Genomic DNA, 57,671 nt, shown 5'->3' on the forward strand with positions numbered 1-57,671 from the left:
ATTATGAGGGGATTCGCAAGAATTAGGCGTTATGTTTGAGGTATAAAAATGTACGTACGATTTGTCGTTGATCAGTTCGATGAGGATTCAAATCAGAGAACAGGCATATTTCAGGCAATCAGTTGTATGAAGAAACAAGAAGTATTCTACGACTATGAACTTGAACATATCGCCGAGGTGATGGGGTGGTTCGATGAAAACCTTGAATCTCCTTTAGACTACTTAAACAAACAGAAGTCTAAGAAATCTGATGTGTATATCAGTTGGTTTCTTGAGTCTTCCTCTGAACACATATCTAAAGTACGTGAGTTTGTTTTCTTAGTTGAAAGTAAGGGGGTCGCAGTTGATCAACTAAGAACAGAAACCCCTGGTAAAATAGTTTACGCCGATAAGTATCAGGTGTTTGCTAAGCCATTCAGGCGCTTCTAAGCAAACATAACAATAAATTTAGATTGATTCACAACGCTTGGCGCTCTCACTTCAAGTAAGTTTAGTGTTTATGACACAATGTTTTAGGTAAGGTAGTAGCGTTGTTCACACCTTAACTTGGCGTCATATGTACGGAGTGTTTTATGAATATATGGATATTTAGCTCGGGGTTATTAGCCCTGTTTACTACGTTAGTACATGTATTTGCCGGTCAAATAGACCCGGTTAGACCTTTTCTTAAATCGAAGCTCGATGATATACCGAAAGCGACACTTCTAGCTTGTTGGCATCTTGTCTCGGTCACTTTGTTTGTTAGCTCATTAATGCTTTTATACGTCGGTTGGTATGGTATTGATTCACTTTATTTCCTAATCCAGTTGCTAGGTTTTTTGTATATTCTGTATGCATCGGTGTTTGTGGCTGTTGGGCTGTATTTTTTTGGAGCGAAGGTTTTTGTAAAGCTTCCTCAATGGATATTGCTCTTTCCAATCGGCTTGCTAGCAAACTATGGCGTAATGTATGTGTAACAAACACTATGGCGCCAATAACTAAACTTTAGCGCTGTTTCTATCCTATATAGTCCGGTCTATCATCAACCATCCCAGAACGCTAAATACTAAGTCACCACAATCTGTAGAGGAAAGTGCATTGAAGTTAACGAATAAACTCGTACGTTACCCGCACATTGATGTTGATCGTGCGTTTGAAAAAGAAGCTGCGTTATTGCAGCAGATACAGGCGGGTGAGATAGGACAAGCCTTAATGTTGTGGCAAGCAAAAACGCCAACACTCGTTTTGCCCGCAGGTAAAAAGTGGCCAGTGACGGTAGAGTCTAGAAAACAACTCGCGGCACAAGGCTGGCAACTCACCTCACGTAAAACAGGTGGAGCTCCCGTTCCTCAACTGCCGGGGATCATTAACCTGTCGCACATCTACCATTGGCCTCGTGATGAAGCTTACAATATCCAAAAAGCGTATCGACATCTGTGCAATGTATTAACCCTGTTTTTCAAAGAATTGGGCATCGATGTGGATGTACACGCCACCCCCGGCTCTTATTGTGATGGTGACTACAACCTCAATATCGATAAACAAAAAATAGTGGGCACTGCGCAACGTGTTTTGCTTAAACAAGGGGGCGGCCAAATCGTACTTTCGCAAGCCTGTATCTTGTTGGATGTCAACCTAGAAAATATCGTTGCGCCCGTGAATTTTTATAATCAAATTTGCGATAACCCAACCGTGGTCGATTCGCAGGTTCATACTCTGTTGTCCGCACATCTGACAACCCTTCCCAATGTAGACTCACTCTTTCAGCGGTTAAGCCAAGCTTTCATCAAGTATGCGTAATGTCTTCCTTTCGCTAACGCACAGCTCGCTTTTGGTTTAGGAAGGCCAACTTCTCGCTTATCCTTTCTCTCGATAGATCGCAGGCTTGATATCCAACAGTGGTGTGTTGTTCAAGCAGTCTAAGCCTCTCACGGTTACGGTGCCATTATCGACGTTTTCAATCGGTAGCACGGCGGCACCGATAGGGTTTGGTCTGTGCGGTGAACGCAGTGCAAAGGTGCCTTTAGTCGGCGTCTCTTCATTCCAGCTTTGTATCAGTTCGTCTCGTTTTGCGTCTTCTAACCAATACAAGATCAGGATGTGGTCTCCTGTCTTTAAACCAAGCAAACCTTGTTGGTAAACGTCATCTAAGATAATTTCACAGATCGGGCCGTTGTCCGGTTGGATGTTATTCGGACACTCCGAAACCGAGTGATAAGGCGTGGTAATTCGGCCAATAAATTTCAGTTCTGCAGACATATTCAGCTCCTATTTAGTTCTTTATTTATCTCTTTATTACTCGATTTATTTGTCATCGTTTTTCATGGTCACTAAGGTGTAGATGAAGATCGTAATCAAGATCACCACACCGCCGACAATACTGGTTGTTGGCGGGATCTCGGTGAAGAAGATAAACCCCCAAACTGGCGCTAACACGGTTTCTAACATCAGAGTCATTGATACTTCTGGCGCGGTAATGTGGCGCGTTGCGACCATAGATAACACTCGGCCAACAGGTGCCGTAAACAAGCCCATCATGCCCATGATTAACCACGTTTCAACGCTGTAGCTTGATGGCGTTGCGAAGAAAAACATCACAACCGCTAGCAATAAGCCACCTAGGCCAACGCTCGCCAATCGGCTGACGTCTTGATATTTGCGTAGCAAGGTAAACATCATAGATAAACAGATCACTGCGAATACCGCTAAAGCATCACCCATCCAGTTCCCTGAAGAAAATGAACCTGAAACGACTATCGTAATACCAATCATCACCGCGACAATGGCAATCAAAGTTGAACGGCTGGTGGCTTCTTTCAAGATCAACCAGCTGAAAATAGCGGCAACCGCAGGGGCTGCACTGAGGATCACAAAGGTATTAGCGATTGAAGTCATTTTGATGCTGAACACCAAACCCGATGCGCTGCCGAGCATAAGAATACCCGCTGCCAACAATGGCCAACCGCTTTGTACGACTGCTTTTCGGATTCCACGTTTGTCGTTGAATTTAAGCAAAATCGGCATCGAAATTGCGCTGAATAAGCCGAACAAGAAGGCCGTATCAAATCCGCTGACACCCGCATAACGAATAAAGATTGGGTCAATACTCATTAATACGGCACCTGCGATCGCAAGGGTAAAGCCGAGGGTTCGAGTGTTTCTTACTTCAGTTTTAGGGAGGTTCATTGTTGTCATTTCTCTATCCAATTATCTGTTACCAATAAATCATACCGATGAGTATGATTTTAAAAATTGGTTGAGTCAACACAAATCATACTTTAAAGTATGATCTCTGTTTTGGGGTGGATGAAGTAATGAGCAAGATTGAGCAGAACAAAGAGAAGAAACGACTCGCGATTTTAAAAGCGGCGAAGGAGATATTCCTCGCGGAAGGCTATGTGCAAACCAGCATGGACCGAGTCGCTAGTGAAGCGAAAATGACCAAGCAAACGCTTTATCGTTACTTCTCTTCTAAAGATGTGTTGTTTGAAGCGACGTTAAGACAAATGGGTAGCCAGACAGACGATAAGTTGGTGGTGCATTTGCAGCACACCGATACTCGACAAGCGCTATTGGGCTTCGCAAAAGACTTCGTTTTGTTTCACCTTTCGAGCGAACATATTGCGACCTTTAAGCTGTTGATAGCAGAAGGCAGTAAGTCTCCAGAATTAGTTAGCCGTTTTATGGACGTCGGCTCGGATGATACCGATCGAGTGCTTGCTCAGTTTTTCAATGAGCGATTCGATATTGAAGAACCACAAACCAAAATTAAGCTTTGGCTTGGTATGGTGATGAGTGTCAGAGAGGGTGTGTTGATGGGAATGCCTGCACCCACCGAACAAGAGATTGCAGCTTACGTTGAAGCGAGTACTGACTTGTTGTTAGCGGCTTTGGCTTAGGTAGGGCTGTAAACCTGAAAAATAAGATATACGTTAGGCGCTGCTGGACTTTGATTATTCCATAATATGGAGTTGCAACGCCTGTCGTTTGGTCTGTTTACGTTTACTGGTTACGAGTTAAATCGAGCGCTTACCAAGCAAAAGTCTTGATAACATTCTGTTTGGTGATCGGGTTATGCGCGATGTCTTGATTGATCTTATCAAGAAACGGCTTGCGAGCTTGAGGCAACATGCCACGCATTGGTGAGATGTTATTGCCGTGGTCGCCCCAGTAGTAGCAATCGAAATCTTCTAGGTTTTCGAGTAAGTATTTTTCTTCTTCCAGAATCTGCAATGGCGTTGGTAAAACAAACTCGCCACGGTTTACTTCTTTTTCCAACACCGACCCCGGTTGAACCGCTAAAGCCATAGGTGCAATTGCATCTGGCTGCATGATGTTCAGCAAGCTGGTGGTATTTATCGCATGCTCGACAGAACGTTCTTTGCCGCCAAGGCCAAAGATGAAAGAAGCCAGTACCTTGATGTCTGCTTCACGGGCTAGGTTCATACCTTCAATTGCATGCTCACGCGTCATGCGCTTTTGAATGCGTTCAAGCACAATTGGGTCACCGGACTCCAAACCTGAATAGGCCATGCTTAAACCTGCCGACTTAATCTCTTTTAATTCAGACAAGCTCTTGCGACGGAAGTCGTTGAAGCCTGAATACAAAGAGATATTCTTGATTTCAGGGAAGGTGATCTTGATGTAATCCAGAATCGAAATCAGCATTTCGGTTCTAATCGCCATCACATTACCATCGACCAAAAAGATAGATTCAACATGCGGATAAATCTTTCTCGCCGCGTCAATATCTTCAAAGATGTCTTTGATATCTCTTACTTTGAAACGCTTATCATCAAACATCGTGCAGAAGGTACATTGGTTATTACTGCACCCCAATGTTGTCTGGATGAGTACGCTCTCTGCTTCCATCCAAGGACGATAAACTTTACCTTCAAAACGCATAAATGCTCCTCGGCCGTAGCCTGTGTTGTTTCGACGAGGGCAAGTTTAGCAATTTGCATATTGGGTGATAATTGGGCAAAGCGGGGAATCAGTATTAAAGAAATTTTAATAATCGAAAGAGCGCGCAGTTCTTTGTCTAGATGGATAGAACTGCGGCTTGGATTGTGTGTGTGGGGGAGTGTTAGTGGTCGTTTTTTACTAATGAATGATCAGTGCGCAACGCACAGCTTTTCTTCGAGCAATTGATCAAGCACGGTCACCAGCTTGTGGTTCTTGGTGTTGTCTAATGCGTCGGCGTGCGGGTCTTTGAACAACCCAGAATCATTATCAAAATATTGACCAGAAGCGTTGGCAAACTCATCACTGAGCGCAGCACGACAAAGAATATCGGCACCAATCGCAAGGTCGTTACCATCAACGCCATAAGCATCTTTCACCAGTTTACTACCAAGGAAAGAGGCTGGGTTTACAGGGATAATTGCGGTGCCTTTGTCTAAAAGAGTATTGGCTAATTCGATGGACCACATCGTGAGTGCGAGCTTACTTTGCGCGTAAACCGGACCATCCAGTTCCCCCGCATTCGGGCTGATTAATGCCTCTAAATCGACGGATGCTTGGGCTGCTGAAGATAGGTTGACGATACGACCTGTCGCATCAAAAAGAGGAAGCAGCTTTTGTGTCAGTAGATACGGCGCAATGGTGTTTACGACAAAACGCACATCAAGATTGTCTGGAGTGGTGATGTCCTACACCTTATACACACCTGCGTTGTTAATGAGTATATCGAGACGTTTGTGATCGCTTTTGATTTGGGTTGCGAGCGCCTCAACTTCGGAGAGCGTCGATAGGTCTGCGATGTAGCTTTCGATGATTGCATTCTTAGACAGGCGAGACAGAGCGGTCACGACTTTATTGACCCTAGCTGGGTTGCGGCCATGAATCAGAACATGGTGCCCTTGCTGCGTTAGTGCTTTTGCGGTCTCTAAACCAATGCCATCCGTGGCCCCTGTGATCAGAATTATTTTTTGCATGTTCCGTCCTTCAAAAAATAGTTTGAACAACGTTATAACAAAGATTAATGACACATAGTTGCATTTGGCTCACAAGCTGAAGACTCAAGTGTGAGTCTATGGGGCAAATAATGACCATTTTAACACTTGGTGGGTAACCGTTGGCGTTTAACCATTAAGTAAGACTATGGGTCAGTTTGTGGCTGACCCAAATTAAGAGAAGTGAACGAACTATTTGATGTCTTGAACGTTCATAACCAGAGTTTCCCAGTTACGTTGGTTTTCCATATCGTGCTCTAGGCCTTGCTCATCGGCAATTTGGAAGCGCTTAACCGCAGGTGTTTTGCTGGTGGCTTGATACAACCAGTAGGCCTCTGCTTTGAGTGCTTCGTCGATCGGTTTATCGATAGACTCGTACACCGCTTGCTTACATGCATTGATCGATTCGGCAGGGAATTGAGCGATTCGTTTGGCAAGAGTATCGACGTATTCACCAATTTCATCCGGCTCTAGTGCCTTGTTGATGGTGCCGTATGCTTCGGCTTCGTCAGCATCAAAGTCTCGTGCACTTAGGACGATTTCAAGTGCGCGACCTAAGCCGACTTGGCGTGCCATACGTGATGCGCCGCCACCACAAGGAAGGATGCCCATACCCACTTCCATTTGCATGAATTTGTATTTACCGCGAGCCGCGAATCGCATGTCACACGCCAGTGCAAATTCGTGGCCTCCACCTCGAGCGAACCCTTCAAGCTTGGCAATGGTGGCTTGTGGTAGTTTGCTGATTCTTTCTAGCACCACTTGCAGGTCGAGTAACTTCGCTTCTTCACGAGAAACGGCTTCTGTCGACATGTCTTTTAATAGATTGGTGTCGTAGTGGCAGACCCAAACTTCAGGGTTTGCTGACTGAAATACCACGACCTTGATGTCACGATCGCGCTCTAGTCTCATTGCCAAACCATTGAGGTCGGCAAGCATCTCTTGCCCTTGAACATTCACAGTACCGAAGTCAAAAGTAACGGTAAGAATCCCATTCTCGGCTTGAGCTTTAAACGTTGTATAACCTTGATATGACATTTCCATATTCCTTCTGAGAGATTTCATTTCAGCCTATTCAGTGTGAATGCGACCTAAATTCAGGCTAACGAGGAATGTTCGAACCAACAATTAACCATTAAACGAAACACTATTAACGAATTATTAAGAGTGTTGATGAGTTTAGTAATTTCATTTTATTCAATATCTTAGCTTCGTGTTCTAGCGTTGAAGGTATCTTGCTAATTCGATTGTCAACGAAATCTAAAAACTCATTCCTTGTTTGGCGCTCTTATCCTTTTCATTTAGCTTCGTATACTGCTCAACTAGGTAATTAGCCCCAAAGTACAGACAAGAGTAAACCGACCGATGCAGATGAGATCCGCGACTTTGAAAACCATTATTGAGAAAACACTGCCACTGACGCTGGGTGTGTTTGCGATCATGATGGTGCAATTGGTCGATTCGATCTTTATCGGTCAGCTAGGGGTGAATGAGTTGGCGGTTCACGGTATCACCTTGCCATTCCAAGCGGCGTTTACCGGTGTTCAAGTGGGCATCGGTGTCGCGGCAACGTCCATTATTTCTCAAGCGGTAGGGGCAAAAGAACAACGAAAATCCACCTCAATTGCCTCACTATCTGTCGGGTTCGGTGTCTTGGTGATTGCTTTGATCTGCATAGGCCTGATTGTTTTTAGCGATTCTGTTTTTGCGTCGTTTGTGAATGATGTCTCTGACGCTCAATACCAATCCATGCTGTTGATTTTTAATGTGTACTGGCCGTTGTGGCTATTCAGTGCATTGATGGTGGCGGTGCTTTATCTGGCCACCTGCGTTTATCGAGCCAATGGCGATACCAAAACAACCGGCAGCATGTTCTTGGCTGCCAGCGTGATTAACCTGATTCTCGACCCTATTCTGATCTTTGGATTGGACATGGGTATTGCAGGGGCGGCGATCGCATCGAGCATTGGCTACGCTTTCGGCGCAATCTACATGCTAATCAAGTCTCGTGGCAAAGGTTGGTTTGGCTTCAATGGCGCGTGCCGTAAGCAAATCAAAGGCTACAGTTTTGAGTTATTCAAGACGGTAATGCCAACCACCGCGAATCAGATATTACCTGCGGTCAGCGCGTTCTTCTCAATGTTATTGATTGCGAGAATCGGAACCGATGAGATGGCTTTTTGGAGCTTACTCGCCCGTGTTGAAAGTTTTATGTTGGTGTTTTCTCTTGCTCTGACCATGTCTATCCCGCCTATGATTGGTCGTTACCTAGGGGCGCAGCAGCGATGCAAAATCCCTGAGCTATTGAATACAACAGCGAAGTTCTTATTGGTTTTTCACACCGTGATGGCAGCATTGCTGGCGCTGTTTAGTGGCTGGATTATTCCTGTTATCTCGGAAGAACAAAGCATACGCAGCTGGTTTGAAGTGACCTTGTTATTTATACCGTTCAGCTATGGGCCGCTTGGGCTTTGCATGTTGGTTGCTTCGGTCTTTAATGCCTTGGGTGTGCTTCGCAAAGCTTTGAATGTCTCTTTCTTACGCTTGTTTGTTTTCTACATTCCCGCTTTATGGCTAGGCTCTATAACCGGAGACATGATCAACGCGGTTATTGCTGCGACCGTCGCCAATGTTTTAGCCGGCGCTTTTGCATGGTTTAAGCTTAATACCTATATTAAAACTCACATTATTCCCCGTGCCGCTGCGGCCAATAAGCAGCGTGTACTCAGCGCAGGCTAGCCATTATTGATGAACATTGAACATCTAAAATTGTTTGTGCGACTCGCGTCTACGCACAATATAAGTCAAGCAGGACAAGAGCTTGGGTTGTCACCTCCGGTAGCCAGTATTCATATCGGAAAGCTCGAAGAGAGCCTAGGTGCTCGTCTTGTGCATCGCACCACGAGAAAGGTCTCCCTGACTGAAGAAGGCATGGCATTTCTTCCTCATGCCAAGCAAATCCTTTTGAGTGTCGAAGCGGGTGTGGCCTCTGTCGGAACCGGTAATGAATTACCAAAAGGGGTGTTGCGAATATCTGCACCTTCTTCGTTTGGTCGAATGCATGTTATGCCAGCGCTAAAAGGCTTTTTGGCTAAATATCCAGATCTGTCGGTGGACATTTCACTCAGTGACTCAATCGTCGATCTGGTCGATGGTGGCTTTGATGTGGCGATTCGTAATGCGAAGCTACAGAACTCAAGCCTGATCGCTCGTAAGCTCTCTACTGATAAACGTATTTTGTGTGCATCGCCAGAATATCTGGCAGCTCATGGCTATCCGAAAACACCAGAAGACCTCAAGCAACATCAATGCATCAATCAAACCGGCTTAGAAGGTTGGACGTTCGATACGCCAGAAGGCGATGTCACCATCAAGAAAAAAGGTGCTATCCGTGTTGATCACGGTGAAGCGGTAAGGGATGTATGTGTCGATGGCTTGGGCATTGCTATGTGTGCGACTTGGATAGCATACAAGCAGCTCGCGGAAGGTTCGCTGGTTGAGGTGTTGCCGGATTACCCTTTAAAGGATGAGGCTGCGATTTGGGCTGTATACCCGAGTGCACAGCTGCTCGCGCCGAAGGTACGCGTATTTATCGACTACTTTGTGCAATATTATGGTTCACCTTCTTATTGGGATTGCGAAGTAAACGGGCAAACTCAGTAATCTATCAGCTTCAACAAATTATCAGTTTTATTAAGCTCTCAGCCTCAGTAAGAGAGCAAACGCAGTAGCGTTCAAGAAGCACTTATTGAGAACAAATAAGAAAGCCCCGACCAAAAGGTAGGGGCTTGTTTTATGTTCTTTATAGAACGTTTTTTCTAGCTCACTGCTGTTGTTTTATCTATTTAGCGTATCGGACGTTTAATGCGCGTGTACCGCTGAATCTTGGTATAGCTCGGCATCAACTTCTTCGCCTTTGTTTGGACGAGGAACAATCTCAAAAGAGGTGTCAGCTTCTGTCAGTGAAGACAGCAGTTTGTTAAGCGATGTTTTGTCACCTTTCACTCCTGCTTGTCCGTCTTCTAACAGTTTTCCTAGGCTTGTTTTCTTAAGTACGATATCAGACACGTCAGACTTATTGATGATCAGTGTTGTATCCGCATCTTGCAGATCTGATACTTGGATATTGTTCAGGTTACCGTTAGACATCTCAACGTAGTAGAACTCTTTCACATCAGGCAGCTGAATATTCAACGTAAATGGTGTTTCTTGTGCTTTTAGCGAATCCACTTTAACTGCCAAGTAATCCAACAAGTTCTCAATGGTCATGTTAGCCAATACATCCGGAGATGCAGTTTTTGGTGCGCCCGGTTGTGTGCCAATACGAAGCTCTTGAGCGCCCGTTAGGTAGATGTTTCTCCAACCTGCACCTTCTGATTGATAACCCAATTGCTCGTAAGTATCTGCCAATAAGCCACGTGCAACTTTGTTCTCTGGCTCAGCTTGAATCACCTTATTCAGTGCTGTTGCAACGAAGCGGTATTCACCTTCTTGGAAGTCTTGTTGTGCTTTATCAATCACAGCATCGCTGCCGCCCATGTACTCAACAAACTTCACTGATTCTGGCTCGATTGGTAATGGGTTTAGGTTAGCCGGGTTCATGTCGAAGTAACCAAGATACATGTTGTACACAGCGCGAGCGTTGTGAGAGTAGGTACCGTGGTAACCATTTGTGTGCCAAGACTGTTGAATGCTGTCTGGCATTACCTTGTAAATCTCGTCACCGATGTCTTGTAGAACCACACCGTTATTGGCTAAACGAAGCGTTTGGTTATGAGTAAAACCGTAAGCGTCACGCTGCATTTTTAGGTAATCAGAAATCTCTTGTTCACCCCAGATTGGGGCTGAGTGAGACGCAAACAGTACTTCTGTTTCTTCGCCCCAAGTGACTAACATTTCGTTGATCTTCTTAGACCATTTCAAGCCGTCACGTACTTTAGCGCCACGCAGCGTGTACAGGTTGTGCATGCCTTGGTAGGTCAGTTCGCCAGTCCAAAGTGCTTTCATGCTGGGAATGTACGTCACCATTTCAGAGGCCGCTTCGGTACCTGAAGCATCCATGAATTGCATTTCTAGGCCGTCGATAACCAGAGTTTCAATCTCTTCGTTATGGTTCAGCTCGTAGTCCGGCAGGACGTAAGTAATACTACCGGTTGATAGACCTTTAGACAGTGCCGCATCCACAATACCGTGTTCGTGTCGGTTCAGGGTAGCGCCATATTGATATGCGGTACGACGAGACATTGCATTACCCGCCAATACGTTTTCGTCGACGATTTCTTTAGTGATGTTTTTCGAACCGTACACTTTTACATCTGGATACGCGTCTTTGATTGCTCTTGCGCCACCAAAGTGATCAGCGTGCGAGTGAGAGTAAATCATGGCAACGACTGGCAGTTCACCGCCGTCAGGCACATTGTTCTTGAAGAATTCGAGTGATTTGGCGGCTGATTCTTTGGTAAGAAGAACGTCGTAGGCGATCCAACCGTTGTCACTACGAATGAAAGAGATAGACGCCAAATCTGCACCTCGAACTTGGTAAACTTTACCCGGAACAACTTCATATAAACCTTCCGCCGCTTGGTTCAATACCGCTTGGCGCCACAGTGAAGGGTTTACTGAATCTGGTGCTTGGTCTGCATTCGTCACACTTGGATCGATGAAGTTAAAGCTATTACGAATGATGTCGCCCGTCTCTTGATCAAAGCTAGCAACAAGACCTTTATTGTTATTGTCGAAAGCGCGAGTGTCGGCAAAGCTCAGTGTTTTTGCGAACTCTTGGTTTGCTTTAGTGGTCATCTCGGTTGCGCTTTTGCCACCTTGGTCGCCAATTTCGCTGAAGTGTGCGTGATCATGGTTAGCTGCAATCGCAGGGAATGCCAGCGAGATAGCTAGGAACAGTGATGCATTTTTGAACGTGCGAGAAGTTGTCATAAGAGCCTCTTCATTTCAGAATTTTGTTTCGTTGAGGCGATTATAGGAATAAGACATATAGCAAAAAATAAAGTAAGCTTTATTTAATACATCACGATTGGCTATGTATTGAGTCATGCAATGGTTGGGGAACGAAGACGAATCCTGACCTATGATTGATTAAGACCACATTGACAGGGAGAGTAACGGTGAGCGACGTGGAAAAGTTGGATTTAAATCTATTGAGCGTGTTCTTAGAAGTGTATCGATTAAAGTCGATCACGCTTGCATCAGAATCGCTTGGTATGACTCAGCCCGGGGTGAGTGGAGCCTTGAAGCGACTCCAATCTCAGCTTGATACTGATCTGTTTATTCGTGAAGGGCGAGGGATCATTCCAACCAATGCTGCGGTGCAACTAGCAAGCCGAGTGGAACCTGCACTCGAGGGAATCACCAGCGCTGTTAGTACCTTGAAGCAATTCGATAATCAGCAGCATCATGTATTCCGACTTCTGGTTAATGAGATAGGTTTAACCAAGCTTCAGCCGCTTGTCGAGCAAGATGAAACGCTGGGAAATATCTCAATCGAATTCAATATGGTGCCGAATAACGAAGAAGAACTTCTGCAGAGTTTGAGCATGCAGCAAGCGGATCTCGCCATCGATATTCACTACCCGCAGGTCAATGGTTATATGAACCAGCAAGTGCTTGAGGATAAGTTGGTATTGATTGCTCGTAAAGGGCACCCAAGAATTGATGGCGTCGTGACCGAAGAGCAGTATTACGATGAAAAGCACATCACTTTTAGAATGCGTCGTTCTCGTCTTTATACGGCTGATTATTTCGCCAAGAAGGCCATCAAACAAAGAAAAGTGAGCTCAGAATGTGACTCATTGATGATGATGTGTGTGTTGGTGTCAGGCTCTGATTGTGTCGGCAGTACTTCTCGTAGTTTTGCTAATCAATTTGCCGAGCGATTCCAGCTTCAAGTTCTTGATCAGCCGTTTGAGGTGTTGCCTGTGCAGCAATACATGATTTGGCATAAGAGAACGGAACCGAACCCTGCTCATCAGTGGTTGAGAAACAAGATTCAGCAATACATGGCCGATTAATGGTTTCGATTGGTTAACCGTCAGCGGGCTAGCTCTCCAACGTCATTCCAACATGTATTGCTGAGATTCTAAGTGCTCATTGGCATCTGATTAGCGAGCTACTCTTGCCGCTCGTTTCTGTTTAGCGCTCTCTATCATCCTAGAAGGTGTCATACCTGTCACTAACATGGTGCCGGTAATAACAAGAACCGAACCGAAAATGGTGTTAAGGCCAATCGCTTCGTCTAGGAAAAGGTTGCCCCACAAGATGCCAAACACTGGAATCAAAAAGGTAACAGACAGAGCCGAAGGCGCACCCAGTTCAGAAACGAGATTGAAGTAAAGCAGGTAAGCAAGGCCAGTACAAACGGCGCCTAATAAGAGAACTGATGTGGTGATGGTGAGATCTGGAGCCTCTCTCATCGGCATAAAGAAGACAAATGGCAGCACGATCAAGACCGCCGCCCACATGCTGCCATGAGCATTGTTGAATGCCTCAACTTTGGGTGCTTGTTTGGTATAGTTTGACGCGATTCCGTAGCTAAAGGCCGCCATCACCGCCGCAAAGATAGGAAGCACAGCCTCACGGCCAATGTTCATCGCATCCCAACCGACCAACACGCCAACTCCCGTTACCCCAATCCCAAGCCCTAATAGAACTCTTGCATCGAGTGTTGTTTTTGTCCATATCGCACCAATGATTGCCGCCCATATTGGCGCGGTAGAGTTCAAGATAGCGAGTGTCGAGGCGTTCAGTGTCTGCGCTGCATAAGCGAAAAACAAAAAGGGAAGTGCGGTATTAAACAAGCCAAGAATGAAAAAGTGTTTCGCATGGGCATTAAAAGAAAGCTTCCTTTTCAGATAAAAAGAAACCAAGAGTAGAGTGACGGCAGCGCACAGAACTCGCGCTTCGATCAGCACCGCAGGGCCCAGCGGATTAGCGGCAATTCTCATGAACAGAAACGAACCGCCCCATATCGCAGCGAGAGTTATTAGTTTTATAAAGTTCACGGTTTATATCTCAGAATGTGTAAAACACCGACTATGTAGGAAAGATAACTATTACACAAACATAGATACCAATACTGTGCAGTTATGGACATAAGATCGCGTCCATTAAATAGGAACAGTTTCGATTGATTTCGTTCTGTTTATTGTTCCTTATTTGATGAGTAATCTAGCGCTAGACATCAAACTTAGGTGAACAAAATGAAGATTGAACACATCGCTATTTGGACAAAACAACTCGACGTGTTGAAGCAGTTTTATGAAAACTATTTCGGCGCGACATCCAACGTAAAATATCACAACCCAACCAAAGGTTTTTCTTCATACTTCCTCTCTTTCGAAACAGGGAGCCGTTTAGAGATCATGGAAATGGACTCGGTGCCTGAATCGAAAGATGACATCTATGATCAATTTACGGGCTTCATTCATATGGCGATTTCATTAGGCTCGGAACAAGCGGTTGATGAACTTACAAGTCGCTTGGTCGAAGACGGCTATGAGCGCTTAGATGGCCCAAGAAGAACAGGCGATGGCTATTATGAGAGCTGTGTACTCGATCCGGATGGTAATCGCTTAGAACTTACCGTTTAATGGAGGGAGCTTGAATAGCTTTTAACTCACTAACGGAACTGAGGTATTACAATGATGAAGCGTGCTTTGACTTTCCTTTTTAGTCTTGGGCTGATGGGATGTGCTACCTCAGAACCGGTATATGAACCAGAGGCTGACTCAAAGCCTGAACCATCCCAACCCGTTGGATACCTTGGTTTCAAAGCCCATCAAGAGTGGGCCATTCAATTTAACGATTGCACGGTCTACGATTTAACAGGCGCACAACCCTACCAGTGGTTTGATCGCATTTCAGCCGCTGTCAGCTGTTATACATTTAAGCCAAACGATGCCATCGAGCCATTATCAGTCTATGCTGACGCAAACTTCGACAGCAATAAGCTAACGCCGATTAACCGCTTTCAAGAGCTACATGTATCAGAGTCAGGCTGGGGCAATTTTCCTGCCGTCTATAAGACCAACGGCACCAACTGGTTGAAAGTCAAAGAGGGTTGGATTCACCTCACACTAGCCGACCAGACACTCGTTCAGTTCTACTCTGGCACTCAAGACCAATCTGGCAAATCACAACACGACCAGTATTTTGAGCAGCATTGATGTTGGGGTGCCATTCGTTCTTATCTAATTGGTCGGGGCAAATGGAACCGTGAATTATTGACCTTTCTTGAGCTTGATTACAAAAGGCATAATGACACTGAAAATAATCACCGCGGCGCCAATCAGCGCTATGGTGTTTGGCAACTCGGAATACAACAGTAACCAAGAATCATTGAGTAGATCATCTGTGAGTACTCAATATTTGAAACTATGTTCGCTTCTCCCCATTTGTAAGCGGTGACACCAAACCATTGGCCGATAGAAGAAATAACACCGACCAACACTAACAGCACCAACTCATACCACGTCGGCCATTGCCACTCGATAAGCGGCGGAATCAGCGCAACACCCCCACGAATATGGCTTGATAAGCTAGCACTACGACCTTCTATTCCACATTCGCCATTTTCCTTACGCAGATAGCGCAATCGTTGCGCCTAACGTGGCCACTAAGCCGAGTTCCAACGTAGAACAGAGACTCGCTTTCTAGAGTGTTAAGTCTAAAGTTTACCTCTGGTAGAGGGGCAAACAGGTTTTCAAAATATTGAGAGAGATCATTAATAAGAACTCATTAACTTTTCATTAATTATATTAATAGAAATTAGATAAAAGCATATAAATTATCATCTTGTCGGTTGATAATTGAACATAGTGGTAATTTTATGGTGGTTTTTATATTTTGACGTAATTAACGAACGCGGTAGATATCTGAGGATATCAGCTGAATAATGAATATTACCATTTTATTGGTAAGGGTAATTATCTCGAATAGTTCTTGTTAATATAAAAACAATGTAAAAGCGCTGATAGTATTAACAGTAAGGTGGTAAAACGATGCGAGTCACAACAAATAAACAGGCTGATTTTTATAAAAAGTAATTCCCTCTCGATTCTGAGTGTGGCTATTGCATGAATGAATTTGAAATAATGTTACACCTGAAATTTTAAGTTGTTGTTTTTTATTGGTATATTTTTTCATTGGGTTTTGTGAATTGGCTAGGGCTAAGACGACTTTGAAATTTTACATTGATGAATTGATTAATTAAATTAGCGCTGTCTGTTTAATAAATTAAATGGCGTGTAAGCAATGGTTATCAGAATGGATAATGGCACTTGTAATCGTTGATAGTGTGGATTTAAAAATAGGGCAAAGACCCTAGGGTGAATTTAACTATCAAAAAAGTTGTTATATCCAGAGATATCATTGTCTTTTCTTTAATTTCTTACCTAATAATATGTAGAGTTAATACTATGAAGTTGTCGATGAATAAATCATTGTTACTAGCAATGTCAGCGTGTTTTTTTTCTAGTGCAAGTTTTGCAGGAATTAATAGTGATTATCATGTGGTGGCCGATGACTTAACGGCTGATCATAATGAAAGCAACGGCGTACCCATGCCTTTTTATGGCAATGGAAGAATGCAGTCCAAACTTAGTGTGTCAGTTTCCTTCGCTGATAGTTACGGCAGACCAGTGACAGTACCTAAGAGTGACTTAGAAGGTGCGATATCTTTTTACCTTAAGAATAGTGAACAAGAGTTAGGCAAAAATAAAGACTGTACCTACGGAAGAGATTGCTGGGGGTATACATTGAACCCAAATGACTATTCTCACCAAATGGGGAACAGTTATGGATACTCTAAGGGTCTACCAACCTCTCGGGTTGCAGCATCTGATACCAAATTAACCGCTTGGGTTTATAGCAACGAGGTAGCTCAGCATCGTGAAGTTTGTATGAAAGTTAAATTCAATACTGGTAGCCAATATGACAATAACTACTACGACAGCTGCGCTTATCCAAATGAATCAAGTGCCTTCTATCAAAGCGTACAGCCTAAGTCCTATAGTGCCGCCGACTTTTCAGAGATTGGAGAAGGTGACAAGGTATGGGAAGAAACTAACACTGACGATTTCTATTTCGAAAAAGCTGAGATGTATAACTTCTATGTGACGCCCAAAGATACTTCAGTGAAACTGGTCGAGGTTGCTATGGATAACTTCGACGAGTCGGACAGCGATAAGGTGTTCCTAAACGATGAGTGGTTAGGTTGTTATTCAGATTGCACTAATGGCTTTCGTTCAGTGAAAGGTTATGTGTTCGCTCCAGGTTCAGAGCGTAATGTATCTGATGAATATGTTTGGAATAGCGCCGCTGGCGAAGGTCGCACGGCGGTATGGCGAGTTAACCAGCAACTAAGATCAGTGACTCTGAGCCAATTGCTTTATTCAAATAGCGGGACATCGAACAATGATTCTCAAAAAGAGTACCGATTTACTGTATTTGACCAATACGGAAATAAAGGACCACTAAAGCTTATTTATCCTCAAAGTGAATTTACTGGTGGCGGCCAGAAATGGGATTACACCCATTGGAATCTCGTTAGCCAATAACATCCAGATAAATCAGAGTTAGCTCATCCACTTTGAGCTAACTCATTCACTTTAGGGGAAATTTATGTCTAATTGGACTTCAAACGCTTTCAACTTTGATAGCTTTTGTTCGGGCGGCGTAGACCAAAGAACCAGAAGCTATTCATATCAAATCTTACTTGGCTCTCTTATTGGTAACTGGCTTAAGGGACCAAACCTCGATATCTCGATTCAATTCTCACCTTACTCGACGGACAACCTTGGTTTCGGTAAAGGCTGGAAATTGAATCTCCCAAGATACGACATCGAGAACCAACAGCTCTATCTTGCAAATGGGCAATCCTACCGTGCTGAATTAAACGCCAATATAGAGATGAGTATTCGTTACAAGAAACTGCTCGATTTTTCGGTATCGTCTAGCGCGAATGGTTATGAAATCACGTATAAAAATGGACGTACTGATCTTTTAGATAAAGATGGCGACATCATTAAGATCACCCAAAGCAATGGTCATGCTCTCTACTTTTCTTGGCTCAACGTGGGACAAAATAAGCGCTTAGATAAAGTTTGGGATGACAGAACAACCAAACAGACCGCACTTTTATGGGTTGAGTATATCTCGGTAGGGCGCGTTAATATTTTTACTAATATTGGCAGTACCCATGAAGCTTACTTCAGTCTTACTCTTAGCAATAACAAGCTCGTCAAATGCAATTTACCAGAACAAGCAGGTAGCTATAGTTTCGGTTATGAAAGCATTGGTTCATATACGTTAATCAATGAGGTAAACCATCCTTGTGGCTTGACCGAGCGTTTGAGATATAAGGCTGATGGTATTCGAGTCAACTCAATGACTTACTTACCAGCCGTTACTGCACACGATGTTCTTACCCTTAATTCGCCAGTTATTACCACAACCTACGACAGTGTCGGTACAGATAGCCACAATTTCATGGGTTACGGTGTACGTGGCGGTGAATTAAGTGAAGGGCTTGATAACCTGCTTGAGCGTGGTTACGAATATACTTATCGCGTCCAAAAAATCGAAAATGGCACCGTTGTAACAGCGCAAACATACAATCAATTTCATCTACTCGTTGAAGAAGCTAGACAGGTTAACGGAAACCTTGTTCATTTGAAAAGGCTGGAATACCCAGCGATTGATAATCAACAGTTTTCCGCTCAACCCGCTCAGTATTCTTTGATCAGTAAAGAGGAACAAATCTGGTTTTCTGGATCGGATAGCCAAGTTCAAAGTCGATTATGGGATTACGACGAATATGGCAACATGCTTAAGTTCGTTGATGAGAATGACATCGCAGAACGTTACGAATACTACGCTAAAAATGGAGAGGCAGGTTGTCCCGCATCGCCAACGGGTATGGTGAATTTCGTCAAATCTCGTACGCTCAACAATGGATCAGAACAGAGAGTGATCTCTTATCAATATGCTTCTCTTGAGGGGCTGAATGGCCATCGTGATGTGGTTCTGAGTTTGGAAGAAGACGTCCAACGCTATAGAAGTCATTACGCTTATCAAACTGATACTGGTGAGACTTACTCTTTCGGCCGATTGGCTTCAGTCCAAAATGACATTCTTCATCCTAACGGCACGTATTCTGCTATTTCTCACTATCGTTATGAGTTGGATAGCGATGTCCTTGAAGAACACGAAGAGCTGACCTGTCACGACAATACCAAAACCAATCTTGCGGTTGGGCACTACCTTGATATTGGAGAACTCGCGCGTCATGTCGATTCAGACGGAGTTAGCTGTGCATTTACTTATGATTCGCTTCGTAGAACTACTGAAGAACGGATTGAAGGAAGTGCAGCCCGTTCGTATCAATACATTGTTGATACTGGTATGAGTCGACAAACCCTGTTGCTAACGGATTGCAAAGGCAACTTGTGTGAACAAAGCTGGGACGGTCAAGGGCGCGAACTAGAGGCTAAAGTTGGTAGCTCGGTCGTATGGGCAAAAATGTACGATGCGTTGGGCAGACTCCAAAGTAAGAGTACCTACGATGTACTGCCTGATCGCAATTCCAGATCGGCGCCTGTGGTGTTAACAGAAAGCTATGAATACGATGAGTGGGATCAGGTTAAAGCGACTCTGTTAGCGAATGGAAAACGTCGTGTCGAGTTCAATAATCTCGCCTCACGTAAGAAAACCCAAGGTATTGAAGGTTTGACCATGACGGTCAGTTCTCTGAATAGCTGGGGGCTAGAAGAGAAAAAAGAGCAAGGCATCAACAGTTGGAATTATGAGTACGACTCATGGGGAAGATTGATTAAAGAAACGAATCCTCTCGCTCGATCCAAGCATTACCATTACGACCGTTTTGATCGTGTGATTCGCATGACTCAAGCGAACGGTGTCGATCAAGATATCACTTACGCTGAACATACCGACCAGTCACAAGTTGTAGATCTGAAAATTGGTGGGGTGACTTTAGGGCAACGCGATATTGATGGATTGGGACGACCGCGATCCTTGCGCAGAGGAGCGAGCCCCCAAGCTTCATTGGCGTGGACTTATGCGGATAGCAGCAATATCCCAGAAACTGAAACCAGCATGGCAGCCCCAACAAGGCTATTTACTCGCGATAGCCAATTAGGTGTGCTAAGTGCTAAGTCGTCTGATGGGCAGGCTTCTAGTTACAGTCATGACCCAATATCCGGCTTACCGACAGGGAGTCAGGACAGTGAAGGTAATCAAAGTACCATTACCTACTCGACGAGAGGCTTACCTGAAGCCGAGGTGAATGATGGTCAGTCTCGCTATTACAGCTATTCCGATGGTGGGGTTATCGCTGCAATTGATAGTGACACGGACACTCGCCAGTATGGTTACGATGAACTCGGACGACTAGTGAAGTTGAGTTCAAATTCAACAACGGTTTATTACGAATATGATGAGTTTGATCGAGTGATACTAGAAACATTGATATCGGGCAGTCAAACCCAAGTCACTGAACTCGAATGGGATGAATATAGTCGCGAAGTCAACCGAGCTATAGCTTTGAACGATAATTATATCTTTGAGCAATCACAAGAATATAACGCGTTAGGGCTGCTTAATTCTCGTAAAAAGGAGTGTGCAACTTTAGGTAATCTGACGGAAATCTATACCTATGATGACCTCTCTCAGTTGACTAAAGTCGAGTTCTTCGGCGCGGGCCCACTGAGCGACTGGTCTCAGCCTATGACGTCTATTGATTGGAGCTATGATGAGCTAGGTAACATGCTGACGCAACGCACAGCGACTACTGAATCTGAGGATTTCGCTCGTTACTTTTATGAGTCGGATGACCCTTGCCAGTTGACTCGTATTACTCATTCCCACCCACAACTCGATGGTCAGGTAACAGTGAAATACGACTTGAATGGCAACATGATTCAAGATGCGGATGGTCGAATTCTTGAATATGACAATTTCGATCGATTACAGCGTGTGTTAGCTGATAATACCGAATGGCTCTATCAATATGACAGCAACGACCGACTGTCTACACAACAGTCCGTTTCTGAATCTCGTCACTTTAACTATCTATGGGGTGACCTCGCTTCGATCGAGGAAAATGGCAAACTCACTCAGTATATCTATCACGAAGGAGTGCCTAAATGGTCAGAGATGGACTCGGAAACCACGTTATTGGCCACGGATCAAAATGGTTCGGTAATCGCGTCAAATACGTCGGGTAAAACAGGGTCGATGTACCGTTACTCTCCATATGGGCAACGTGATCAAGCGGGGAATGCAAATGAACAATAAAGACTCGGTATTTATTACCCCACTTAATCGACGTGAGTTCCTGATTAAAATTGGTCAAACCGCAGCGGTGGCTGGTGGTATCTCACTGCTTCCGACTTCGGTTCGTTTGGCGATGGCGCAGTCGATGACCATCTCTCATTCGGATATCGGCTTTAATGGCGAGTGGTTGGATCCTGTCCTACAAGGTTATCATTTAGGCCAAGGCTATCGCGTTTACCAGCCGAAGTTGATGCGCTTCAATGCACCGGACAGTTTGGCCCCTTTCAATGAGGGGGTTCACAATGCTTATGTGTACTGCCATAACGATCCGATTAACTTCACAGACCCAAGCGGACATCTGAATATAAGTAAGATCTTGTTTGGTGCTTTTGGGGTTATCGCGGGTATTGTGGGTATTGCATTGGCGGCACCAACCGGTGGTTCTAGCTTAGTATTGGCGGCGGGTATTATCGGTGGTATTGCTGGGATGACCAGTGGTGCCTTACAAATTGCCTCGGGAGTTATCGATGATGGGGATATCTCTCATAAACTCGATATTGCGACCATTCCATTCGATATCATTGGTGTGGTGAGTGGCGGATATTCAGCCTACAAATCGGTTCAGAACTTACGTTGGGTAAGAGCGGGTGGGGCATTGGAAGATGTCACTCAGCCCGGTCTTGGTTCTCGTTTGATGAACAAGATTAGGCCTTCTGGTGAGTACAATCTTGCGTGGGCCTCTAAAACGAACCCAGCGATGCGAATCGGCAGCTCTAAGGGGCAGGTTATTGCAACTAGAATGACGCAGGGCGGTAAGACGATGACGTACACACCTCCTCCAATTCATGGTGGGTTTACCAAGATTCTTTTTGGACAAGTCAAAGTGGGCGCCCGAGGCTATACCATCTATCAAGGTATAATGACGGCGCGCTCGATTGGTGGTTTAGGTTGGTCATCGGTTAAAACAATACCTGGGCGATTAGATGAAGAAAAGTCTTCAGCGGATACCATGGTTACGGAAGGTCGAAGTGCCAACCCTGCAGCCAAGAAGACGCAAATGTACGCACTCGAAGAGACACGACAACGAATAAAATATGGCAATGAGGTTCAGCAGATGATCCGTCAGTTGCCATTGTCGTAGTCTGATTTATTCTTTTTCTCTAACAGCACAAAGCCAGCTCAATCCTCATTGAACTGGCTTTTTGGCATTCTGTGTAGGCGTTCTCGACCGTTATCCATCAACCATGAGTACTTTCCTTAGATCTAACTTCGTGATCAAAAAAGATCAAAAACAGTTGTTGAAACCGGTTTCAGTCTGTATCTTTACTTTTATTGAAATCGGTTTCAGAGTTGCAATGAGCTCTCTAATCCTGATCTTTTTCACGAATAACTTGTAGCGAGTAATGGTATGAACAACGAATTTCCGAACGATTTTTTATGGGGCGGTGCAGTAGCAGCGCATCAGCTAGAAGGCGGCTGGGATGCGAATGGTAAAGGTGTCAGTGTTGTTGATGTATTAACAGCGGGCGCTCATGGTGTACAACGTCGAATCACCGATGGCGTGATTGATGGCGAAAACTACCCCAACCAAGTCGCTGTTGATTTCTACCATCGATACAAAGAAGACATTAAGTTATTCGCTGAAATGGGCTTTAAGTGTTTCCGTACCAGTATCGCTTGGACGCGTATTTTCCCTAATGGCGATGATGCCGAGCCGTGTGAAGCGGGATTAGCGTTTTATGATGATTTGTTTGATGAGCTGTTGAAATACGATATTCAGCCAGTAGTGACGCTGAGCCATTTTGAAATGCCTTACCACTTAGCCAAAGAATACGGCGGTTGGATGAACCGTAAAGTGATCGATTTCTTCGTTAAGTATTCGGGCACAGTGATGGAACGCTACCAGCACAAGGTGAAGTATTGGATGACGTTCAATGAGATAAATAACCAGATGAATACTTCGGCAGATATCTTTGGCTGGTTATGCTCTGGCGTGAAGTTCCCACAATGTGAAAAGCCGCAAGAGGCGATGTATCAAGCGGTTCACCACCAGTTTGTGGCAAGTGCTTTAGTGGTTAAGAAAGGTCACGAAATTAACCCAGATCTTCAAATCGGTGCAATGTGTGCGATGGTGCCTTTCTACCCTCGTTCTTCAAAGCCAGAAGATATCATGGTGGCACAGCAAGCGATGCGTGATCGTTACTTCTTCTCGGATGTGATGGTTCGTGGTCACTACCCAAATTACGCCAAGCGTGACTGGGCAATCAAAGGCTTCAACATTGAGATGAAGCCAGAAGATGAGCAGATCCTAAAAGAAGGTAAGGCCGATTACTTAGGCTTTAGCTACTACATGTCGAATACTTTGGATTCTTCTTCGCATCAGTCAACTGAAGAAGCGATGGACGGCGGTCATGAAAACTCGGTCGATAACCCGTTCATCCAGTCTAGTGATTGGGGCTGGCCAATTGATCCAACGGGTTTACGTTTCTGTTTAGCGTCTCTGTATGAACGTTATGAAGTGCCATTGTTCATCGTTGAAAACGGTTTTGGTGCGGTTGATACTATTGAAGAAGATGGCAGCATTAATGACGATTACCGCATCGCTTACCTTGGCGACCACATCAAAGAGATGAAAAAAGCCGTTGCGATCGACGGTGTTGATTTGATGGGTTACACCCCTTGGGGCTGTATCGACTTAGTTTCATTCACCACGGGCGAGATGAAAAAACGCTACGGATTCATTTACGTAGATAAGCACAACGATCAATCTGGCTCACTAGAACGCAAACGCAAGAAGTCGTTCGAGTGGTATAAAGGCGTGATTGCATCTAACGGTGCCACTATTTAGAATGCATTTCCCAGCGCAGTTATGTGAACTGTGAGCTGTCATTTTGCAATGAATTAGTCGGCCTATGTCGGCTAATTTTTTATAAAGGAAAAGAAGCGAATGGTAACCATGCTTGACGTCGCAAACCGCGCAGGTGTATCTAAATCGACTGTTTCTCGTGTCTTAAATGGCAAGAACATCGTGCGCCCAGATGTGGTGAAAAAGGTATTCGATGCGATTCAAGAAACAGGTTATCGACCGAACTTGTTGGCCCAGCAATTGGCGACCAAGAAGACCAATTTCATCGGCTTTGTAATCACTAATGAGTTGTTCAATGGCCCTTACTTTTCTTCCTTGATGTATCACGCGGCTTCTTATAGCGAAAAGTCGAATCACCAATTGGTGATCACCGATGGCAAACACAGTGCTGAAGACGAAGTAAAGGCGATCAACTTCCTGCTGGATATGAAGTGCGCGGGCATCATCATCTATCCGCAATGCTTAACCGAAAGCGAGATTGCAAAGATCATCGAAAGCACTGACACACCTATTCTGGTACTCAACCGAGAAATGCCGTCGAAGCCCAATCATGCTATCACCACCGACCACTATCAGAGCGCTTGTTTGATGGTTGAACACATCATCGAGCAAGGCCATACAGACATTGCTGTGATTCGAGGAAAAGCCGGTTCTTCGACTGATGAGTTGCGTTACCAAGCTTATCAAGATGTCTTAACTAAACAGGGTATTACATTGGATGAGTCCAAGGTTGTTCGAGGTGATTGGACGATGGAGAGCGGTTATCACACGGCTCAGGCTCTGGTAAAAAGCAAAACCACGTTCACTGCTATCTTGTCTGAAAACGATGATATGGCGATTGGTGCGATTAAGGCGTTAACTGAACTTGGGTACTCATTGCCTCAAGATGTTTCTATTGTCGGCTTTGATAACAGCAAAGTGGGGGCGTTTTTAACGCCAAGCTTAACGTCTGTGAGTGTGCCATTAGAGCAGATGACCCAAAAAGCGATCCTACAAATTGTCGGTGAAACGGAGCAAGCGACCACCATCAATACCACCGGCAGTTTGGTGCTACGTGATTCGATAGCGAAGCTAAATTAGCACTGTTCGAATTTCATATTTTACCTACAAAAAGTGACGAGCTGCGCATCTCTTAAACCAAGCTTAAACACTCCTTATTCACCGTTATTTAGATGTGCGATATTGCGTTTTTTGGTCGATGAATTGACCACCATTAGTTAAGTAATGTGAAGCTAGATAAGTAATATGAAAATAGCTAAGTGATGTGAGAACAGGTAAGTAACGTGAAAACAGAAAAACAAAAAATGCTCGCAGGCGAACCTTATCAGGCTTGGGATAAAGAGCTTTATGCCGCTCGTATCGAGTGTCGTAAGGTACTTCAAAAACTCAATAACAGTATTCCTGACACACCCGAATGGGAAGCAGCAACGCAAGAGCTGATTCCGGGCTGTGAAAATGCGCATTTAGAACCTCCATTTCGTTGTGATTACGGCTCGAATATCAAGCTGGGCAAGAACTTCTACGCTAACTTTAACTGCGTGATTTTGGATGTGGCTGAAGTGACCATTGGTGATAATGTGCTGCTTGGTCCGAACGTTCAAATCCTGACCGCAGGTCATCCACTCGATGTGAAAGGCCGAGTTGAAGAGGGTGTTGAGTTTGGCACACCGATTAACGTCGGCGACAATGTTTGGCTTGGCGGCGGTGTAATCATCTGCCCGGGTGTAACCATTGGCGAAAACAGCGTGATTGGCGCAGGCAGTGTGGTGACCAAAGACATCCCAGCCAATGTGGTTGCAGTCGGTAATCCATGTAAAGTGCTGAAAGCGATCGATAACGGACAATAATCAGATTTAAATGACAAAGCCCGAACCTAGGTTCGGGCTTTGTTTTTTCTATTCTTGCTAGATGCTAGATGCTAGATGCTAGATGCTAGATGCTAGATGGAACAGCTTGTTGTGCTTGCTTCTTATCTAACGCACCACTGAATCGAGTCAGAACAAGAGCGATCAGAACGATCACAGCACCTACCCAAGGGGTGTTCATTAATCCAGATTTCGCGACAATCAAACCACCGCCCCATGAGCCTAATGCGATACCGACGTTGAAGGCTGCAATGTTCAACCCAGAAGCGACATCGACTGCGTCTGGTGTGTATTTCTCAGCCAGTTTCACAACATACACTTGTAGCCCCGGAACGTTACCGAATGCGAATGCACCCCAAACCAAAATGGTAGCAACAGCTGCGTAAGGGTTTACTGCGGTAAAGTTGAATACCACCAGTACTGCGGCTAAACCAGAGAAGATAACGGTCAACGCTTTAATCGGGCCCATCTTGTCGGCCATTTTTCCGCCCCAGATGTTACCTACCGCCACTGACACACCGTAAACCAACATGATGAGACTGATAGAGCTCGAATCAAACCCTGATACATTTTCCAGTATTGGAGCAAGGAACGTAAACGCTGTGAACGTACCGCCATAACCTAGTGCTGTGATAGCGTAAACCAACAGTAAGCGTGGTTGAGTTAGAACCTTTAGTTGTGCCGAAATCTTCGCCGCAGGTGGTTGCTTAAGGTTGCTTGGAACCAAGATAGCACTACCGATAAGAGCAATAAGACCAAGCAGAGCAACGATCAAGAAGGTCGCTTGCCATCCAAAGGTTTGGCCGATATAAGTGCCCAGTGGTACTCCAGTTACCAATGCAACCGTTAAACCCGTAAACATGATCGCAATGGCACTGGCTGCTTTATCTTTTGAAACCAAACCTGTCGCGATGGTCGATCCGATCGAGAAGAACACACCATGGGCAAGGCCGGTCAAAATTCGTGCGGCGATCAGCGTGTTATAGCCTGGAGCTTGCCACGCCAATAAGTTACCAATGACAAACAATGCCATCACGGTCAGCAGCACCGCTTTACGATTCCATTTTCCGGTTAATGCCGTTAATACTGGTGCGCCAATAGCAACGCCAAGCGCGTATAAACTGACTAATAGGCCTGCCGATGGCAGAGATACATTCAAGTCGCTCGCCATGGTAGGAATCAAGCCTACGATGACAAATTCTGTGGTTCCGATGGCAAAGGCGCTGAGCGTCAATGCAAGTAATGCTAATGGCATAATCATCTCTCTTACTGTTCTTTGTTAAATACCGAGCGCGATAAAATGGGGCAGCTTGTGACTGCAATAGGAGCGCTTCGTTTGATGGCGAGGATTATCTAGCAATATATATTTGTGATAAATGACGTTATTAACAAATAATCTTTGTTAAATTTGCAATAATTGAAGAGTTAGCCGATCATTGGATTAAGCTGATGAGATCGAAAAGACATAGATGATTTGAGCTGTGATGAGCACAAGCGAGATGACATTAAACAAAATGAAGATAGCGAAGGAGCCTTATGTTAACCCGTTCAGATGATTTAGAAATGGTACTCACCGTTGTCGATGCTGGTGGTTTTTCTGCGGCGGCAGAGGCGTTGGATGTGCAGGTCGCCAAGGTGTCTCGTTCGGTGAGTAAGGTTGAGTCGCAACTCGGCGTCTCAATATTCAACCGAACAACGAGACGCGTGGAATTGACGGAGGAAGGGCGGCAGTTTGTCGATTCAGTCAGGGTGGGATTACAGATGATCCAGAGCGCGGAAGAAGAAATCGTGTCGCGCGGTGAGTTGCCAAAAGGTCGTTTAAGAGTCGATGCCGCCAGTCCATTCGTATTCCATCAGCTAGTGCCGTTGGTGCAGTCATTCAAAGAGGCTTACCCAGACATTGAGTTGGAACTCACTTCCAACGAAGGCTTTGTTGATCTTCTAGAAAAGAGAACCGATGTTGCGATTCGAATCGGTAAGTTGTCCGATTCAACACTGCACGCTCGCCCTTTAGGAAAAAGTTTACTCCATATTGTGGCGTCACCTGATTATCTCGCTAAGCGTGGGCTACCCACCAAACCTGAAGATTTGAGCTCGCATCAAATTGTGGGATTTGCGGGTAACAAAGTGCTTAACCATTGGCCTTTACCAAACCAAAGTGATGTCGCGCCTACCGTGACAGCCAGTAATGGTGAAACCGTGCGTCAACTAGTCTTAGCTGGAAATGGGATTGCTTGTTTATCGGGGTTTATGGTGCAGGAAGATATTGCTGCGGGTCGCCTAGTCCCTATTCTGGAACAAGACAAACTTGCCAACACAGACCGAGAGCGAGTGAATGCGGTTTATTACAAGTCGTCCTCCGTCTCTAAACGTATCTCGGCGTTTATTGATTTTATTCAGCCCCGTTTGAGCTTGTAGGGAAGAATGAAACACTCTTTAGTAGCACACAGCCAAATCGTTATTTGAATCGTTTGAGAGCGGGTATTCGTATCAATGTTTAGAGAGCACATATTGTTGTATTGAGATTCGATAGGTAGATGTGATCTCAATAGCGTTTACTGACTTTCAGTGTTTAAAACCCACCCGCCCAAGCATCGAAGTCATCAATATTGTCGAGTTCTTGCTGGCTTCTTGGCGCAGGGTAATAAGGCAAGGCTAACCTTTGAACGGAAGGTTGCAGTTCCCAATAGGGCGTAATCTTGAGTCGGGTTAACTCATCGTTGAGGCGCACAAACATATAGTAGCCATCGGCATGGGTATTGGCGTAACTCGCGATAGTTGCGATATCACCGGAAGGTAATTTTACGTCTCGACCGAGTGGATAGAGTTGGTGCAATGCGAAACTCACTTTGGGATCTTCAAGTTTGCCTTGCTTAAAGCGTTCTAATCCGATGGCGGTTGAAGTGGTGCGCGGCTTCCACCCTGTGAGGAACAATCCACTCAGGTTATCTTGGAATGGCTTGCCCTTTCTACTGCCTTCATTGGTAATGAATTGAACCGTCAGCGTGTCTCCAGATTCTTGCAGAATTTCTAAAAACTGTTCACCAGTGCGATCGACCAAAAGCTTCATAATATCCAGCTACCATCAAGAATGAGAGACGATAAAGGGTACTACTTTAGGTCGGCTTTTGATAGGAAAGGCGTTAGTGCAGAGAGATGAATAAGAAGGATTTGAAAGCCAGTGAGAGGGAGCTTTTGATGCGCAAAAATGAAAACGCCGATAGCTTTCATACTTTCGGCGTTTAAGGTGTATTAGCAATTGAGCTAGACTGATTGCTGCATTTTTAGTCGCGTTAGCTCAATTCGTCTTGCACGTATTGAAGGCAAAACGACTGAGCATGTTCATCTACAGATACTTGCTCGTTGCTTCTTAATTCTAGGTAAAGCTTTACTGCTTGGTTTAAAGCGGGAATCAACGCATCACGTTCTGGCATTGAAACGGTTTTTGCGAGTTCTTGTGCAAATTCTGGCAAGCGTGCTTCAATCTTTCTCACGCCAGAGGGCGTTAAACCCGCTTGCTTTAGTGCCAGTGGAGACAATACGTTTTGACGCAGGAATGATAAGAATTCAATGGTCTCAAAGTATTCGCCACGAGCAATTTTTGTTGCAGCATAGTGAGTCCAGATCCAGAAACGATCTTCAATCCATTGCGGGTTTGGCTGAGGGTAATCTGGTTCTGCTGTACAGAATACGTCGGTTAATAAGCTGTCTCGCTCCCACAACACGTGGTTGTTATCGACTCGTGCTGCTGCGTCTGGTAGGGAGACGAATTTGAAATCGACGTGCACTGGCTCAGGACCGAATATTGACACAATTAAACGTGGCTCACCTACGTGTTCACCCGTGAAGGCTGCGACCTTGCCACCGATCTGGTCAAGGATGCTGAATCGTTCTTGCATCACAGCGGTGTAGTCGGCTGGGTTTACCGCGATAACAAAATCTAAGTCGCTGTATTTGTCCATAGAGTCAGAACCAAAAGAACCACTTGCGGCAATACCACAGATTCGAGGATCTTGAGACAGGACATCAATCACTTTGATAAGAAGTGCTTTGTGAGGTGCTGGAAGAGTACTTGGGAAGTTCATATTTTACCTATCTTAAAAAGTTAGGACTGCATTACAGTTAGTGCGGTAAAATCAACGCAGCATTATAGAGTGTCAATGTCGGCTTATATTGTCAATAGAATATAAGCCGAATAAGTTTAGAGAACATTAGAAGCTATTATCTGACTGTGTAGCTAAGGCTTTCTAACGCTTACGTAAGTAATGCGTTTGCACTATCTCATCAAGGTACGTCGTGACGTCTTTCAATGTAAAATCGACGGGAGATACTAAGTCACCAAATAACGGAGACCCACCACCAAGTAAGACTGGAATGGTCGAGATGATCAGCTCATCAATCATGTCTTCTTTCATGAAGTTTTGAATGGTAATTCCGCCATCAATGTACAAGTTATTTAGGCCTTTGTTATTCAAATCCTCGACAATCTGTTTAAGCTCACCCTTCATCAAAAATACTTTACCTTCAAGTTCTTGAGGTGCTTCATTTAAAGTGTTGCTCAGTACATAGACTGGCTTGCTGTAAGGCCAATCGATACCAAAACTCAACACCATGTCCATTGTATTACGCCCCATGACCAGTGCATCGATACGATCGGTGTGGGCGTTGTAACCCATGTCGTCACCGTCTGGATTTGGAATCGCTTGCAGCCAATCTAAGCCGCCTTGTTTGTCTGCAATGTAACCGTCAAGACTGGTTGCGATGAATACAATATTTGACATTTTTAACTCCGATATCGATGAGAAACTTGGCATCTACACGGTAATAAATTAAAATATTCTACAGTGTAGAAATAAAGTTTAAGAGGTGACGGTATGACTGTCAAGGATCAGAAACGAGGTCGACCAAAGAGTGGATCAAGCCAACTCAGCGCACAGAGAATTCTCACTATTGCCAAAAGCATGATGCGAGAGAGTGGCAAAGTGCCAAGTATTCGAGGGTTGGCGACGGAACTCGGGGTCGATGCGATGGCCATATACCATTACTTCAAAAACAAAAACGATCTGCTTGAGGCAATCACGGTTTCCTTGATTGAAGAAGTGGCACAGCCAGAGCTGAATCATGACTGGCGAGATAACCTTTATCGGCTCAGTGTGAGTTACTTGTCGATGCTCAACGAATATAGAGGCTTGTTAGAGACCTTATTGACCATGAAATCCCTCGGGCCAATGGAAGTATTTAGTGAACGTTTTGAAGCGGTGTTGAGCCAGTTTGCGTTAACCGAAGAGCAAACCAAAAATGCGTTGGACTTGCTGGTGGATTATTTACACGGCTACGCTTTGGCGTTGAACTGTAACCCAGACCGAACTGAACTCACTATTGAAATGGTCGAAAAGCCGCTGAGTTTATACTGTTTGGCACTCACTCAACTTAAGTGATCTGTAGGCAATTTACTGACTTTAAATTTATACTGGATAATTACCTATAAATTTCAGGCTTTAGCAGTAATAATCAATGAATAGATCGGAATAGCTTGTTCATTGAAAAGCTGTACGGAAAGTTTCTAAAGACGCATCGTGAAAAGGAAGTCAGATACATGCCTGTGCTCCAACGCATCAGCTTAACGTTAATCTTAATCGCCGTTTTAGGTGGGTGTTCTTCACTTCCTGAAGGCATCGATCATCCAACAGAACCGCCAACCTCTCCTGCACCTAGTTCTTTATCGGTTCTAACCAATGAATTTCAGCCTGAAGCTTTAGAGCAAGGCACCACCGCGGTTCGTCTGCAAGAGTCTGGTTGGGATGCTTTGGCACAGCGATTAGCACTGGTCGAAAGTGCCGAGCACACCATCGACATTCAATATTACATCTGGAACTCTGACGAATCGGGCAGCTATCTCGCTAGCCGTTTGTTAGCCGCGGCTGAGCGTGGTGTGAAGGTGCGCGTAATGTTGGATGATATCAACCTCAACGAACGTGAAGGTTTGCTGTCGGCACTGGATGCGCACCCGAACGTCGAGATTCGTATCTTCAATCCAACACCAACACGCCGCGGTTTCAGTAAATGGCTGAGCTTTGTCGGCGACTTTTCTCGTTTAAATCGCCGTATGCACAATAAGTCGTTTACCGTCGATGGTACTTTGTCTGTGGTGGGTGGACGTAATATTGGTGATGAATACTTCGACCTTTCTGATGAAATCAATTTCCGAGACCGCGATGTATTAGTCATGGGCTCGGTAGTTAACACCATCCAAACCAGTTTTGTTGAATACTGGAACAGCCGTTGGTCTTACCCTGTCGATATGCTGGGTGATGACGAGCAACCTGATCTCTCGAAGATAGATAATATTGTCGTTCCGCATTATCAAAATTATCCTGAATTACCATTAGATCGTAAGGCTTCTGATAGCTTACTGAAAGAGGTGATTGGTGAGATGACTTGGGTGAATGCGCGTTTTGTTTATGATCAACCCGTCCCTGATGACTCCGATAATACTGATGAACCAAAAGCGACCGCGATTCTTCTAGGTAAGTTAGCGAGCGAATCGAAACAAGAGATCTTATTGGAATCCGCTTACCTTGTATTCGATGATGGTCAGCTTGAAGAGTGGCAGTTATTGAATAACAAGGGCGTTGAGATAAAAGCGCTAACTAACTCTATGGCGTCTAATGATCTGGTGACTAATCACTCCGCTTATGCAGGCAGACGTTACGACATGTTGGAGCATGGTATCGATCTGTTTGAGCTAAAACCAGAATCTAAGCTGTGTGAAGCATCGACGCAAGACGCGTCTAAATGTGCGCCTGAGACGGCCTATGGCTTGCACGCAAAATCAGTCGTATTCGACCGCAGCATCGCGAGCATCGGTTCATTTAACTTCAACTTGCGTTCTACCTACCTCAATACTGAATCGGTTTTGATCATCGAGAATAAAGAGATTGCTGAAACGTTAGCAAAAACTATTGAGCAAGCAATGAGTGACGACAATAGCTGGCGTTTGGAACTGGAAGACGGTGATGTGTATTGGTATTCAGGCGATCAAAGCTGGGACAGCGAACCAGAAACGGGTAAGTGGGAACGAATGCAGTCAGGCTTTTTGCAATTGCTACCGATTGAGAAATATCTGTAAGCTAGCCGCCTCCGGATAAATAAAAATGTCAGCGTATATTACGCTGACATTTTTGTTTGTGCTGTTGTTTGCTGTGGTTTGTTGCAAGCTCTTAACGGCTTAACGGCTTAACGGCTTAACGGCTTAACGCTTGGTCAGCTGCTTGCTGTTCAAGTAAGGCAGGATATGCGGGCGAGATTCGCCAGACAGCTTTTGCGTGATCTGCTGTGACCAACTGCTCTGTTTTTGGTTGCTTGAACGGCTTGCGTAGTAGCTTTGCATTGAATCATCGTAGCTGGCAATTTCATCTAGGCTCAGCGGATGGTATTGGTTTTCGTGCATCACCACATGAGCAGGGAGGCGAGGCTTCACCTCTGGTTGCTGTGCCGGATGACCTAAGCACATTCCGAACAACACTGCGGTATGTTGTGGTAGTTCTAACAGTTCATCGACTTGTTGTGCGCTGTTACGCAGCCCGCCAATGTACACGCCACCTAAACCTAGAGACTCAGCTGCCAGCATGCAGTTTTGCGCCATGATGCCAGAATCTACCGCGCCAATCAGGGTCAGTTCAGTAAAGTCGGTTTTCACTTCAGGGTTGATTTGATCGTGGCGTTGATAGTCGATACAGAACACTAAAAACTCAGCCGCATTCTCAACGTAAGCTTGGTTACCTGCGTATTCAGCTAACAGTTTGCGCTTCTCTGTGTCTGTCACTCTCACGATAGAAACAGCTTGCAGTAAGCTCGATGATGAAGCCGCGAGACCAGCCTGAATAATCACATCAAGTTGTGCTTTTTCAATCGGTTGATTTGTATATTGACGAATGGAGCGGTGCCCCAGAATAGTTTCAATCGTGCTGTTCATAACTCTCAGACAGTCCTTGTGATGATGGCGTAGAGAATCACAATAACGACAATTACCATGAGCGTAAAGGGTGTTCGAGCCTTTCTGGTTGACATATTTCAGCAGCGTCAGCCCAGTTTTTGAGATTCTATTTATAATCGATTAATGCCAGCTGCTATGCCGCTGGCATTTTATTATTGAGCGAAACTTGCTTCGAAATAGGCACTAAATGATAAAAACTGTCGGATAAAATAGGGCATACTGGACTCAATATATAAACCCAAGAAAGTAACCACGCGCATGAATCCAATCTGCCTCAACGACCCTTTTTTTCTTCCTAATGGCCAAGTGATCAAAAATCGCCTGTTCAAATCGGCAATGAGTGAACAGCTAGGTGATAAACATCATAACCCTAAGCAAGGTTTAGTCACGCTTTACCAGCGTTGGGCTCAAGGAGGAATTGGCCTATCCATGACGGGCAACGTGATGGTCGATAGAGGTGCGCTTGGTGAACCTAAAAACGTGGTGTTAGATGAGCAAAGTGACTTAAGCGTATTTCGTGAGTGGGCGAAGGCTGGAACACAAAATGGTTCGCAGATATGGATGCAATTGAACCACCCAGGAAAGCAAATCCCTAAATTCTTATGTGATAGCCCGGTTGCTCCTTCGGCTATCTCTTTAGAGCGTGGATTAGAAAAAGGTTTCAATACGCCACGAGCTCTGACTGAGACGGAAATAATCGCAATCATTGATAAATTTTCGCTGAGTGCAAAGCTTGCAAAACAAGCAGGCTTTACTGGCGTGCAGATTCACGGTGCTCATGGTTATCTCGTGAGTCAGTTTTTGTCTTCGAGACACAATCAACGCCAAGACAAATGGGGTGGCTCACTCGAAAACAGACTTCGTTTCGTGCTTGAGGTTTATCGCGCGATTCGAAAAGAGGTCGGTGAAGATTTCCCTGTCGGAATTAAGCTCAACAGCGCTGACTTTATGAAAGGTGGCTTCACTGAAGAAGAGTCGATGCAGGTTGTTCAAACACTGAGTGATAACGGTATCGACCTGATTGAGATCTCTGGCGGCACCTATGAAAGTCCATCAATGATGGGTTCAAAGAGCAAAGCTGAACCAATCAAGGCCAGCACGGTAAAACGTGAAGCGTATTTTATGGATTACATGGTGAAGGCGAGAAAACTCGTCAGCACTCCGCTGGTGGTCACGGGTGGTTTTCGAACTGCGCAAGCAATGAATGAAGCATTAAACTCCTCGGCGACCGATTTTATTGGTATTGCGCGCACAATGGCGGTTGATCCTGATTTCCCAAACAAGTTAATTGAAAACCCTAGCCACGGCATGCCGCTAACGGTGCCAACCACAGGAAAACCCGCATTAGACAAAGTGGCGATGGTCGGGCTGGTTTGGTATGAACATCAGATGTGGCGCATTGCTTCTGGCAAGAATACCGACCCTAAACTAAGCGCACTCGGTGTGGTGTTAAAAACAATTTTCAGCGCTGGCTGGCACGCTTTCAAAAAGCGCAGAGCGTAAGCAGTCATGGATTGTTAAAGCAGAACTTTGAGGAATTGAAGTTCTGCTTTTTTGTTTGTCTCTTTTTAAATTCTCGATAAATACATCGTAGAGCACCCTCAGCCAGCTTAGCTGTGGTACTAATCTAATACCAACATGAGTATCGGTTATAGTGTTCATAAGTGGAAAATCAGAGTAGACCAACTAGGATGAATTACATTAAATCCGGTAATTAATTCAACAACATGGTAGTGCTATGAAGAAAATAACCCTTTTATCTGTCGCGATCTTATCCAGCCTCTCTTTCTCATCTTTTGCTAAAGATTGTGATCCTAATTTACTGCCTTCTTGGAAGGACAGCGAGAGCAAATCCGCTATCGTCGACTTTGTTGGGCAAGCCACCAAAGCTGAATCCGATACGTTCGTTGCGGTAGCCGATCGCATCGCCGTGTTCGATAATGACGGTACGCTTTGGTCGGAAAAGCCTTACTACTTCCAACTGGCTTTTGCGTTAGACCGTGTAAAAGAGATGGCACCAGAGCACCCTGAATGGAAAACGGAAGCCCCTTTTAAGTTTGTGCTTGAAGATGATATCGAGAGCGTTCTTGGCAGCGGTGAAGAAGGGTTATTGAAAATCATTATGGCGACACATTCTGGTATGACTGTTGAGCAATACCAACAAGACGTTGAGCAATGGTTAGAGATAGCAAAAGACGAGCGCTTCAATAAAGCGTACACAGACCTAACTTACCAACCAATGAAAGAGATGCTGACCTACCTGCAAGAGAATGACTTTAAGACTTATATTGTGTCGGGCGGAGGCGTTGACTTCATGAGGGCCTGGGCTCCGCAAGCTTACAATATTCCTACAGAGCAAACCATCGGTAGTGCGCTTAAATACAACTACAGCTACAACGATGGCAAACCAACGGTGACCAAAGACTCGTCGATTTTGACCATTGATGACAAAGCCGGAAAGGTCACTAACATTCAGCATATTATCGGTAAGAAGCCTATTCTAGCGGTAGGTAACTCAGACGGTGACCAAGCGATGATGCAATGGGCAACGAGCCAACCCAACGCTATGGCGATGATTGTTCATCACACTGATGCTGAGCGCGAGTGGCAGTACGATCGTAAGTCTCATGTTGGCAAGCTTGATAAAGCGCTAGATGAGGCGAATTCCAGAGAGGATTGGACACTGATCGACATGAAATCAGATTGGTGTGAGGTGTACTAACGCCTAGTTTTTCTTTGGTAAAAAACACAAAGGCTCGAATTTTTAATTCGAGCCTTTTTTTGTGAAACAGCGAAGGCTTTGTCTCATTTTAAGCAAGAACGTACTATAAATTTTCAACGCATGACGGTTTAATCGGATAGTCGGAAATTAAAGGAATAAAAATATGAAAACGATCGGTTTGCTCGGTGGTATGAGTTGGGAGTCGACAGTGAGCTACTACAAATCCATCAACGAGGGTGTGAAAGCTACCCTTGGCGGGCTCAATTCTGCAAAGGTTTGTATGTACAGCGTGAACTTCGATGAGATTGAAAAGCTACAGCACCAAGGTCGTTGGGCTGAGACGGCTGACATCTTATCGGACGCGGCTTTATCGGTAGAGAAGGGCGGAGCGGACTTCATCCTGATCTGTACCAATACCATGCATAAGGTCGTTCCTGAGATCGAAGAGAAAATCACGATTCCTATCTTACATATCGCAGATACCACGGCGCAGAAGCTGCTTGAACAGGGCGTAAAGAAAGTCGGATTACTCGGCACGGCTTTCACGATGGAACAAGATTTCTATAAAGGACGCCTGACTAACAAATTCGGTATCGATGTGGTGATTCCTGATGAGGACGACCGAGAGAAAGTGCACAACATCATTTATCAAGAGCTGTGCCGAGGCGAAGTAAAAGAAGAATCTCGAGCTGTCTATCGTCAAATCATTGATAAGCTAAGCCAACAAGGTGCGGAAGCCGTTATTCTGGGGTGCACTGAAATCGCCCTACTGATTCAGCAGCAACACACTGATGTTCCTCTGTTTGATACCACTGCTATCCATGCAGAAGCTGCAGTACGTTTGGCGACGAGCGATTAACTTCTAGCTCTTATTCTTAGCTCCATAGCAGTCCTCTTTTAGTTTTTGTGCGATTTTTATTCAGTTGAGTGAAAGTTTTTTGTACAAAAGCGGGTCGTTAATTAATGAAGCGATGCTTTGTTCATTAACTAAGGCTTTATCGGCAGGTAAGGCTTTAGTTAATGACTGAGGTATCCGCGCTTTTAAGCACTATGCTTTAGTCATGACTAAAAGAGGATTAATTATGAAATGGCTTATCTTATCTGTAACGCTATTGTTCGTGGCAGGATGCCAATCGACAGGCTCTGACACGTCTTCACATGATCAAATGAATCGAGTTCATTCTGGTGGTTGTAGCAGCTAATCCTTTTTTGAAAATACTTTTTAGCTGCTGTTATTATCATTTCTGTCACTGTTCTTATAAAGAACTCACTTCTACAAAGCCTTGCGATTACGTGAGGCTTTCTTCTATGTAAAACAACGCATCCCTGCCGATTTATGTTGTAAATTTGTGAATCTGAACTGTCTATATTCTAGGCTGTGTACTGGATCTCATTTGTTATTTGAGTCCCTTGCTAAGGTAAATAATGAATGTGTACTACCAATCACTTTACTTAACTTAAGAGGTTTCTATGCTAGGTGAAAATCACTCTCTTGTTCACGAATTTCCTGAAATGAAAGACAAAATTGCTGAGCTTGCTAAAACTGACGATGGCTTTGCAGCAGATATGAAGACATACGACAACCTTGATAAAGAGATTCGTAAACTAGAGCTGAAAGATTCACCCATTGATGACGGCTCGATGCACCAATTGAAACATGATCGTTCTGAGCTTAAAGATTTACTGCATGCTCGTTTAACGGGCTAGTGAGTTGGTAATTTTTCTGACTATCTAAATGGCGAATTACAGACTTAGACAAAAACTCCTTCGGGAGTTTTTTTTCGTTTTGGCTCAATCACTTCTTCACAATTCAACTGAGTTAATACGTTGTATTGTTATGTGAATGACGCATAATGAGGGTTACTGGTACACGATTTTTAAGATTTTATTGGTAATCTCATGAATATTGAACACCTCAAATTGTTTGTTCGTTTAGCTTCCACACATAACATCAGCATGGCTGGGCAAGAGCTTGGTTTATCTCCTGCTGTTGCAAGCTCGCACATCAGTAAACTGGAAGACAATTTAGGCGTTCGCTTGGTCCACAGAACCACTCGTAAGGTCTCTTTAACCGAAGAGGGGGAAGCATTCTTACCCCATGCTGAAGAAGTGCTATCGAGTGTGGATGCTGCCAAATCGGCGGTCGGTGTGGGTTGTGACTCTCCAACCGGAACGCTGCGAGTTACCGCATCTGCGTCTTTTGGGCGTTTGCATCTTGTGCCTGCTTTACCTGGATTCTTAGAACGCTACCCTGGGTTAAAAGTCGATCTCAGACTATCAGATTCGATGGTGGATGTTGTTGAGGGTGGCTTTGATATCGCGATTCGTATCTCGGAGCTGAAAGACTCGACACTGATTGCCCGAAAACTTGCGACAGACAAACGTATTGTGTGCGCATCGCCTGATTACTTAATCAAACATGGTAAGCCAGCTACACCTCGAGATCTTAATGATCATCAGTGTATTAGCTTGATTGGTTTAGAAAACTGGACCTTCAATACTGAAAGCGGGCCTAAGACGATTAAGGCATCTGGGTCGTTCAGGGCAGATAACGGTGAAGCACTGCGAGACGCAGCCTCTGGTGGTATGGGTATCACGGTGACGTCGAATTGGTGTGCCTATGAACAACTGAAAAGCGGTCAGCTGGTTCAAATATTAGAAGATTACCCATTAACCTCAGAGCCTGCGATTTGGGCTGTGTACCCAAGCACAAGGTTACTTGCACCAAAGGTGAGAGCCTTCATTGACTACTTCTCTGAATATTATGGTAATCCACCGTATTGGGAATAAAAGTAGAGACAAACGTTGTACGAAAAAGCCCTGCGTTTCTAAGTTAATTTATTAGAAACGCAGGGCTTTTTTATTGAGACTTGCAAATTAACTCAGTACGAGTCGTCGCAATTAAGAAAGTGTTGCTTTGATGATCTCTTCAATTTTAGCGACAACTTGCTGTGATTTATCGCCGTAAATCGCATCTGGGTGCGGGTTCGCAAACGTGTTGTTGTCGTTATCAAAGTATTGACCACCTGCTTGTGCGAACTCATCAGACAATGATGCGCGAACCAGAATATCAGAACCGATACTTAGGTCTCCGCCTGCAATGCCATAAGCGTCTTTCACCATCTTGCTGCCTAGTAACGAAGCTGGGTTGACCGCAACCACCATTGGCCCTGTAGAACCTAACTCTTTTGCCATCTCGCGAGTCCACATAGTGATCGCAAGCTTGCTTTGTGCGTAAGCGTCGCCATCAGACATTGGCTTCTTGCCTTCTAGCGCTTCGATGTTCACTGCTGCTTGTGCTGCTGAAGACAGGTTCACCACTCGGCTAGATGCACCGAGTACAGGTAGTAGACGTTTAGTCAGGTGGTATGGTGAAATAGTATTCACAACAAAACGAACATCTAAACCGTCTTTAGTGATTGGGTTCGGAGTGTTGAACACACCTGCGTTGTTTATCAGTACATCAATCTTATCGTGCTCAGCAATTATTTCGTCAGCCAACGCATCCACATCAGCCAAAACAGACAAGTCTGCTACATAACTTTGAATTTTCGCTTCAGTCGAGAGAGTCACAAGCTGTTGCTCAACGTCTTTGAGTTTGCTTGGGTTGCGTCCATGCAATAAAACGTGGTGGCCTTGTTGAACAAGTACTTTTGCCGTTTCGAAGCCGATACCATCGGTAGAGCCTGTGAGCAGAATAACTTTTTGCATGGAATAGATTCCTTATTAAAGCGCTGACATGGTGAGCGTTTTTAAATGTGTTGTTTCGTTGAGGTAAAGAATAGCAACCTTTTATGAAGTTGATAATCAACCGGATTAATAAAACACTATTTAGTTTTTGTTGAAAATGGGGGAGTGAACAAAGCCTCAGTCCGTGCGAAGGAGACGATCAATCGAGAGATTTATCTGATCGAGTTCTTAGGCCGGAATAGCAGGCAATAAAAAAGCTTAGCGCGGGGGACGCTAAGCTTCGTTGTTAAGTATGTTCTTGAACCATGTTTAGGCTGGTGGGGTTAGCCTACTTGAGAAAAGCTCACTACCTTGCTTTGTAGTTTCTCTTTCAGGTAATCCGTTACTGCTTGCTGCTCTGATTCACTCATGTACAGGCCAAGCTTGGTTCTGCGCCACAAGATGTCTTCGTCTGTCATCGCCATCTCTTCATTGATCAAGTAATCGATTTCAACTTGATAAACGCCATGTGCCTCGCTTGAGAATTGAATGCCAAGGTCAGCTTCGCTATTTGCGCCTTCCAGTAGTTTCCACGTGTCAGTACCGAATTGAGTCACGTAACGAAGCAATAGCGCTTCAGATGCCCAAGGGTATTTAGTGTGGATCATCTTCGCAAGCTGCTCTCTGCTGCAACTAAAGTTACCGCCTGGAAGCGTGTCGTTCGCTGTCCATGGTGCACCCATGTTGGTTAGGTGTGGCTCAAGCTTCTTAAGTGCCGCTTCGCCGAGCTTACGATAAGTGGTCAACTTGCCACCGAAGATCGAAAGCAGTGGCGCTTGATCGAGCTCTGCGTCCAATTCCAATGTGTAGTCACGAGTGATCGCTTGTGGGGAATCCGATTCGTCGTCACAAAGCGGTCTTACGCCACTGTATGTCCAAACCACGTCTTCACGGCCAAGCTGTTTAACAAAGTGCTGGTTAACGATATCAATCAAGTAATCCACTTCGACATCATCAATTGCGACGTTACGTGGGTCGCCTTTGTATTCAAGGTCGGTAGTACCGATGATCGAGAATTTATCTAGGTAAGGGATCATGAACACAATGCGATTGTCTTTGTTTTGCAGAATGTACGCTTGTGGCTCGTCATGAATGCGTGGCACAACAATGTGTGAGCCTTTGATAAGACGAATGTTACGAGGCGAAGCCTGCTCTAATCCATCATCAAAGAACTGTTTAACCCAAGGACCAGCAGCGTTAACAAGCGCTTTTGCTTTGCGTTCAAAGCGTTGGTTTGTCATGACATCAAGGATCGTCACATGCCAAATACCACCTTCGCGGTGCGCTTTTTCAACACGGCAGTAGTTACGTACTTCTGCGTTGTTTTCTTTTGCTGCCAACACGTTGAGCAATACCATACGCGCATCATCCACCCAGCAATCTGAGTATTCGAAGCCTGTCTTCATTTCTGGTTTCAGTAGCCCTGATTTTGCTAGGTTGACTGTCTTACTTCCAGGAAGAGTAGTGCGCTTACCCAAGTTATCGTAAAGGAATAGGCCACAGCGAATCATCCAAGCTGGGCGTAAAAATGGTCGATGAGGTAAACGGAAGCGCATTGGTTGAGCAACATGAGGTGCTTTTCTTAACAAGACTTCACGTTCAGCGAGTGCTTCCGAAACCAAACGAAATTCGTAATGTTCAAGGTAGCGTAGGCCACCGTGGATAAGCTTTGAGCTAGCAGAAGACGTCGCAGACGCGAAATCATTTGCTTCGTATAAGCCAACGTTTAGACCACGACCTGATGCATCTGCCGCGATGCCTGCGCCATTGATGCCGCCGCCAATCACGATCAAGTCTAAAGTGGAAGATGTACTGTTGTTTGAATTATTTTGTTGAGCACTCATGGTTTTGACCTCTTCTGAGCGAACGAGCATTTTAGAACATAATTGAATCCTATATGAACTTTCGTTTGCGGTCATTTATTATTTTTGTTTATGCGCGTTTTATGTGATTTGGGCATAAAAAAACCTCTGCTTATGAAAGCAGAGGTTCAAATAAGTCTAATTCGAGCATAGAAGCGACAGTGACAGCGAGCAAGTTTTACTTTTTTAACTTTTCTATAAAGAATCGTGATTCATTTAAGAAAGTGGCTCACTGAGCACTTATGTTGAGTTATTCGCTCACAGGACGAGCGGTATCGATCACTTCTAATGGTATTGCTGAATCTTTAAGGATGTTGAGAATCTCTTCCGGTGGCTGCTTGTTGGTAAAGACCATGTGCGCTTGAGAGATATTACCGAGCTTAACCATCGCATTTCGGCCAAACTTAGTGTGGTCGACGGCTAAGAAGATGCTGCGACTGTTCTCGATGATAGCTTGCTTCACACGAACTTCGTGGTAATCAAAGTCGAGCAGTGAGCCATCAAAGTCGATGCCGCTGATGCCCAAAATACCGAAATCAAGGCGGAACTGCTTCACGAAATCGAGTGTCGCTTCGCCAACTATGCCGCCATCACGGTTTCTCACTTCGCCACCCGCCAAGATAACCTTGATCTCTGGGTTCGGTAGAAGGATGCTGGCAACGTTGATGTTGTTGGTGACGACTCTTAGTTGTTTGTGGTTTTTGTTGAGTGCGCGTGCCACCGATTCTGGCGTGGTACCGATATCAACGAATAGGGTTGCACCATCTGGGATGTGCTTAACTAGTTCGTCGGCGATCACGTCTTTTTCGTTGAAGTTAAGCGCTTTACGCGTGTTATACGAGGTATTTTCCGAGCTTAAAGGAATGGTTGCACCACCATGATAGCGACGAATTTTGTTGCTATCGGCAAGTTCATTGAGGTCTCGTCTGATGGTTTGTGGGCTGACATCGAACTTTTCAACGAGCTCTTCGGTACTTACATATCCTTGTGTTTTTACCAGATCTACAATCTGCTGGTGTCTTGGTATCTGCTTCACTTAACTTACCACTCCCTGCGCGCAAAGGGCTCTAGCGCGTCAAAATCGAAAATATAAACTCACGCTATTGTGCTCGAATTGATGAAAAGAGAGAAGTAATGATGGTAAGGAATCATGTCTAAACCGCAAAAACGCTGCGCAAAACGCGGAATTTGAGCCTGAAACGCAAAAAAGAGCACAAAATAGTGCTCTTTTTAGTTTCGTTTGCTGAGGTTCGAACAATCTAGTCGATTAGATTACTCGAGTTCCTAGATCAGCGGCTAATGATTAACGATTAGCTGAGTACTTAGTATTACTCGTTGTCATCGTCATCGTGTAGCTCAGACCAAACCTGTGCACACTTGATAGCACGTTTCCAACCTTTGTAACGGCGGTTACGCTTCTCTTCGTCGTGGTGCGGCATGAATGTGCGGTCAAGAACGGCTTTGTCTTGAAGCTCATCAATGCTGTCCCAGAAACCAACCGCTAGGCCAGCAAGGTAAGCGGCACCTAGAGCGGTCACTTCCGTTACTTCAGGGCGGTGAACTTCAGTATCAAGCACGTCTGATTGGAACTGCATTAGGAAGTTATTCGCTACTGCGCCGCCATCAACACGTAGTTTCGCTAGCTTGATGCCTGAGTCAGCTTGCATCGCATCTAACACGTCACGAGTTTGGTAAGCAATACCTTCCAACGTTGCACGGATGATGTGGTTAGAGTTAACACCACGAGTTAGGCCAACAATCGTACCGCGAGCATAAGCATCCCAGTATGGTGCACCTAGGCCAGTAAAGGCAGGAACAACATACACGCCGTTTGAAGAATCAACTTTAGTTGCAAAGTACTCAGAGTCTTCTGCGCCAGCCAGTAGCTTCATTTCATCTCGTAGCCATTGGATTGATGCGCCGCCCATGAATACTGCACCTTCAAGTGCGTAAGCTGGTTCGCCGTTAGGACCACATGCTAGCGTTGTTAGTAGGCCGTTCTTCGACGTTACTTTCTCTTGGCCGGTGTTCATTAGAAGGAAACAACCCGTGCCGTAAGTATTCTTAGCTTGGCCTGCTTCTACACACATTTGACCGTAAAGTGCAGCTTGTTGGTCACCCGCAATACCCGCGATTGGGATACGCGTACCGCCTTTACCACCAAGGTTCGTTTGACCGTAAACCTCTGAAGAGCGCTTCACTTCAGGCATCATGACTGCTGGAATGCCCATTTCATCAAGTAGCTTCTGATCCCAGCATAGGTCATTGATGTTGAACAACATAGTACGTGACGCGTTGGTGTAATCCGTAACGTGAACACGCCCTTGAGTCATCTTCCAAACTAACCAAGTATCAACCGTACCGAACAATAGTTTGCCAGCTTCAGCGTCTTCACGAGCGCCTTCAACGTTGTCTAGAATCCATTTTACTTTGGTACCTGAGAAATACGGGTCAAGGACTAAACCTGTATTGTCACGTACGTAGTCTTCTAGGCCACGCGCTTTAAGGTCTTCACAGATATCTGCTGTACGGCGACACTGCCATACGATTGCGTTGTAAACCGGTTTGCCAGTTTCTTTGTTCCAAACAATGGTGGTTTCACGTTGGTTAGTGATACCGATACCCGCTAGCTCGTCGCTGCGAATGCCTGCTTTAGCAAGAGCTTCAACCAATGTAGAGCTTTGAGTTGCCCAGATTTCCATTGGATCGTGCTCAACCCAACCCGCTTTCGGGTAAATCTGAGTGAATTCTCTTTGAGAAGAGCTAACGATGTTTGCATCGTGGTCGAGGATTACAGCGCGAGAACTTGTGGTGCCTTGGTCTAGGGCAACAATGTATTTTTGCTCGGTCATGGTAAGAATCCTTTTTCTTTCGTTATTTATATTTTAGTAAATGTAAGGTCGCTTAGGGATTAAGCTTGAGCTTGTTCAGCTTCTTCTTCTGTTTCACATTGGTTTGGAATTGTGCAGCCTTGGCCTTCTACTGGTAGGTAAGCACCGATAACACGTGGGTACAACCAACCACCAAAACACGCACCAGCAATTGGAGCAAGAATTGGAACGATGAAGTAAGGAATATCACGAGCACCGCTTAGTGCGAAATCCCAACCTGCAAAGTAAGCAAAAAGTTTTGGCCCAAAGTCACGAGCAGGGTTCATCGCAAAGCCAGTCAGTGGACCTAAAGAACCACCAATTACTGCGATAAGAATACCGATCAGTAGAGGGTTCATTGCACCGCGAGATGCGCCGTTGTTCTCATCACCTAACGCTAAAATGGCAAACATCAACACTGCAGTAATCACGAATTCCACAGCAAAAGCGCCGAAGAAAGAAAGTGAAGCATGTGGGTAAGTCGAGAAGATACCAGCAGTTGATAGTGCGTCTTGGCTGCTACGAACGAAGTTATATGCGATTTCGTAGTCAGTAAATAGGTTGCTGTACAGGCTGTAAACCAATGCTGCAGAGCAGAAAGCGCCAAGCAGTTGCGAAATGATGTAAGGCACCACTTTCGCTTTATCAAAACCATGGAACATGGCCAGTGCAATCGTTACGGCTGGGTTGATGTGCGCGCCTGAAACGCCGGCAGTACAGTAAATTGCAATCGCAACACCGAAGCCCCAGATGATGCTGATTTCCCATTGTCCGAATGTCGCACCAGTTAATACCAGAGCGGCCACACAGCCAACGCCGAAGAATATGAGTAATCCTGTGCCGATAAATTCAGCCAAGCATTGCCCAAATAAAGAAGGGTGTTTGTTTGTTGTCATGTTCGAGTCCTTTTTAGTTTTGCTTATCTAGCACGTGTATTGTGCATATATTTGCGAACTCGAAAATAAACGAACATCAAAAGTGAGCGTTTGAGCATAAAATTGTTAATTAAAGTCACTTGAAATGTTAATCCGAACACTTTTGCTCGAAAAAGATGCTCGCATGAACGTCATTGCTCGAATTGATAGGTTGCGAAGCCGCTCAAACTACCTATATGTAAATGAATGCGCAACTGGTACGAGGAGTTTATGTTTGGATTTGTGATGCTACTTCGTGAGTGGCGGATTATTAGACTTAATTAGGGAGGGCTGTGTGATGTTTTTGCTATGTAACAAGGGCGTTAACAAATGAGCTCATATGCATAAATGAATAAACTGCCAACTATGTTGTAGTTTGGCAGTTTTAATAGTTAGTCAGTTCATGGCTTTTAACTTGCCGTAGTTGGTTAACAACAAGTTATAAAAAATTGTCTACGATCGGTGTTTGAGACTCTAGTTATTGAACGATGTTTGATATTGAATTAATCAAATACGGATACTCAGGTACAGCCTAAGTTCGATCTTCTCTCGCAATAGATATGATAATTTTATTACCCTATCTGTTGTTTCCAGAGTTTGGCATAAAGCCCTTCTTTCTCAACCAGTTCATCGTGAGTTCCGTTTTCACACACTTGGCCTTTATCAAGAACTAGAATGTTATCCGCATGACGAAGAGTGTTGAGGCGGTGTGCGATGCTAATTACGGTTCTACCTCGACAGATCTCGTCCATGTTGCTCATGATGGCAGCTTCAGAGTTATAATCGAGAGCAGAAGTCGCTTCATCAAGCAGCAAAATTCGAGGGTTTACGAGTAAGGCTCTTGCCAATGCGACACGTTGACGCTGACCACCAGATAGAGAAGAGCCTTTCTCACCAACAGGTTGATCGAATCCGTGGGGAAGCTCTTCAATAAATTCTAGAGCGCCAGCAAGTTGCGCTGCGTGGCGCATCTCTTCATCTGAAGCTTGTGGCTTACTTAGGCGAATGTTATCTGCAACACTTCCTGAGAAAAGAATGCTGTCTTGCAACACAACACTCATATTGCGGCGTAACGATATAGGGTCCGCGATAGCTAGGTCCATACCGTCGACCAACACTTGACCATGCTGGGGAACATACAAGCGTTGTAGTAGCCGGGTTATGGTGCTTTTCCCTGAGCCCGATGGGCCTGTAATACCGATAAATTGCCCTGGATTTATTTCTAATGAGAGGTTAGCTAGTACCTCTGGAGCGTCTTCGTGGTAACGGAATCTAATGTTGTGAAACTCTATGCCACCATTGAGTTCAGGGACAGAAGCTAGCCCCTGTTTACTGTTTTCTTTTGGTTCATCAAGAATGTCACCCACTCGTTTCAATGCAATGAGAGTATGTTGAAAGTCTTGCCAAATTTGAGCAAGTCTAAGTACCGGTTGGGTAACATGACCAGCTAACATATTGAATGCGACCAATTCACCGGGCGTTAGCTCACCATTTAGTACAGCGCTGACTCCCCACCATAGCAATAATGCGGCGGTAAGCTTTTGGATAAGTGCGATGCTTTGCCCTGCGATTAACCCAGACTTTTGAGCATCGAAACTACGCTTTAGTTGCTGGCTGAGTATGCGTTGCCATTGATGTAAGAATCGATGTTCAGTCGCAGTTGTTTTAATGGTTTCAATGCCTGTTACTGCTTCAGTTAAAAAGGTTGTGGCGTCGGCGTCTGATTCGTATTCTGATTCCACTTTTTTTCTTATTAAGGGGCCAGCGATAAGCCAAAGTAAGAAGTAGATGATCAATGAACCGATGACTAACCAAGTCAGAGTACTAGCATAGTGGAACATGACGGCGATAAAGACAGCCACAAAAATTAAGTCGAGTACTAACATTAACGTCGAACCCGTTAAAAACTGACGGATTTGTGCCATTTCACGAACTCGCGCAATGATTTGCCCGGTTTGTCTCTGCTTAAAATAAGTGAGTGGAAGGCCAACTAAGTGACGATAAAGGCGCCCTGATAGCTCAGCATTAACCTGACTCGCCAAATGACCAAAGACGGTATTGCGTAAGTAACTGTATGCTGGTTCAGCAATAGCTAATGCGAGCATGGCCATTGCGAGCACATGAAGACTTGATAAACTGCGACCTACTAGTACTTTGTCGATGACATTTTGAAATAGCAACGGGCTTACTAGTGCGAATATCTGAAGTGCAATAGCATAGAAAAACACATCTCGCATCTGGCTTTTTTGACGCCAAATAGAGGGGGCAAACCAACTAAGGCCAAATTTCACTTCTTTGTTACTTAGTCTTTCATCCGCGACCAGCATTACCTTGTACATCGATAATTGACTACTCAGACTAAGCTCACTCTGTTGGTCTAATTGAGTGGTTGGGTCATATAAAAGAGAGGAACCATCGGCTGACTTTGTGAGCACTTTCCAACTATTGTCGATTTCAATTAAAACGGGTAGTGGAAGGGTATCTAACTCGTTTGATTTTACTTTCGTTACTTGACTTTTCAGGCCGATATAATCCGCCGCTTCCCTTATTTGCATGTCGCTCAAATTGGAATGATTGACACCCAATGCATGTTTTAGCTGTGTTTTAGTCGATTTCTTGTGAAAGTGATTTCCGGCATAAACGACGGCGTCTATTCCGCCATTATCTTTTGTGGCAGATATATCTTGATTGCTAGAGGTATCTTGAGTGCAAGATGTATCTTGGGCGATAGGTACATCTTGTGTTGTTGATAAGGTCATATCCATTCTCATCTCTCTCGTAGCGACTCAGCTTGGTATTCACGTATTGGGCTAAGTATATAGTCGATAACTCGGCGCTTATCCGTTTTGATTTCCGCAACAACGGACATACCAGGCGTTAGCTCAACGCTTTCTCCGTTAATTAAGATATTGTTATTGATGAGTTTAACTTGGGCTGGAAAAACAAGCCCTAGACGTTCATCCGTGGTCGAATCGCGAGAAATACTTAACAACTCCGCTTCGATAGTGCCGTAGCGAGTATATGGAAACGCATCTACTTTTACGGTCACTGACTGTCCGGGATAAACAAAACCTACATCTTTGTTGAGAATCTGTATCTCTGCTTGCTGAACGGAATTTCCAGGGACAATAATCATCAAGTTTTGTGCAGGTTGAAGTACCGCGCCTAGCGTGTAAATGCTGAGTTGCTGCACCGTGCCATCGACAGGGGAGCGGATTATTTCTAATTGTTCACGCTCACGAACTTTAGATAACTCTTGAGCTAACCCAACCAACTGCAACTTTGCTTGCTTTCGTTTCTCAAGCCACTCTCTTTGCTTTTGTGCTTTGAAACCGGTTAACCTCTCTTCAAGGCTGTGATATTGGGATTTCAAAACCTCTAATTCAGCTCGCTGCTGAGACACTTGACGCTGAACCTCCAGTAGCTCTTTTTCTTGCTCTAGATACTCTACGTGTCCAATGACTTTTATTTGATTCAACGTTTTTCGTGCCGCGAGTCTTTGGCTAATATTTTCGGTCAACTGAATTAAAGCGTTGATATCGCTTTGACGGGCTGCCTGTGATGCATTGTTGACGTGCATTTCTGCCTTGATACTTGCAAGAGTCGACTCGTACTCGCGTTTCTCGCTAAGGTGGTTTTCATTGATTAATGTCTGCTGTGCCGATGGTAAGGTCGAAAATAGAAGGTCTTTAGAGAGTGGAAGGCCACTGTTCAGAGATCGGTAGCGAACTAACTCATTTGTCTGATATTCGGATTGAGTGATGAGACGTGTAATATCTTGATTAATGCCTAGGGTGTCGAGAGTAAGAAGTGGCGCGCCTTTATCAACTCGCTGCCCGTCCTTAACGTGAATGGAGAGGACTCTACTTTGTTCATAAGATTGAATTACTTGTGAACGTCCAGAGACAACGAAACGCCCGGTTGCTGTCGCTTGTACGTCCAGTTTGCCCCAATACGCCCAAAGCAATACCGCCATTACCCCTAGGCTAAGAGTGATTGCCGTTAAACGAGCAAATGGTGAAGGAGGGCGCTGTGACAAAGCGAGGTGTGCAGGCAAAAACTCGTAGTGGTTCTCTGCGGCTTGGTTGAACTTGAATCTAGCCAAGAATTGCTTGATTACGCTTTTCATGCGTTTGAATCCTCTTGTTTGAGCTCTTGTTGAAGTTGCCACAACTGTTTGTACTGTTTACCCAACGTTAATAATTGTTGGTGGCTGCCTTGCTCGACGATACTCCCTTGGTGAAGAACAATAATTCGATCACAATCTCGTACGGTGGATAATCGGTGAGCGATAGTAATGACCGTTCGGCCCTTTGCGATGTTCGCCATATTGGATTGAATCAACGCCTGTGATTCATCGTCAAGAGCACTAGTAGCTTCATCTAAAATAATGATTTTGGGGTTAGAAAGCAGAGTTCGTGCAATCGCGAGCCGTTGCTTCTGCCCGCCAGAAAGAGATTGCCCGCCTTCGGCTAATATCGTGTCATAGCCAATTGGGAGCTTCATAATAAACTCGTGGGCTCCAGAGAGCTTCGCCGCTTCGATAACCTCTTCTAAGCTTGCCTCAGGTTTTGATTGGGCAATATTCTCGCAAACGCTTTTGTTAAATAAATAGTTTTCTTGCAGCACTATGCCGATTTGTTGGCGCAGTTGCTGAATACTAATTTGATTCAGTGGAGTGTCATCAACCGTGATTAACCCTTGCTCTGGGTTGTATAGTCGCAGTAATAATCGAGCTAAGGTGCTTTTCCCAGAACCAGATGTGCCGACAACGCCTAAGGTTTCTCCTGCTTGTATATCCAAAGATAAATTATGGAGAGTAGGAGGGGTATCAAGTTGGTAACGAAACAGAACGTTTTTGAAAGAAATAGCCCCTTGCATTGTCACCATGTCGTTACCTGTATGTTGTTCTACCGGCAAATTGAGCATGTCTCCTAATTTCTCTAACGCTACGCGGGTTTGAATAAACTGCCCCCATAGTTCGACCATACGAGATAAGGGTTGAGCGATGTGATTCGTCATCATGTTGAAGGCAATGAGTTGGCCAATAGTCATCTCCAATGACAATACTTCAGTTGCTCCTAGCCATAAAATACCGACACTGGTTACCTTCTGTATAAGTTGAACAGCATGATTAGAGCGATTGTTGATTTGTTGGACTACGTATCCAGTAGAAACCATTTTTTCTGTTTGTTCGTCCCAACGGCGAACAAAGCGTGGCTCTACAGCTAAGCTTTTTAGAGTTTCACTGCCAGCCACTGTTTCTGTTAGAAATGAGGTGTTTGCAGCAGCATGTGTAAATTGCTCTTCTACCGCTGTTTGCATTCGAGGCGTAAGCCACCAAGCGAGCAATACATAAAGAGGAATGGTTGCAATAAATAACCATGTGAGGGTCGACGAAAGTAAGCTCATTACGTAGAGGAAGACAAACATGAACAAGAACTCGACAGTTAAAGTGAACATAGAGCCTGTCAAAAATTCTCGTACGGTATCGAGCTCACGCACTCGAGTTACGATAGCGCCTACTTGGCGTGTTTTGAAGAACATCAAAGGAAGGCCAAGTAAGTGCTTTACTAATTTAAGCCCCAATTGAATATCAATTCTATTGGCTGTGTGCGCATATTGATATTCGCGCAAGCCGCGAAGTATAACCTCTACAATGCCAGTGATCACAAGCCCTATCACAAGCACGTCAAGGGTTGACCAAGCTTGATGTACAAGCACTTTATCCATCACAACCTGAAAAAATAGCGGTGAGATTAAGGCGAGTATTTGCAATACAAAAGAAAACAAAAAAATTTCCCCGAGTATTCTTTTGTGTTGCAAAAACTCAGGAATGAACCAGGTGATATCAAAACGTGATTGAGGTTGTTTTATCTCTATCCATTTGTGGTTCCAAATTGAGTTGAGTTCGTTATAAGAAATTACTTCAGGAGCCTCTTTATTAGGCCTTTGTATTAAACATTTATCTTTATTAGATTTAGCTAAAATAAACGGTGAATCTTGATTGTCAAATATAATGGCAGGAGTTTTTATTTTTTTTATTTCCTTAAATCTAGAATGCTTTGTGGAAATTTTAACTCCATTTTTATGTTGTATTATTTTTATATTATCTATTAATGAATTGTCTTTATCTAATTTATTAGCTTTATCTAATTTAGTATTGTCTGGGTTGTTATTTTCGTTGTTACCAACAATATTTAAATAAAACTGTATGCATACCAGCGTAAGGTTTTCTTTTTCAGTCATAGGTTTTTCTTAGCTGATGTTTTTACAGCATTTTTAAAAGTTCGGCATGCTATCACCACTTTTTATAACGTTCAATCAAGAATTAAAAAATAGATCTGGTTAGAAAATAGTTCGGCTGTGTTTATAATTTGAGCTGAATGGTTAATGTAAAGTTAAATCTAGTTAATAATGATAGTTTGAGTGACTTCATACTCGTCATAAAATCATTGATATGAAACATCTGATTTTAGAATGAATGCTCTACTATTCATTAGTATTGTTGTTGATAGTTCATATTATAAGATGTAGCATATTTTACGAAAAATAATAAATACAATTATATCTTTGGTTTTGATCCTAATATCAAACCTTTTTTTTGCTTGTTGTCGGGGTGCTTTCTTTTGTTAGAAAACACCCCGCTAATTTTTATACAAAATAATTCGGGGAATTTATGACAGAGAAATTTGTTCAAACAGTATCTAGTGTTAATTACAATAAGGGTGTTTTTTCTCTTTATTTCGTAGGTCAAGATCAAAACAATATGGCTAGCGGTGTAATGGCTGAAAATGATGATGACCTTGAACTTAAACAAGTGGTTCATATGCCAGCTTCTGGTTTCATGTATATGGTTTCAATGGTTAAAAACATGCTCGAAGACCCTCGCATGTCAGCTGAATTTGACAAGCTGGTTGCTGCAGGTTTTTTACCTTCAGGTGAGCCTAGTGTTGACCAGGTTGAAGAAGTACAAACAGAAGAAAAACCTGCGCCAAAGAAGAGAGCTTCTAAAGCTAAATAATAGCTGTATTCGGTGATATAGAGCATATGTCTATTACACATCAATCAGCAGATCTTACCTTAGCTCAAATTAAAAATTTAATTGGCGGGGTGATGTTGCTAAGTCAGCATTCTCCTCTCCACAGCAGATACGTTGTTGCTGAATGGCAGCAACGTATTATGCCTGCGTTTGAGCTAAACCAGTTTTGCTATTACGAAGATGAACAAGGACGCCCAATTGCATTTTGTAATTGGGCGTTTTTGTCTGAGCCGAGCCGAGATGAGTTGCTATCAGGGACTCGCGAAATCTCTCTATCTGACTGGCGATCCGGTCAACATATTTATATTCCAGAGATGATAGCGCCATTCGGACATGGTCGAGAGGTCGTTAATGATCTGCGACGTCGAGTATTCCTTCCGTGGAAAGGGCAGAAAGTTTGTACCGTCCGTGGCAAGGTCGACGCTCAAAATGACCGCTGTATCAGAAAGGTACAGTGGTTTTCTATTTAACCTTAAATTAGAGTTTTTTTATGGGAAAACCATTTTGGAGAAGTGTTGAATACTTCTTTACAGGGAACTATTCCGGCGATGAAGGTAACAACAACATTGTTGCTATCGGTTTTGGCGGCAAAATATACGCTCGTGGAGGTGATGATCACGTCACTGTCGGTTCAATTGGGGCGACGGTTTACACGGGTAGCGGCAATGATACGGTCGTAGGTGGTGCTGCATATCTAAGAGTAGAAGATTCTGTTGGCAACCTAAATGTAACAGGTGCTGCTGGGTATGCGGACATTGACAAAAGTGGCGATGGAAACGTTTCATTCGCCGGTGCTGCTGGCGGAGTTTCTATTGATCATCTAGGTAATCGCGGTGACGTAAATTATGGCGGTGTTGCTGCGTATAATGGGATAACCCGTAAAGGTCTAAGTGGTAATGTGACGTTTGGTGGTGCTGGTGGCTATAACAGTCTTTGGCATGAAACAAATCAAGGTAATTTATCCTTTACTGGAGCTGGGGCCGGAAACAAATTTGACCGAACTTGGTTCAATAAATACCAGGGTTCTCGCGGTAATGTGACGTTTGATGGTGTTGGTGCTGCCAACAGTATTAGCTCACGAGTAGAAACGGGTAATATCACTTTCCGTGGGGCGGGTGCCGATAACCATCTCGTTCGCAAAGGTAAAGTTGGTGATATCACTTTACAGGGAGCGGGCGCATCAAACCGCATTGAACGAACACGACAATCGGATGATGTCTATGTGGAAACACGTGGCAACATTCGCTTTGAAGGTGTTGGCGGATACAACAGTATCTATTCTGATGTGGCACACGGTGATATCCATTTCTCTGGAGGCGGGGCTTACAACAAGATTACCCGTAAAGGGTCTGGTAACGATTTCAAAGACGAAGGGTTAGCCAATGCTAATGCCGATGAGATCGTTCTGACTGCTGCACAAATGCATGGGTTATCGATTGGTAACGGGAATAAGTTCCATTCTGTTAAGGCAATAAAATCAGAACGAGAGGCAAATACTTACTTGTTTGCTATCGCTGATGGTACTTACACCAAAATTAATAAAATTCGTCTCTATAATGACTCGGAAACTGGAAATCTTAAGTACTACTCAGAAGCTTGGTATAAGCGTGGAAATCATTTAACTAGCCTTGCTCGATCCGATGTTTCTGGTTCAGGTGGATTTGAGTCAAACCCAATCAATGGCGGCTACACCCTTTCTAATATCGAACTCGAACATCAGCAGACAGTCACGATTCAAGGTATTGAAAAAGACCTCACAGAGTATGAATGGGTTACTTATGCGGAAGGTGCGCTTATTGACGCGAAAGATATTACTTTATTAGACGCAAAAATGAGTGGTTACGCAATCAGCGAAGGCCTAATTGATGTAACTGGTGTTAAATCAAATGTGCTACCCAATACATATGTGTTTGCCAAAGCATTTGGGCGCTATACTAAAATTGTGACAGTTGAACTTAGGAATGATAAGGAAACAGGGAGCTTACAGTATCGTGCTCGAGGTTCTTATAGGTTTGACGAATTTGGGACGAAGGTTCCCGACTTGGCTGATGAGTACATAACGTCTTCAAATGAGTATAAATCGCAGGGTGTTGGAGCCTATTCACTCAGCGATCTGCATTACAGCGTGAACGCGGTAAGAAGCACTAGCGAAACGGTCGCAGATATTGACGAGTACAATGAACAAGCATTGATCAAACCTGCTACAGATACCGGTGAAAGCTCAGGAGATGTGCGTTTTAATGGTGTTGGTGGTGGGAACGTCATCAAATCTAATGTTACCCGCGGCGATGTTCATTTTAATGGTGGAGGGATTGCCAACATTATCCTTCACAGCTCTAAGTTTGGTGATACTGAATTTATTGGTGGTGGCGCGGCTAACGTTATTGTTAAAAGTGGCGATGAAGGCGATCTCACTTTCCGTGGTGCTGGCTTGGCTAACGTATTAGTCCATCAGAGCAAGCAAGGCAAAATGGATGTCTATGCAGGCGGTGCGGTCAATGTATTGGTTCGTATTGGTGACGGCGAATATTTAGCTCACTTACTTGCTTATGGCAATATTTCAGTTCACAAAGGTAACGGTAATAGTCGTTTGACTATGCTAGGCGGCTACAACACGCACACCCAAATTGGTTCTGGCAACGGGCTGTGGTTAGCGGTCGGTGGCTTTAATGTCATGACACAGGTTGGTAAGGGTGACATCGCATCTTTACTTGTCGGTGGCGCGAATGTCATGACTAAAGTGGGTGATGGTGACCTCACGGCAGGTATGCTTGGTGGTGCCAATATCATTACTCATATTAGCGGTGATGATACGGCCTCAAATACGACCGCAGTCGCACTTGGTGGTGCAAACATCCTAACCAAAAAAGGCAATGGCAATGCGCTTGCCGTTATGGGAGGAGGCGCTAACGTACTTACACATATTGGTGATGGCTCGACAACTGGCGTCATGGTTGGTGGGGCGAACATTCTAACCAAGGTGGGCGATGGTGATACCACTGGCATTATGTTGGGTCTTGGTAACGTACTGACTCATGTCGGCGATGGCCAAACAATTGGCGTAATGGGTGCTGCGGGTAATATCTTCACCAAAGTAGGCGATGGCACTTCAATAGCAGCTATGATCGGCGTAGGCAATATCTTCACTCACGTTGGTGAAGGGAACGCGTGGGCGCTAATGGGTGGCCTAGGCAATGTATTTACCAAGGTTGGTCATGGTGATGCATTAGCGCTTATGGTCGCGGAAGTCAACGTCTTTACACATATTGGTGACGGTACAACAGTCGCATTAATGGTGGCGAAAGGTAATATCGCAACCAAAGTGGGCAATGGTGCTTCGATAGCCGCGATGGTAGGTAACGCAAATATATTCACTCAAGTGGGTAATGGCAGCACGTTTGCTGCAATGCTTGGCCAAGCCAATATTATGACTAAAGTGGGTAATGACCTAACTGCTGCATTAATGATTGGTAAAGCGAATATCTATACTCACGTTGGTGATGGTACAAGCTTAGGTTTATTTGCTGGCGAATTAAACGTGATGACGAAAGTGGGTAATGGAACAACCTTAGCCGCGATGTTTGGTAAAGCAAACATTGTGACTCACGTAGGAGATGGTCTTACTGGCGTACTAGCCCTTGGTGAAGCGAATATCATAACGAAAGTCGGTGATGACTTCATGGGTGTTGTCGCAGCTGCGAAAGCAAACGTAGTGACCCATGTTGGTGATGCAACAACCGCAGCTGTGTTGGCGGGTAAAGGTAATATCTTAACCAAAGTTGGCGAAGGAACCACCGTTGGTTTACTGATATCAAAAGTGGGCAATGTCATGACCCATGTGGGTGATGGTACGACTATTGGTTTGGCGAAAGGTAAAGCTAACATCATCACAAAAGTGGGCGATGGATTAGGCGTTAACGTGGCCTGGGGACAAGCAAATATCTTCACTCACGTCGGTGACGGTGATCGATACAACTTCGCCAAAGGTGAAGCGAACATCATTACCAAAGTAGGTGATGGCCAAGAAGTTTCTGTGGTTCAAGGTAAGGCGAATGTCATTACTCACGTCGGTAATGGCGATGATTACACGGGAGCTTGGGGCAAAGCGAATATCATTACGAAAGTGGGTGATGGCCGTAATGTTGTTTTAGCGAAAGGTGAAGCGAACATCATTACTCAAGTGGGTGACGGAGATAGCTTCAACGCACTTTGGAGCAAGGGCAATATTGTCACTAAAGTCGGTGATGGTATGCAGGTCACGGCGGCGAAAGGTAAAGCTAACATTACGACAACCGTGGGTAATGGCCTGAGTGTAACGGCGGCCTATGGTGATGCGAATATCAACACCAAAATTGGTGACGGTATTTCAGTTAACGTTGCATGGGGCAAATATAACGTCAACACCAAAGTGGGTGACGGTCTAAATGTTGCGGTGATGAAAGGCAAAGCAAACGTGAATATTCACGTAGGTGACGGCTTAGGGATTAATGCTTCTTATGCCAGAAATAACGTTGCTATCAAAGTGGGCAACGGTGATTTCTATAGCCTAGCCGTCGCGTCAAGTAA

General features: G+C 44.5%; 45 protein-coding genes and 2 pseudogenes (1 of these 47 running past the window's edge). 26 read left to right on the plus strand and 21 right to left on the minus strand.

The window, feature by feature from the left end; genetic code table 11:
• The first annotated feature begins 48 nt into the window (after positions 1-48).
• The 3 genes from AACT19_RS24365 (at position 49) to AACT19_RS24375 (ending at position 1,779) form a co-directional block, all read left to right on the plus strand.
• Positions 49-429, plus strand: coding sequence for a hypothetical protein (locus tag AACT19_RS24365; protein WP_017082609.1), 381 nt, complete (start codon positions 49-51; stop codon positions 427-429).
• A 143-nt stretch (positions 430-572) separates the two neighbouring features.
• Positions 573-956, plus strand: a complete 384-nt coding sequence (locus tag AACT19_RS24370; protein WP_076649163.1) for a hypothetical protein — start codon at positions 573-575, stop codon at positions 954-956.
• 121 nt (positions 957-1,077) lie between these two features.
• Positions 1,078-1,779, plus strand: coding sequence for a lipoate--protein ligase family protein (locus AACT19_RS24375; RefSeq protein WP_076649165.1), 702 nt, complete (start codon positions 1,078-1,080; stop codon positions 1,777-1,779).
• Between the two features lie 57 nt (positions 1,780-1,836).
• Here AACT19_RS24375 and tsaA read toward each other — a convergent pair whose 3' ends face one another.
• On the minus strand, positions 1,837-2,238 hold the full coding sequence (gene tsaA / locus AACT19_RS24380) for a tRNA (N6-threonylcarbamoyladenosine(37)-N6)-methyltransferase TrmO (protein WP_076649166.1): 402 nt from the start codon (positions 2,236-2,238) through the stop codon (positions 1,837-1,839).
• A 45-nt stretch (positions 2,239-2,283) separates the two neighbouring features.
• A complete protein-coding gene (locus AACT19_RS24385) occupies positions 2,284-3,174 on the minus strand; it encodes a DMT family transporter (RefSeq protein WP_076649168.1) in 891 nt (296 codons plus the stop codon).
• A gap of 119 nt (positions 3,175-3,293) precedes the next feature.
• Here AACT19_RS24385 and AACT19_RS24390 point away from each other — a divergent pair, with 119 nt between their 5' ends.
• A complete protein-coding gene (locus AACT19_RS24390) occupies positions 3,294-3,878 on the plus strand; it encodes a TetR/AcrR family transcriptional regulator (RefSeq protein ID WP_076649170.1) in 585 nt (194 codons plus the stop codon).
• A 130-nt stretch (positions 3,879-4,008) separates the two neighbouring features.
• On the opposite strand, the gene AACT19_RS24395 is transcribed toward AACT19_RS24390, so the two are convergent.
• The 3 genes and pseudogenes from AACT19_RS24395 to AACT19_RS24405 form a co-directional block, all read right to left on the minus strand.
• Complete coding sequence (locus AACT19_RS24395) at positions 4,009-4,884, minus strand: radical SAM protein (RefSeq protein WP_017087617.1); 876 nt, start codon at positions 4,882-4,884, stop codon at positions 4,009-4,011.
• A gap of 209 nt (positions 4,885-5,093) precedes the next feature.
• A pseudogene (locus tag AACT19_RS24400) lies at positions 5,094-5,915 on the minus strand (SDR family NAD(P)-dependent oxidoreductase).
• Between the two features lie 210 nt (positions 5,916-6,125).
• Entirely contained in the window at positions 6,126-6,971 is an 846-nt protein-coding gene (locus AACT19_RS24405; RefSeq protein WP_076649172.1) for an enoyl-CoA hydratase/isomerase family protein, read from the minus strand.
• Positions 6,972-7,298: 327 nt separating this feature from the next.
• Between AACT19_RS24405 and AACT19_RS24410 the strand changes: the two genes are divergently transcribed.
• Together AACT19_RS24410 and AACT19_RS24415 are read left to right on the plus strand one after the other, a co-directional pair.
• Positions 7,299-8,672 carry an MATE family efflux transporter gene (locus AACT19_RS24410; RefSeq protein WP_076649174.1) on the plus strand — a complete coding sequence of 458 codons (1,374 nt, stop codon included), beginning with the start codon at positions 7,299-7,301 and terminating at the stop codon, positions 8,670-8,672.
• Positions 8,673-8,681: 9 nt separating this feature from the next.
• Positions 8,682-9,596, plus strand: coding sequence for a LysR family transcriptional regulator (locus AACT19_RS24415; protein ID WP_076649176.1), 915 nt, complete (start codon positions 8,682-8,684; stop codon positions 9,594-9,596).
• A 198-nt stretch (positions 9,597-9,794) separates the two neighbouring features.
• On the opposite strand, the gene AACT19_RS24420 is transcribed toward AACT19_RS24415, so the two are convergent.
• The gene (locus AACT19_RS24420; protein WP_076649178.1) at positions 9,795-11,867 is read right to left on the minus strand and encodes an alkyl/aryl-sulfatase; all 2,073 of its coding nucleotides are present in this window, start codon (positions 11,865-11,867) and stop codon (positions 9,795-9,797) included.
• A gap of 188 nt (positions 11,868-12,055) precedes the next feature.
• Between AACT19_RS24420 and AACT19_RS24425 the strand changes: the two genes are divergently transcribed.
• Positions 12,056-12,958, plus strand: coding sequence for a LysR family transcriptional regulator (locus AACT19_RS24425; RefSeq protein WP_004732294.1), 903 nt, complete (start codon positions 12,056-12,058; stop codon positions 12,956-12,958).
• A gap of 90 nt (positions 12,959-13,048) precedes the next feature.
• On the opposite strand, the gene AACT19_RS24430 is transcribed toward AACT19_RS24425, so the two are convergent.
• Complete coding sequence (locus AACT19_RS24430; RefSeq protein WP_076649180.1) at positions 13,049-13,948, minus strand: DMT family transporter; 900 nt, start codon at positions 13,946-13,948, stop codon at positions 13,049-13,051.
• Positions 13,949-14,146: 198 nt separating this feature from the next.
• Here AACT19_RS24430 and AACT19_RS24435 point away from each other — a divergent pair, with 198 nt between their 5' ends.
• A complete protein-coding gene (locus AACT19_RS24435) occupies positions 14,147-14,536 on the plus strand; it encodes a VOC family protein (protein WP_017078507.1) in 390 nt (129 codons plus the stop codon).
• 51 nt (positions 14,537-14,587) lie between these two features.
• On the plus strand, positions 14,588-15,112 hold the full coding sequence (locus tag AACT19_RS24440; RefSeq protein ID WP_076649182.1) for a hypothetical protein: 525 nt from the start codon (positions 14,588-14,590) through the stop codon (positions 15,110-15,112).
• Positions 15,113-15,240: 128 nt separating this feature from the next.
• Here AACT19_RS24440 and AACT19_RS24445 read toward each other — a convergent pair whose 3' ends face one another.
• Positions 15,241-15,540 (minus strand): hypothetical protein, encoded by a 300-nt coding sequence (locus AACT19_RS24445; protein WP_181360329.1) that lies wholly within the window; start codon positions 15,538-15,540, stop codon positions 15,241-15,243.
• 835 nt (positions 15,541-16,375) lie between these two features.
• Between AACT19_RS24445 and AACT19_RS24450 the strand changes: the two genes are divergently transcribed.
• The 6 genes from AACT19_RS24450 to AACT19_RS24475 all read left to right on the plus strand — a co-directional run bounded on the left by AACT19_RS24450 (position 16,376) and on the right by AACT19_RS24475 (position 25,952).
• Complete coding sequence (locus tag AACT19_RS24450) at positions 16,376-17,503, plus strand: hypothetical protein (RefSeq protein WP_017078509.1); 1,128 nt, start codon at positions 16,376-16,378, stop codon at positions 17,501-17,503.
• A 64-nt stretch (positions 17,504-17,567) separates the two neighbouring features.
• On the plus strand, positions 17,568-21,260 hold the full coding sequence (locus tag AACT19_RS24455) for an RHS repeat protein (protein WP_076649184.1): 3,693 nt from the start codon (positions 17,568-17,570) through the stop codon (positions 21,258-21,260).
• Positions 21,250-22,380 carry an RHS repeat-associated core domain-containing protein gene (locus AACT19_RS24460; protein WP_076649186.1) on the plus strand — a complete coding sequence of 377 codons (1,131 nt, stop codon included), beginning with the start codon at positions 21,250-21,252 and terminating at the stop codon, positions 22,378-22,380. Before AACT19_RS24455 ends, AACT19_RS24460 begins: the two co-directional genes overlap by 11 nt.
• Positions 22,381-22,647: 267 nt before the next feature.
• A complete protein-coding gene (locus tag AACT19_RS24465) occupies positions 22,648-24,087 on the plus strand; it encodes a 6-phospho-beta-glucosidase (RefSeq protein ID WP_076649188.1) in 1,440 nt (479 codons plus the stop codon).
• 99 nt (positions 24,088-24,186) lie between these two features.
• Positions 24,187-25,185, plus strand: coding sequence for a LacI family DNA-binding transcriptional regulator (locus AACT19_RS24470; RefSeq protein ID WP_076649190.1), 999 nt, complete (start codon positions 24,187-24,189; stop codon positions 25,183-25,185).
• 203 nt (positions 25,186-25,388) lie between these two features.
• A complete protein-coding gene (locus tag AACT19_RS24475) occupies positions 25,389-25,952 on the plus strand; it encodes a sugar O-acetyltransferase (RefSeq protein ID WP_017081374.1) in 564 nt (187 codons plus the stop codon).
• Between the two features lie 85 nt (positions 25,953-26,037).
• On the opposite strand, the gene AACT19_RS24480 is transcribed toward AACT19_RS24475, so the two are convergent.
• Entirely contained in the window at positions 26,038-27,225 is a 1,188-nt protein-coding gene (locus AACT19_RS24480; protein ID WP_017062388.1) for an MFS transporter, read from the minus strand.
• A gap of 281 nt (positions 27,226-27,506) precedes the next feature.
• Here AACT19_RS24480 and AACT19_RS24485 point away from each other — a divergent pair, with 281 nt between their 5' ends.
• Complete coding sequence (locus AACT19_RS24485; RefSeq protein ID WP_076649192.1) at positions 27,507-28,388, plus strand: LysR family transcriptional regulator; 882 nt, start codon at positions 27,507-27,509, stop codon at positions 28,386-28,388.
• Positions 28,389-28,542: 154 nt separating this feature from the next.
• On the opposite strand, the gene AACT19_RS24490 is transcribed toward AACT19_RS24485, so the two are convergent.
• From AACT19_RS24490 to AACT19_RS24500, 3 genes are all read right to left on the minus strand, one after another.
• Complete coding sequence (locus AACT19_RS24490; RefSeq protein WP_076649194.1) at positions 28,543-29,040, minus strand: hypothetical protein; 498 nt, start codon at positions 29,038-29,040, stop codon at positions 28,543-28,545.
• A 223-nt stretch (positions 29,041-29,263) separates the two neighbouring features.
• Positions 29,264-30,055: an oxalate:formate antiporter gene (locus AACT19_RS24495; protein WP_076649196.1), complete on the minus strand. Its 792-nt coding sequence runs from the start codon at positions 30,053-30,055 to the stop codon at positions 29,264-29,266.
• A gap of 162 nt (positions 30,056-30,217) precedes the next feature.
• Positions 30,218-30,751: a dihydrofolate reductase family protein gene (locus AACT19_RS24500; protein WP_076649198.1), complete on the minus strand. Its 534-nt coding sequence runs from the start codon at positions 30,749-30,751 to the stop codon at positions 30,218-30,220.
• A 93-nt stretch (positions 30,752-30,844) separates the two neighbouring features.
• Here AACT19_RS24500 and AACT19_RS24505 point away from each other — a divergent pair, with 93 nt between their 5' ends.
• Positions 30,845-31,408 (plus strand): TetR/AcrR family transcriptional regulator, encoded by a 564-nt coding sequence (locus tag AACT19_RS24505; protein ID WP_076649200.1) that lies wholly within the window; start codon positions 30,845-30,847, stop codon positions 31,406-31,408.
• A 158-nt stretch (positions 31,409-31,566) separates the two neighbouring features.
• Positions 31,567-33,099 (plus strand): phospholipase D family protein, encoded by a 1,533-nt coding sequence (locus AACT19_RS24510; protein WP_076649202.1) that lies wholly within the window; start codon positions 31,567-31,569, stop codon positions 33,097-33,099.
• Between the two features lie 123 nt (positions 33,100-33,222).
• Here the strand turns inward: AACT19_RS24510 and nfsA are convergent, their stop codons facing one another.
• The gene (gene nfsA / locus AACT19_RS24515) at positions 33,223-33,945 is read right to left on the minus strand and encodes an oxygen-insensitive NADPH nitroreductase (RefSeq protein WP_076649204.1); all 723 of its coding nucleotides are present in this window, start codon (positions 33,943-33,945) and stop codon (positions 33,223-33,225) included.
• Between the two features lie 279 nt (positions 33,946-34,224).
• Between nfsA and AACT19_RS24520 the strand changes: the two genes are divergently transcribed.
• The 5 genes from AACT19_RS24520 to AACT19_RS24540 all read left to right on the plus strand — a co-directional run bounded on the left by AACT19_RS24520 (position 34,225) and on the right by AACT19_RS24540 (position 39,478).
• A complete protein-coding gene (locus tag AACT19_RS24520) occupies positions 34,225-35,469 on the plus strand; it encodes an NADH:flavin oxidoreductase/NADH oxidase family protein (protein ID WP_076649206.1) in 1,245 nt (414 codons plus the stop codon).
• Between the two features lie 235 nt (positions 35,470-35,704).
• A complete protein-coding gene (locus tag AACT19_RS24525; RefSeq protein ID WP_076649208.1) occupies positions 35,705-36,688 on the plus strand; it encodes an HAD family hydrolase in 984 nt (327 codons plus the stop codon).
• A 163-nt stretch (positions 36,689-36,851) separates the two neighbouring features.
• Positions 36,852-37,547, plus strand: coding sequence for an aspartate/glutamate racemase family protein (locus AACT19_RS24530; protein WP_017060945.1), 696 nt, complete (start codon positions 36,852-36,854; stop codon positions 37,545-37,547).
• A 611-nt stretch (positions 37,548-38,158) separates the two neighbouring features.
• Positions 38,159-38,395 (plus strand): YdcH family protein, encoded by a 237-nt coding sequence (locus tag AACT19_RS24535; RefSeq protein ID WP_017060944.1) that lies wholly within the window; start codon positions 38,159-38,161, stop codon positions 38,393-38,395.
• 192 nt (positions 38,396-38,587) lie between these two features.
• Positions 38,588-39,478 (plus strand): LysR family transcriptional regulator, encoded by an 891-nt coding sequence (locus AACT19_RS24540; protein WP_076649210.1) that lies wholly within the window; start codon positions 38,588-38,590, stop codon positions 39,476-39,478.
• Between the two features lie 111 nt (positions 39,479-39,589).
• On the opposite strand, the gene AACT19_RS24545 is transcribed toward AACT19_RS24540, so the two are convergent.
• From AACT19_RS24545 to AACT19_RS24580, 8 genes and pseudogenes are all read right to left on the minus strand, one after another.
• Positions 39,590-40,399, minus strand: a complete 810-nt coding sequence (locus AACT19_RS24545) for an SDR family NAD(P)-dependent oxidoreductase (protein ID WP_076649212.1) — start codon at positions 40,397-40,399, stop codon at positions 39,590-39,592.
• A gap of 302 nt (positions 40,400-40,701) precedes the next feature.
• Positions 40,702-42,261: a glycerol-3-phosphate dehydrogenase gene (gene glpD / locus AACT19_RS24550; protein ID WP_076649402.1), complete on the minus strand. Its 1,560-nt coding sequence runs from the start codon at positions 42,259-42,261 to the stop codon at positions 40,702-40,704.
• Positions 42,262-42,529: 268 nt separating this feature from the next.
• Positions 42,530-43,315, minus strand: a complete 786-nt coding sequence (locus AACT19_RS24555) for a DeoR/GlpR family transcriptional regulator (protein ID WP_004732237.1) — start codon at positions 43,313-43,315, stop codon at positions 42,530-42,532.
• 292 nt (positions 43,316-43,607) lie between these two features.
• Complete coding sequence (gene glpK / locus AACT19_RS24560; RefSeq protein ID WP_076649214.1) at positions 43,608-45,131, minus strand: glycerol kinase GlpK; 1,524 nt, start codon at positions 45,129-45,131, stop codon at positions 43,608-43,610.
• A 59-nt stretch (positions 45,132-45,190) separates the two neighbouring features.
• On the minus strand, positions 45,191-46,045 hold the full coding sequence (locus tag AACT19_RS24565; RefSeq protein ID WP_076649216.1) for an MIP/aquaporin family protein: 855 nt from the start codon (positions 46,043-46,045) through the stop codon (positions 45,191-45,193).
• A gap of 590 nt (positions 46,046-46,635) precedes the next feature.
• Positions 46,636-48,726: pseudogene (locus tag AACT19_RS24570) on the minus strand (type I secretion system permease/ATPase); the annotation flags it as partial.
• Between the two features lie 104 nt (positions 48,727-48,830).
• Positions 48,831-50,192: an HlyD family type I secretion periplasmic adaptor subunit gene (locus tag AACT19_RS24575; RefSeq protein ID WP_004732228.1), complete on the minus strand. Its 1,362-nt coding sequence runs from the start codon at positions 50,190-50,192 to the stop codon at positions 48,831-48,833.
• Entirely contained in the window at positions 50,189-52,312 is a 2,124-nt protein-coding gene (locus AACT19_RS24580; protein WP_076649218.1) for a peptidase domain-containing ABC transporter, read from the minus strand. Before AACT19_RS24580 ends, AACT19_RS24575 begins: the two co-directional genes overlap by 4 nt.
• Before the next feature lie 430 nt (positions 52,313-52,742).
• On the opposite strand from AACT19_RS24580, the gene rtxH reads away from it, so the two are divergent.
• The 3 genes in view from rtxH to rtxA are tightly spaced (at most 26 nt apart) and all read left to right on the plus strand, a layout consistent with a single transcriptional unit that may run on beyond the window.
• A complete protein-coding gene (rtxH, locus tag AACT19_RS24585; protein WP_076649220.1) occupies positions 52,743-53,087 on the plus strand; it encodes a protein RtxH in 345 nt (114 codons plus the stop codon).
• 26 nt (positions 53,088-53,113) lie between these two features.
• On the plus strand, positions 53,114-53,575 hold the full coding sequence (rtxC, locus tag AACT19_RS24590) for an RTX toxin-activating lysine-acyltransferase RtxC (RefSeq protein WP_076649222.1): 462 nt from the start codon (positions 53,114-53,116) through the stop codon (positions 53,573-53,575).
• 20 nt (positions 53,576-53,595) lie between these two features.
• Positions 53,596-57,671, plus strand: partial view of an MARTX multifunctional-autoprocessing repeats-in-toxin holotoxin RtxA gene (rtxA, locus tag AACT19_RS24595; RefSeq protein ID WP_076649224.1) — the start only. It continues 11,221 nt past the right edge of the window; the window shows 4,076 of its 15,297 coding nt (coding positions 1-4,076); the start codon lies at positions 53,596-53,598; its stop codon lies beyond the right edge, outside the window.

Source organism: Vibrio sp. 10N.222.47.A9 (genome assembly GCF_963872585.1).
Classification (GTDB): domain Bacteria; phylum Pseudomonadota; class Gammaproteobacteria; order Enterobacterales; family Vibrionaceae; genus Vibrio; species Vibrio splendidus.

Coding starts and splice junctions, on each gene's coding strand:
- AACT19_RS24365 (WP_017082609.1), top strand. CDS start 49: ATGTACGTACGATTTGTCGTTGATCAGTTCGATGAGGATTCAAATCAG.
- AACT19_RS24370 (WP_076649163.1), top strand. CDS start 573: ATGAATATATGGATATTTAGCTCGGGGTTATTAGCCCTGTTTACTACG.
- tsaA (WP_076649166.1), bottom strand. CDS start 2,238: ATGTCTGCAGAACTGAAATTTATTGGCCGAATTACCACGCCTTATCAC.
- AACT19_RS24385 (WP_076649168.1), bottom strand. CDS start 3,174: ATGACAACAATGAACCTCCCTAAAACTGAAGTAAGAAACACTCGAACC.
- AACT19_RS24390 (WP_076649170.1), top strand. CDS start 3,294: ATGAGCAAGATTGAGCAGAACAAAGAGAAGAAACGACTCGCGATTTTA.
- AACT19_RS24395 (WP_017087617.1), bottom strand. CDS start 4,884: ATGCGTTTTGAAGGTAAAGTTTATCGTCCTTGGATGGAAGCAGAGAGC.
- AACT19_RS24405 (WP_076649172.1), bottom strand. CDS start 6,971: ATGTCATATCAAGGTTATACAACGTTTAAAGCTCAAGCCGAGAATGGG.
- AACT19_RS24410 (WP_076649174.1), top strand. CDS start 7,299: ATGCAGATGAGATCCGCGACTTTGAAAACCATTATTGAGAAAACACTG.
- AACT19_RS24415 (WP_076649176.1), top strand. CDS start 8,682: ATGAACATTGAACATCTAAAATTGTTTGTGCGACTCGCGTCTACGCAC.
- AACT19_RS24420 (WP_076649178.1), bottom strand. CDS start 11,867: ATGACAACTTCTCGCACGTTCAAAAATGCATCACTGTTCCTAGCTATC.
- AACT19_RS24435 (WP_017078507.1), top strand. CDS start 14,147: ATGAAGATTGAACACATCGCTATTTGGACAAAACAACTCGACGTGTTG.
- AACT19_RS24440 (WP_076649182.1), top strand. CDS start 14,588: ATGATGAAGCGTGCTTTGACTTTCCTTTTTAGTCTTGGGCTGATGGGA.
- AACT19_RS24450 (WP_017078509.1), top strand. CDS start 16,376: ATGAATAAATCATTGTTACTAGCAATGTCAGCGTGTTTTTTTTCTAGT.
- AACT19_RS24455 (WP_076649184.1), top strand. CDS start 17,568: ATGTCTAATTGGACTTCAAACGCTTTCAACTTTGATAGCTTTTGTTCG.
- AACT19_RS24460 (WP_076649186.1), top strand. CDS start 21,250: ATGAACAATAAAGACTCGGTATTTATTACCCCACTTAATCGACGTGAG.
- AACT19_RS24465 (WP_076649188.1), top strand. CDS start 22,648: ATGAACAACGAATTTCCGAACGATTTTTTATGGGGCGGTGCAGTAGCA.
- AACT19_RS24470 (WP_076649190.1), top strand. CDS start 24,187: ATGGTAACCATGCTTGACGTCGCAAACCGCGCAGGTGTATCTAAATCG.
- AACT19_RS24480 (WP_017062388.1), bottom strand. CDS start 27,225: ATGCCATTAGCATTACTTGCATTGACGCTCAGCGCCTTTGCCATCGGA.
- AACT19_RS24485 (WP_076649192.1), top strand. CDS start 27,507: ATGTTAACCCGTTCAGATGATTTAGAAATGGTACTCACCGTTGTCGAT.
- AACT19_RS24490 (WP_076649194.1), bottom strand. CDS start 29,040: ATGAAGCTTTTGGTCGATCGCACTGGTGAACAGTTTTTAGAAATTCTG.
- AACT19_RS24495 (WP_076649196.1), bottom strand. CDS start 30,055: ATGAACTTCCCAAGTACTCTTCCAGCACCTCACAAAGCACTTCTTATC.
- AACT19_RS24500 (WP_076649198.1), bottom strand. CDS start 30,751: ATGTCAAATATTGTATTCATCGCAACCAGTCTTGACGGTTACATTGCA.
- AACT19_RS24505 (WP_076649200.1), top strand. CDS start 30,845: ATGACTGTCAAGGATCAGAAACGAGGTCGACCAAAGAGTGGATCAAGC.
- AACT19_RS24510 (WP_076649202.1), top strand. CDS start 31,567: ATGCCTGTGCTCCAACGCATCAGCTTAACGTTAATCTTAATCGCCGTT.
- nfsA (WP_076649204.1), bottom strand. CDS start 33,945: ATGAACAGCACGATTGAAACTATTCTGGGGCACCGCTCCATTCGTCAA.
- AACT19_RS24520 (WP_076649206.1), top strand. CDS start 34,225: ATGAATCCAATCTGCCTCAACGACCCTTTTTTTCTTCCTAATGGCCAA.
- AACT19_RS24525 (WP_076649208.1), top strand. CDS start 35,705: ATGAAGAAAATAACCCTTTTATCTGTCGCGATCTTATCCAGCCTCTCT.
- AACT19_RS24530 (WP_017060945.1), top strand. CDS start 36,852: ATGAAAACGATCGGTTTGCTCGGTGGTATGAGTTGGGAGTCGACAGTG.
- AACT19_RS24535 (WP_017060944.1), top strand. CDS start 38,159: ATGCTAGGTGAAAATCACTCTCTTGTTCACGAATTTCCTGAAATGAAA.
- AACT19_RS24540 (WP_076649210.1), top strand. CDS start 38,588: ATGAATATTGAACACCTCAAATTGTTTGTTCGTTTAGCTTCCACACAT.
- AACT19_RS24545 (WP_076649212.1), bottom strand. CDS start 40,399: ATGCAAAAAGTTATTCTGCTCACAGGCTCTACCGATGGTATCGGCTTC.
- glpD (WP_076649402.1), bottom strand. CDS start 42,261: ATGAGTGCTCAACAAAATAATTCAAACAACAGTACATCTTCCACTTTA.
- glpK (WP_076649214.1), bottom strand. CDS start 45,131: ATGACCGAGCAAAAATACATTGTTGCCCTAGACCAAGGCACCACAAGT.
- AACT19_RS24565 (WP_076649216.1), bottom strand. CDS start 46,045: ATGACAACAAACAAACACCCTTCTTTATTTGGGCAATGCTTGGCTGAA.
- AACT19_RS24575 (WP_004732228.1), bottom strand. CDS start 50,192: ATGAAAAGCGTAATCAAGCAATTCTTGGCTAGATTCAAGTTCAACCAA.
- AACT19_RS24580 (WP_076649218.1), bottom strand. CDS start 52,312: ATGACTGAAAAAGAAAACCTTACGCTGGTATGCATACAGTTTTATTTA.
- rtxH (WP_076649220.1), top strand. CDS start 52,743: ATGACAGAGAAATTTGTTCAAACAGTATCTAGTGTTAATTACAATAAG.
- rtxC (WP_076649222.1), top strand. CDS start 53,114: ATGTCTATTACACATCAATCAGCAGATCTTACCTTAGCTCAAATTAAA.